General features: G+C 52.7%; 43 protein-coding genes and 1 pseudogene (1 of these 44 running past the window's edge). 24 read left to right on the forward strand and 20 right to left on the reverse strand.

What is annotated here, in order from left to right; translation table 11 throughout:
* The 3 genes from GS398_RS21440 to GS398_RS21450 all read left to right on the forward strand — a co-directional run.
* A partial coding sequence (locus GS398_RS21440) for a T9SS type B sorting domain-containing protein (RefSeq protein ID WP_160908894.1) occupies positions 1-946 on the forward strand: 946 nt, incomplete at its 5' end.
* Between the two features lie 28 nt (positions 947-974).
* Positions 975-1,961, forward strand: a complete 987-nt coding sequence (locus tag GS398_RS21445) for a PorP/SprF family type IX secretion system membrane protein (protein WP_160908895.1) — start codon at positions 975-977, stop codon at positions 1,959-1,961.
* An 11-nt stretch (positions 1,962-1,972) separates the two neighbouring features.
* Positions 1,973-4,021, forward strand: coding sequence for an OmpA family protein (locus GS398_RS21450; RefSeq protein WP_202406176.1), 2,049 nt, complete (start codon positions 1,973-1,975; stop codon positions 4,019-4,021).
* Between the two features lie 53 nt (positions 4,022-4,074).
* Here GS398_RS21450 and GS398_RS21455 read toward each other — a convergent pair whose 3' ends face one another.
* From GS398_RS21455 to rhaT, 9 genes are all read right to left on the reverse strand, one after another.
* On the reverse strand, positions 4,075-5,109 hold the full coding sequence (locus tag GS398_RS21455) for an Ig-like domain-containing domain (RefSeq protein WP_160908896.1): 1,035 nt from the start codon (positions 5,107-5,109) through the stop codon (positions 4,075-4,077).
* A gap of 61 nt (positions 5,110-5,170) precedes the next feature.
* Positions 5,171-6,274, reverse strand: a complete 1,104-nt coding sequence (locus GS398_RS21460) for a hypothetical protein (RefSeq protein ID WP_160908897.1) — start codon at positions 6,272-6,274, stop codon at positions 5,171-5,173.
* A gap of 146 nt (positions 6,275-6,420) precedes the next feature.
* Complete coding sequence (locus tag GS398_RS21465; RefSeq protein WP_160908898.1) at positions 6,421-7,005, reverse strand: LutC/YkgG family protein; 585 nt, start codon at positions 7,003-7,005, stop codon at positions 6,421-6,423.
* Between the two features lie 5 nt (positions 7,006-7,010).
* Positions 7,011-8,384 (reverse strand): lactate utilization protein B, encoded by a 1,374-nt coding sequence (locus tag GS398_RS21470; protein WP_160909004.1) that lies wholly within the window; start codon positions 8,382-8,384, stop codon positions 7,011-7,013.
* Complete coding sequence (locus GS398_RS21475) at positions 8,384-9,118, reverse strand: (Fe-S)-binding protein (protein ID WP_160909005.1); 735 nt, start codon at positions 9,116-9,118, stop codon at positions 8,384-8,386. Before GS398_RS21475 ends, GS398_RS21470 begins: the two co-directional genes overlap by 1 nt.
* A gap of 83 nt (positions 9,119-9,201) precedes the next feature.
* Positions 9,202-10,605, reverse strand: a complete 1,404-nt coding sequence (locus tag GS398_RS21480) for an FGGY-family carbohydrate kinase (protein ID WP_160908899.1) — start codon at positions 10,603-10,605, stop codon at positions 9,202-9,204.
* Positions 10,606-10,704: 99 nt separating this feature from the next.
* Entirely contained in the window at positions 10,705-11,979 is a 1,275-nt protein-coding gene (locus tag GS398_RS21485; RefSeq protein WP_160908900.1) for a sugar isomerase, read from the reverse strand.
* Positions 11,980-12,058: 79 nt separating this feature from the next.
* Positions 12,059-14,179, reverse strand: coding sequence for a bifunctional aldolase/short-chain dehydrogenase (locus GS398_RS21490; protein WP_160908901.1), 2,121 nt, complete (start codon positions 14,177-14,179; stop codon positions 12,059-12,061).
* Positions 14,180-14,211: 32 nt separating this feature from the next.
* Complete coding sequence (rhaT, locus tag GS398_RS21495; protein ID WP_160908902.1) at positions 14,212-15,303, reverse strand: L-rhamnose/proton symporter RhaT; 1,092 nt, start codon at positions 15,301-15,303, stop codon at positions 14,212-14,214.
* 204 nt (positions 15,304-15,507) lie between these two features.
* On the opposite strand from rhaT, the gene GS398_RS22765 reads away from it, so the two are divergent.
* Complete coding sequence (locus GS398_RS22765) at positions 15,508-19,110, forward strand: gliding motility-associated C-terminal domain-containing protein (protein ID WP_160908903.1); 3,603 nt, start codon at positions 15,508-15,510, stop codon at positions 19,108-19,110.
* Positions 19,111-19,123: 13 nt separating this feature from the next.
* On the opposite strand, the gene GS398_RS21505 is transcribed toward GS398_RS22765, so the two are convergent.
* From GS398_RS21505 to pdxA, 3 genes are all read right to left on the reverse strand, one after another.
* The gene (locus GS398_RS21505; RefSeq protein WP_160908904.1) at positions 19,124-19,912 is read right to left on the reverse strand and encodes a mechanosensitive ion channel family protein; all 789 of its coding nucleotides are present in this window, start codon (positions 19,910-19,912) and stop codon (positions 19,124-19,126) included.
* Positions 19,913-20,129: 217 nt separating this feature from the next.
* Entirely contained in the window at positions 20,130-22,577 is a 2,448-nt protein-coding gene (locus GS398_RS21510) for an alpha/beta hydrolase family protein (protein ID WP_160908905.1), read from the reverse strand.
* A gap of 78 nt (positions 22,578-22,655) precedes the next feature.
* Positions 22,656-23,711 (reverse strand): 4-hydroxythreonine-4-phosphate dehydrogenase PdxA, encoded by a 1,056-nt coding sequence (pdxA, locus tag GS398_RS21515; RefSeq protein ID WP_160908906.1) that lies wholly within the window; start codon positions 23,709-23,711, stop codon positions 22,656-22,658.
* Positions 23,712-23,915: 204 nt separating this feature from the next.
* Here pdxA and rsmA point away from each other — a divergent pair, with 204 nt between their 5' ends.
* The 4 genes from rsmA (at position 23,916) to GS398_RS21535 (ending at position 26,885) form a co-directional block, all read left to right on the forward strand.
* Entirely contained in the window at positions 23,916-24,722 is an 807-nt protein-coding gene (gene rsmA, locus GS398_RS21520; protein ID WP_160908907.1) for a 16S rRNA (adenine(1518)-N(6)/adenine(1519)-N(6))-dimethyltransferase RsmA, read from the forward strand.
* 114 nt (positions 24,723-24,836) lie between these two features.
* Entirely contained in the window at positions 24,837-25,769 is a 933-nt protein-coding gene (locus GS398_RS21525; RefSeq protein ID WP_160908908.1) for an NAD(P)-dependent oxidoreductase, read from the forward strand.
* Positions 25,770-25,966: 197 nt separating this feature from the next.
* On the forward strand, positions 25,967-26,440 hold the full coding sequence (greA, locus tag GS398_RS21530) for a transcription elongation factor GreA (RefSeq protein ID WP_160908909.1): 474 nt from the start codon (positions 25,967-25,969) through the stop codon (positions 26,438-26,440).
* Positions 26,441-26,492: 52 nt separating this feature from the next.
* Positions 26,493-26,885, forward strand: a complete 393-nt coding sequence (locus GS398_RS21535) for an HIT family protein (protein WP_160908910.1) — start codon at positions 26,493-26,495, stop codon at positions 26,883-26,885.
* A 7-nt stretch (positions 26,886-26,892) separates the two neighbouring features.
* On the opposite strand, the gene ruvC is transcribed toward GS398_RS21535, so the two are convergent.
* Positions 26,893-27,465 (reverse strand): crossover junction endodeoxyribonuclease RuvC, encoded by a 573-nt coding sequence (gene ruvC, locus GS398_RS21540; protein ID WP_160908911.1) that lies wholly within the window; start codon positions 27,463-27,465, stop codon positions 26,893-26,895.
* A 166-nt stretch (positions 27,466-27,631) separates the two neighbouring features.
* On the opposite strand from ruvC, the gene GS398_RS21545 reads away from it, so the two are divergent.
* The 8 genes from GS398_RS21545 to GS398_RS21580 all read left to right on the forward strand — a co-directional run bounded on the left by GS398_RS21545 (position 27,632) and on the right by GS398_RS21580 (position 36,570).
* Positions 27,632-28,594, forward strand: a complete 963-nt coding sequence (locus tag GS398_RS21545) for a lysylphosphatidylglycerol synthase domain-containing protein (protein WP_160908912.1) — start codon at positions 27,632-27,634, stop codon at positions 28,592-28,594.
* Positions 28,594-29,739, forward strand: coding sequence for a glycosyltransferase family 2 protein (locus GS398_RS21550; protein ID WP_237488277.1), 1,146 nt, complete (start codon positions 28,594-28,596; stop codon positions 29,737-29,739). Before GS398_RS21545 ends, GS398_RS21550 begins: the two co-directional genes overlap by 1 nt.
* Positions 29,740-29,769: 30 nt before the next feature.
* On the forward strand, positions 29,770-30,924 hold the full coding sequence (locus GS398_RS21555; protein WP_160908913.1) for an ABC transporter permease: 1,155 nt from the start codon (positions 29,770-29,772) through the stop codon (positions 30,922-30,924).
* A 135-nt stretch (positions 30,925-31,059) separates the two neighbouring features.
* Positions 31,060-32,307 carry a PP2C family protein-serine/threonine phosphatase gene (locus tag GS398_RS21560; RefSeq protein ID WP_160908914.1) on the forward strand — a complete coding sequence of 416 codons (1,248 nt, stop codon included), beginning with the start codon at positions 31,060-31,062 and terminating at the stop codon, positions 32,305-32,307.
* 167 nt (positions 32,308-32,474) lie between these two features.
* Positions 32,475-33,098: a ribonuclease HII gene (gene rnhB, locus GS398_RS21565; protein ID WP_160908915.1), complete on the forward strand. Its 624-nt coding sequence runs from the start codon at positions 32,475-32,477 to the stop codon at positions 33,096-33,098.
* A 212-nt stretch (positions 33,099-33,310) separates the two neighbouring features.
* The gene (locus GS398_RS21570) at positions 33,311-34,522 is read left to right on the forward strand and encodes a glycosyltransferase family 4 protein (protein ID WP_160908916.1); all 1,212 of its coding nucleotides are present in this window, start codon (positions 33,311-33,313) and stop codon (positions 34,520-34,522) included.
* A gap of 125 nt (positions 34,523-34,647) precedes the next feature.
* Positions 34,648-35,721: a glycine cleavage system aminomethyltransferase GcvT gene (gene gcvT / locus GS398_RS21575; RefSeq protein ID WP_160908917.1), complete on the forward strand. Its 1,074-nt coding sequence runs from the start codon at positions 34,648-34,650 to the stop codon at positions 35,719-35,721.
* Between the two features lie 123 nt (positions 35,722-35,844).
* Positions 35,845-36,570, forward strand: a complete 726-nt coding sequence (locus tag GS398_RS21580) for a 2-phosphosulfolactate phosphatase (RefSeq protein ID WP_160908918.1) — start codon at positions 35,845-35,847, stop codon at positions 36,568-36,570.
* Here GS398_RS21580 and GS398_RS21590 read toward each other — a convergent pair.
* From GS398_RS21590 to GS398_RS21600, 3 genes and pseudogenes are all read right to left on the reverse strand, one after another.
* Positions 36,551-37,473 (reverse strand): annotated as a pseudogene (locus tag GS398_RS21590) (DUF4349 domain-containing protein). The gene GS398_RS21580 and the pseudogene GS398_RS21590 sit on opposite strands and share 20 nt — an antisense overlap.
* Positions 37,474-37,503: 30 nt before the next feature.
* Positions 37,504-37,830: a nucleotide pyrophosphohydrolase gene (locus tag GS398_RS21595; RefSeq protein ID WP_160908920.1), complete on the reverse strand. Its 327-nt coding sequence runs from the start codon at positions 37,828-37,830 to the stop codon at positions 37,504-37,506.
* Positions 37,831-37,913: 83 nt separating this feature from the next.
* On the reverse strand, positions 37,914-38,333 hold the full coding sequence (locus tag GS398_RS21600; RefSeq protein WP_160908921.1) for a nucleoside-diphosphate kinase: 420 nt from the start codon (positions 38,331-38,333) through the stop codon (positions 37,914-37,916).
* Positions 38,334-38,497: 164 nt separating this feature from the next.
* On the opposite strand from GS398_RS21600, the gene GS398_RS21605 reads away from it, so the two are divergent.
* From GS398_RS21605 to GS398_RS21615, 3 genes are all read left to right on the forward strand, one after another.
* Complete coding sequence (locus GS398_RS21605) at positions 38,498-39,508, forward strand: DHH family phosphoesterase (RefSeq protein WP_160908922.1); 1,011 nt, start codon at positions 38,498-38,500, stop codon at positions 39,506-39,508.
* Between the two features lie 19 nt (positions 39,509-39,527).
* Positions 39,528-40,484, forward strand: a complete 957-nt coding sequence (locus GS398_RS21610; RefSeq protein WP_160908923.1) for an FKBP-type peptidyl-prolyl cis-trans isomerase — start codon at positions 39,528-39,530, stop codon at positions 40,482-40,484.
* Positions 40,485-40,596: 112 nt separating this feature from the next.
* Entirely contained in the window at positions 40,597-41,613 is a 1,017-nt protein-coding gene (locus GS398_RS21615) for an FKBP-type peptidyl-prolyl cis-trans isomerase (protein WP_160908924.1), read from the forward strand.
* A gap of 80 nt (positions 41,614-41,693) precedes the next feature.
* Here the strand turns inward: GS398_RS21615 and GS398_RS21620 are convergent, their stop codons facing one another.
* Entirely contained in the window at positions 41,694-42,167 is a 474-nt protein-coding gene (locus tag GS398_RS21620; RefSeq protein WP_237488278.1) for a hypothetical protein, read from the reverse strand.
* Between the two features lie 219 nt (positions 42,168-42,386).
* Between GS398_RS21620 and GS398_RS21625 the strand changes: the two genes are divergently transcribed.
* Positions 42,387-44,153, forward strand: coding sequence for an AMP-dependent synthetase/ligase (locus GS398_RS21625; protein ID WP_160908925.1), 1,767 nt, complete (start codon positions 42,387-42,389; stop codon positions 44,151-44,153).
* A 124-nt stretch (positions 44,154-44,277) separates the two neighbouring features.
* Positions 44,278-45,981 (forward strand): gamma-glutamyltransferase, encoded by a 1,704-nt coding sequence (gene ggt / locus GS398_RS21630; protein ID WP_237488279.1) that lies wholly within the window; start codon positions 44,278-44,280, stop codon positions 45,979-45,981.
* A 26-nt stretch (positions 45,982-46,007) separates the two neighbouring features.
* Here ggt and sov read toward each other — a convergent pair whose 3' ends face one another.
* The 3 genes from sov to GS398_RS21645 all read right to left on the reverse strand — a co-directional run bounded on the left by sov (position 46,008) and on the right by GS398_RS21645 (position 55,994).
* Complete coding sequence (sov, locus tag GS398_RS21635; protein ID WP_202406179.1) at positions 46,008-53,009, reverse strand: T9SS outer membrane translocon Sov/SprA; 7,002 nt, start codon at positions 53,007-53,009, stop codon at positions 46,008-46,010.
* 73 nt (positions 53,010-53,082) lie between these two features.
* Positions 53,083-53,667: a Holliday junction branch migration protein RuvA gene (gene ruvA, locus GS398_RS21640; RefSeq protein ID WP_160908926.1), complete on the reverse strand. Its 585-nt coding sequence runs from the start codon at positions 53,665-53,667 to the stop codon at positions 53,083-53,085.
* 2 nt (positions 53,668-53,669) lie between these two features.
* Complete coding sequence (locus GS398_RS21645) at positions 53,670-55,994, reverse strand: NADP-dependent malic enzyme (protein WP_160908927.1); 2,325 nt, start codon at positions 55,992-55,994, stop codon at positions 53,670-53,672.
* Between the two features lie 122 nt (positions 55,995-56,116).
* Here GS398_RS21645 and GS398_RS21650 point away from each other — a divergent pair, with 122 nt between their 5' ends.
* The 3 genes from GS398_RS21650 to GS398_RS21660 all read left to right on the forward strand — a co-directional run.
* Positions 56,117-56,872 carry an alpha/beta hydrolase gene (locus GS398_RS21650; RefSeq protein WP_160908928.1) on the forward strand — a complete coding sequence of 252 codons (756 nt, stop codon included), beginning with the start codon at positions 56,117-56,119 and terminating at the stop codon, positions 56,870-56,872.
* Between the two features lie 29 nt (positions 56,873-56,901).
* A complete protein-coding gene (locus GS398_RS21655; RefSeq protein ID WP_160908929.1) occupies positions 56,902-57,180 on the forward strand; it encodes an Rdx family protein in 279 nt (92 codons plus the stop codon).
* 208 nt (positions 57,181-57,388) lie between these two features.
* Positions 57,389-57,671 carry the 5' portion of a LamG domain-containing protein gene (locus GS398_RS21660; protein WP_160908930.1) on the forward strand. Its footprint extends 1,184 nt past the window's final position, so 283 of the gene's 1,467 nt are visible here — the first part of the coding sequence; its start codon is at positions 57,389-57,391; the stop codon falls past the right edge of the window.

The raw sequence follows: 57,671 nt of genomic DNA on the forward strand, positions 1-57,671 counted from the left end.
TACCAATACCACCATAACCGACCCAGTTCCCGCAAATACCACTTACGTAGCCGGAAGCGGAGGTACCCTGAGCGGAAGCAACGTGCAGTTCACCATTCCCTCAACCGCGGTCGGGGCCGTGTCTGCCGTTACCTTCCAGGTGAAGGTGAACAACAACCTCACCGGTGTGACAAGTATCTCTAACCAGGCCAGCGTAGTGAACGGAACCACCACCACCCAGACAGGTCCCGAGGACCCGCAGAACCCGGTAACGCCCGGCAGCCCGCAGAACCCGAACAACCCGACGCCAATACCGGTATCGATCGATGTTGCATTTACCGCAACCCTGTCTGTAGTTACCAGCAACCCAGACGGCAAGGCACATCCCGGCGACGAACTGAGCTTCACTATTAAGGTTACCAATACCGGTAGCGGTCCCATTACTAATCTTCTTGCTACCAACATAATTCCCCAATTCACGGATTACGTAACCAATAGCGGCGGATCTTCTAATGGCGATATGCTCTCCTTCAGCATCCCCGCATTGGCCGTGGGCGCATCCATGGACCTTACCTACAAGGTGAAAGTTGAAGCAGCCCTTGGCGGTGTGAAGGAGATCTCCAGCGTGGCTAACGTAAGCGCAGGCGCTGCTTCTGTGCAAACCAATACAGTTAAAGTGGATGTGGCAGGAGGCAACGATCTCTTCATCCCTAACACCTTTACTCCCAACAGCGATGGCAAGAACGACATTCTCTATGTATACGGAAGCAGTATCAGCAGCATGAAGTTCAGGATTTACAACCAGTGGGGTCAATTGATATTCCAAACCACCTCGCAGCCACAAGGATGGGACGGTACCCATAAAGGAGAACTGCAGCCTTCCGGGGTATACGTTTACTATGCCGACATCTCTTTCAGTACCGGTAAAACGATTACCCAAAAAGGTACTATCAGTTTATTACGCTAACAGTTTGAACCCGTTAAACATACCTGCTATGAAAACATTTAAAATTATCACCCTGGTTCTTTCGCTGTGCTGTTTCAGCGCTACAGCACAAATAGATCCGCACTTTTCGCAATACTATTCCTTCCCTATGTGGTTAAACCCTGCGCTTACCGGCGTAATCGACGGGGACTACCGCGCCTCCCTGAACGCCAAAAGCCAGTGGAACTCCATCGCGAACCCCTATTCTACGTTCGGGGCATCATTTGACAAAGCGCCCGCCAAAAATCTCGCCTTTGGCGCTACAGTGATCAACCAGGCCTCCGGCGATATCAGCTTCAACCACCTGAATGCCCTGGTATCTGCTTCGTACCGCCTTCGCTTTGGGCAGTTAGGCTACAATATGCTCAACTTCGGTTTACAGGCCGGTGTAGTAAACAGGAGTTTTAATCCTAACGGGATCACCGTAGGCAGCCAGAACATTCCGGGAACCGGTTATGACGGCAGCGTCGCCCCCGACGAAACATTCTCGAATTCCTCATCGCTTATGCCCGATGTAAATGCCGGTCTCTTCTATTTCGACGGCAACCCGGATATGAACATCAACCCGTTTGCAGGGATCAGTGCTTCGCACCTTACCCGGCCGGTTGACAAATTCCTGTCGAGCAATGAGCGCATCCCCATCCGGTACACCGCACATGGCGGCGTACGCATAAAAGTGAACGAGACGCTCGATCTTACCCCGAACGGCCTGTACATGCGCCAGGGATCCGCCCGCGAATCTATGGTAGGCGTTTACGGACGCGTGATGCTCCAGAATGACTCGGACCTGCTGCTCGGCTCCTCGTTCAGGTTTAACGATTCGGCCATCGGCTTTGCCGGCTTCCACATCAAGAACTTCATTTTTGGGGTAAGTTATGATTTTAATACCTCGACCCTGCAACGCGCGTCGGATGGCCGCGGCGGGTTGGAGTTTTCGTTGTCCTTTACACGTCGCGGCAGCATTGTCGGGCCTAACTTTTTTTGTCCACGGTTATAAATCTCACAGCCATGAAAATCGCTATCCCTATCCTGTCTCTCCTGGTCCTGCTTGTGGTAAACCCGGCGAGATCTCAGTACGTGGTTGATTATCAGCGGGTAGCTGATACCTATTTCCAGCACAAGGAGTACTATGCGGCGGCGCAGTACTACCAGAAGGCCCTCGACCTGATCCCTTCGCCTACCACCGAAACGGCTGTCCCGTTTGGAAAAGCTCCTTCGGGTAAGATGCAGCGGAAACGATCGGACTATGAGAAGATCATCTTTCGCCTTGCAGAATCACTCCGCTTATACAAGGACTACCTGAATGCCGAAAAATGGTACGCCATTGCGAAAGGATTTTCAGACAAGCAATACCAGTCTGCAGCATTCTGGCACCCCGTATGCTTGCGGGCGAACCAAAAGTTTCGTGAAGCGCTCTCGGGCTTCGGGCAATACCTGGCCAGCTCGCCCGCCGACGATAACCTTAAAAAACGGGCCAACCTGGAAATCGCCGATTGCCGGTTCGCCATCCGCGAGCTCGATTATCCGCGGCTCTACCGGCTCACCAAGCTTGCCGGCCGGCTCAACTCGGCCGGGTCGAACTACGCGCCTGTATGGATAAATAACCAGCTATATTTCACTTCTTCACGGCCTATTGACGTAGATGGCAAAAAAGAATACCTCAGCAGTGACGAAGACAGCAAGGTGAGGATCGCCAAAAAAGAAAGCCCCTACGTAAACGCCATCTACCAGCTTTCGGGCGAACCGTCACAGGCCACCAACGAGGTAAAAAAACTAACCCTGCTAAAAGACATGGAACAGGCTGCGCCGACTTTTAACCCGGCCGGGAACCGCATGTATTTTACTGCCTGGCAAAACAAAGGGGAAAAGGACAAACATGCCATCTACACCTCTCAACGCGACGATAAGGGCGAATGGAGCGCCCCGGTGATCGCAGGCGGCATGGTGAATGCGGCCGGATTTAACTCGATCCAGCCTTGCCTTACCAAAGATGGCCGGTACCTGGTATTCTCTTCCGACCGGCCCGGCGGGTTTGGAAAATACGACCTATGGTATGCCCCTGTAAACGGCGACGGCACCTTTGGGCACCCCCTTAACATGGGTGCCGCCGTAAATACTGCCGAAGACGAAGAAGCGGCCTCCTGGCTTTCCGCCGTGGGGAAACTGGTATTCAGCAGCAACGGCAGGACAGGCATGGGCGGATTCGACTTCTACGAAACCACCGGGTCTTTCGCAACCAACACCTGGAAAAGCCCGGTAAATAAGGGTAACCCGTTTAACTCTTCCAAAGACGACATGTACTTTACCGCGACCGACGATGCCGGCAATGCGGGCTTTATCAGTTCCGACCGCGAGTCGCTCTGCTGCCTGGAGCTGTTTAAGATCGAACAAACCAGCCTTGCCGTTAGCGGCCAGCTGACTGATTGCGTTACCGGTAAACCGCTGCAGGGCGTTACCGTCAGGCTAACCGACTCGTTGGATAAAACCGAGCTCGGCAAGATGGTAACCGCGCAAAACGGCACGTACCATTTTGCGCTTACCACGCGCAGGCCGCTGTTAATGGTGGCTTCAAAAACGAAATACTTCTCCAAATCGATCTTTATTGACCCGGTACATAACGCCACCGACACGCTCGTCAACCCATCCATTTGCCTGGATACGTACCAGGTGAACAAGCCTGTCATCGTGAAAGACGTATACTATGAGTTCGATAAGAGCGAGCTCACCGCATCTTCGAAAACGGTGCTCGACAAGCTGGTGAAAACCATGGCAGACAATCCCAATATACGCGTGGAGATAGGCGCCCATACCGATAATAAAGGCACCGAAGCCTACAACCTCGAACTTTCGCTGCGCAGGGCGGAATCTTGCGTACAATACCTGGTTTCTCAGGGAATAGATGCCGAAAGATTAACCAGCCGCGGCTACGGCGAAAGCATGCCGATCGCCCCGAACACCCTGGATAACGGGAAAGACAACCCCGACGGCCGGTCAAAAAACCGTAGAACTGAATTTAAGGTCACCAGGGACGATATCCTCTCCGCGAAAGGCGGATAGAACCAACCGGAAGCAGGGGCGGGACGATGGCGCGGCCGGCCCCTGCCGGAAGGTTAGCGGATAACAAACCTCTTTTCATAATATCTTTCATTGCGCTTGGCATCGCGGGTAACGTCACGATCAAAAAGCCGGTTCAGGTTATTGCCGGCAAGGTCCTCGAGCCGCGAATTTACATCCAGGCGGTACGTCCCTTTTTTCCACGGCTCGCGCGGGATAAAGGTAAGCGAATGATCGTTCTTGCCCACCTGCAGCTTCCCGGGCAGCAGCCTTCCCCCCGCAGTGATCAATACAACCGATTCCGGCAGGAGAAAGTGATCAAGCGGCTCGTCGGTAACTATTTCAAGCGGCGCAACGCTTCCCGCCGCAGGCAGGGTTAATTGCCAATGCGCCAGGTCGGGCGTTTTATCGTCTCTTGCTCCCGCGATAAATTTCTTGTAAAATGACTTTTCCAGGGATTTTCCATGGCGGTCCTTCCAGTCGCCGGAAACCTGCAGCGTATACTTCCGCGAGCGGACCAGCGGATTTCCCATCTCCTGGTTAGGCGCCAGCTCCCGCTTTATCCTGCCGGGATCGAGCCATACGGTAAGCACGGTGCCGGAAGGATCCCACAGTTCTGTTTGCAGGTGAAGGAACACATCGGGCAACACCTCATTTTTATCGTTCAGCAGCGCAATATGGTCGAGCGCTTCGCCTTCCCTCATGGGGGCCGAAAACTCGAAATAGAACTTCAACAGGTTCTCCGGGAGGGTATCGAGGGAGGGGTATACCGCCGTTACCATCGGCCTGGAGACCACCGTTTCGCCGGGAACGGTTAAAATACCGATGGATCTCTCCTTGTAAAAAACTTCGTACGAAGCGCCGCGGGAGAAAGGAACAAGGGGCTGAAAGGTTATATTTCCCCCGCCGGCATTGATAACGGTGCCAAGCATCGGCTCAACAGGGCTTCCCGTTACCAGTTTAACGCGTAATACTGTATCAGCGTCAGGGTAACCGGTAACAAGGTGCGCAGGAATAATAATCGCAACCGCCTTTCCGTTCTGCCAGCGAAAGCCCAACCCGCCTTGCTTTGTACACGAGCAAAAGTGCATGAATAACAAAAATGCCAGGCTATACGGTATCGCATGCCTGGCATTTTTTATGACCGGGAGCCTATAAGTTCTGCCCATTCGATGTCCAGAGGTCCAGTTCGCCGGTTGCTCTTTTCTGTAAAACGATGGCGCGGGAATCATCCAGCTTATCCAGCTGAACAACTTTCTCGAGCGGCAACACCGCGAAGGTCACCCCGGCAGTACCGGCAACACGCTCGGTAAGCGTTCCTTCAAACTGCTCGATATTCTTGTAATTTACCTTTGCCACCGGGCGGCGGTCGTTGGCCAGCACCAGGAATGAATTGCCGCCCCCGCTTAGCCTCACCATATCCACGGGCGTATTGCCATTCCCCATTTCGGCAACCGTACGGCCTTTGATGTGCGCGCCTGCGGTAAGCTCGTCCAGCGGGAAAACTACCAGCGGCGTACAGGTATAGCTGGCAATCAGGTACTTTTTGCCGTTTAGCTCACCGGTGGTAAAGGTGCGGATAGGCGAAGTAGTTTCGAACCGGCCGTGCGAAGCATGATACATTTCCAGCGATGCGTCATCCTGTTTCCCGGTAAAAGGGAACGGAATGCTCCGGAAAGAAGAGCTGAATTCTTTATTTGACAGGCCGCTCACCAGCAGCTTGCCGTCGGCATAGCCGATATCTGAAATGGTCGACACACGTAGTGAACGCCCGCGGGCATCTTTTGCGTCCTCCGCCGCTACGTTGTTAAGGGCGACGGACGAAAACCGGACATCGTTCATTGGTACCGCCTGCAATTTATCTCCTTCGAGCTTCAGCAGCGCGGGCGAGCCATCGGCAGTTTGTACCGCGAAATAGATCTTTTTAGAGATCGGGTTCACCACCATGTCAAGGATGGTCACGTTTTCTTTAGTGGTACCCAATGCATCGGCCAATTTCTGGTCAAATGCCCTGATATCTGTCGGTTGCGGTTTATCCGTACGTTTCGTATCTTTCGTATCGATGGCGAATACGGCGGCGCTCTTAGAATCGCCGACAAACAAAATTCCGTCCGGACCAAACGTTAACGCACTTACCGACCTGATCTCCGGTGTACCGGTTACGAAACCGTTCGGGGAAACTTCCGTGCGGTTGATCCCTGCAAACAGGAAAACTCCCGCGAGGCCGGCAGCGGCAAAAAGAAGTGATTTCTTCATCATCATTGAGTTTTAGGTGATTAAATAGCCCGGGCGCTTCTTCCCGGGCCCGGTGAATACGGAAAACGAGGTAAAATAGTTGGCTAACAATCGTTTAAACTCAAAAATACGATTATGTGCACACAATGGGTAATGTCGCAGATTCTTTACAATCCCACCAGGAAGATGGTCATACTGCGCGGGCCGTGGGCACCAAGCACCAGCGACTGCTCGATATCCGCCGTTTTGGAAGGGCCAGCAATAAAGGCGGCAAAACCATAAGCGCCTTCGGCGATCCGGTCATAAGCCTGGTGCATAGTAGGAACGATCTGTTCTGCCGTTACCACCATCGCCAGGTGCTGGGTGATAAAAGGCAATACGCGATGCCCCATCAGGTCTTCGGTGATCCAGCAGGCGCCGTTTTCCGCTACCGCGAAGTGCGGCTGCAGGATGGTCACGTCTACGTTCTCCAACGTATGCGGATCTGTAGCCGGGGAAATATCGTTTTCGGCGATCTCCGCCAATTCCGGGATAAATGAAACGATCCGCCCGCCCTGGAACAGTTCGGCGATCCTTGCCGGGATCTCCGCTACCGAGCCGATCCCGACTACACGCGCACCGATAGCCGTAACCACGGCGGCAAACTTCTCCACCAGGTCACCTGCCGGGAAATTCATCCCAGGATCGGGAGGTAAAGGTTGGCTGGCGGGTTGATTGGCGGCCACGGCGGCCAGGATTTTTTCACGCGACATAGGGCTCAGTTCCTGTTCTTTTTATACCATTCCCCAAATGATTCGGCCGGCGGCTCCGGCATCTCCCGCTGTTTATACCAGGGGTTCATTTGGTTACTTACCGCAAACGGCGCATATTTCAGGAATAAGCGGCCAGATTTGCCCGCAAAACGATACAATGCCGGCGACGATAAGGTGAAAGCCATCGCTTTCATGCTTACGCTTTTAACGGTAGCCGCATAGCCTTCCTGTACAATCACCTGCCGCCACTTATAGAGCTGGTCGTGGATATCGATCTTCACCGGGCAAACGTTAGAACAGGACCCGCAAAGCGTAGAAGCAAACGGGAGATCGGCATACTCCTTCATATCCAGGTTAGGGGCAAGGATGGCGCCGATCGGTCCGGCGATTGCGTTGTGGTAACTATGCCCCCCGCTCCTGCGATACACCGGGCAGGTGTTCATACACGCGCCGCAGCGGATACATTTTAAAGAATTGCGGAACTCTTTCCTGCCAAGCTGCGCGCTGCGCCCGTTATCTACCAGGATAATGTGCATCTCCTGTCCTTTGCGCGGCGTTTTAAAATGGCTTGAGTAGGTTGTAACCGGCTGCCCCGTTGCGCTTCGCGTAAGCAACCGCAGGAAAACGCCCAGGTGTTTCCGTTTCGGGATGAGCTTCTCGATTCCCATGCTGGCAATGTGCACATCCGAAAGATGCGCCCCCATATCGGCATTGCCTTCATTGGTGCATACCACAAATTCGCCGGTTTCGGCTATGGCGAAGTTAACCCCGGTGAGGGCGATCCTGCGGGTAAGAAACGTTTCGCGCAAATGCTGGCGCGCAGTTTCGGTTAATACCTGGGGGTCCGACATTCCTTTTTCCGTACCCAGGTGCCGGTGGAAGATCTCGCCGATCTCTTCTTTCTTTTTGTGGATACAGGGAAGCACGATATGGCTCGGCGGCTCTTTCGCCAGCTGAACGATCAGCTCGCCCAGGTCGGAATCGACCACGCTGATGCCCTGCCCGCCCAGGTACTCGTTGAGGTGACACTCTTCGGTGAGCATGGATTTGCTCTTCACAATGCGCTTTACATCGTGCTTTTCCAGGATCGAATGCACAATCCGGTTATGCTCGGCCGCATTGGCCGCCCAATGCACAATGATGCCGTTGGCCAGTGCGTTGGCTTCGAACTGTACCAGGTAATCCGAAAGGTTCGAAAGCACATTATTTTTGATCTGCGAGGCGGTTTCCCGCAGCAGCTCGAACTCGGGGATCCCGTGGGCAGCCCGGTCGCGCTTTTGCCGAACCCACCAAAGCGTTTCGTCGTGCCAGTTTACACGGGGCTCATCTTCGTTAAAAACGTCAGAGAGTTGTGCGTGGTCTTTATGAGTTCTTTCCATCATCCGGCGTTTAATATCTCCGCAATATGCATCACTTTTACCCCGCTCTTCTTTCTCCTGAGAATTCCTTCCATATGCATCAGGCATGACATATCTGCCGCGGTAATAAACTCGGCGCCATGTTTCAGGTGATCTTCCACCCGGTCTTTCCCCATTTTAACGGAAACCGCCTCTTCGGCCACGCAAAACGTGCCGCCAAAACCGCAGCATTCGTCCATACGGTCGAGCGGAACAAGTTCCAGGTCTTTCACCATATTCAGCAGGTAGCCCGGTTTTGAAAACCCCGGCGCCACCAGTTCCGTCATTTGCGATAGTTTGAGCCCGCGCTGCCCGTGACAGCTTTGGTGCAAGCCCACCTTATGCGGGAACCTGGCTTCCAGGTTTTCGACTTTCAGCACATCTGTTAAAAACTCGATCAGCTCGTAGATCTTTCCGCGAACGGATAAGGCCTTATCCTCTTCCTGCCCAGAATGGAGGTGGTCTTTTACATGGAGTACGCAGCTTCCCGAAGGGGCCACGATATAGTCGTATCCCGAAAAATTCTTGATAAACAGGTCGTTACACCCATGCGTGAGGTGCTCAAAGCCAGAATTGGCCATGGGCTGCCCGCAGCAGGTCTGACCTGCCGGGTAGTGCACATCAACGCCCAGCTTTTCCAGCAGCTGCAAGGTGGCAATGCCGGCGTTGGGATAAAACTGGTCGACGTAACAAGGAATGAATAAGCCTACGGTCATCTTTTTACTGTCGCCCAAGTTCACATTTTTAGCCTGATTATCCATCGTTCGCCGCTCATTATTCATTAACACCAATTCACCATTCATTCATCACTCTTAGCCAAAGCCTGGGTTACGGAATAATATTTAAGTTCGATAATGTCACCTGGCAGCGTCCGCGTATTCCAGTGTTTGTGGATCGCTACGGCAGTACCGATGGCCGTGGCCTGCGCCATAGATGCGGCATAAACTTCCCTCCCGGGAAATACCGAGGCCAGGAGGTTCATGTAAATGGCGTTCTTGCTGAAGCCACCATCCACGAAAATGCGCTTCACATTCGAGTTTTTAAGCACCAGTTGGGTCGAGCGGTATTGCTGCCCGATAATGTCGGAGATCAGCTGGTGATAGGCTTCCACATCATCCGCAAAAGCAGCCAGGTCGCGCTGTCCGAACAGCGATGCCGTAAGCGGCGCCTCTGTTTCGCGCGGCGTTTCGTTCCGTCCGCGTAGCTTTAACCGGTCTATCACCCCGGGGTCGTAATCCATGTTGCGATAAACGGCGGCCGAGGTATTAAAATGCTCGGTGATCCGTTTCACCTGCTGCTCGTGTTCAAACCCGGCGAACAGGCGCGAAGCCTTTACCGGCGTACCTTTATAGCCCATATAGCAAAGGCAATCGAGTTCCAGCTCTTCCCTGGTGAGCGGGTTGTTATTAAAGGGATTAAGCGATATGCACCAGGTACCTGTAGAAATGAGCACGAAAGGCTCGGTGAAATTCACCAGGTAGGGGATCAGCGCAGCCGAACTATCGTGAAGCCCTACGCCCACCGAATAGTTATTTCCCGGGAACGCTGCCGGTACCACGCTGTCTGAAGCGATGATGGGCGCCATCTTTTCAAGGATGCCTTCATTGCCAAGCCAGCGGTGATAGGTATTCCGGTTAAAGTTCCACAGGTTGGTGTGGCAGCCGATGCTGGTAATATCCGAACAGGGAATGCCGGAGATCAGGTAGCTCAGGTACTGCGGCAGGTGCAGCGCATATTTTATTTTCGCGAACATTTCCGGTTTCTCATGCCTGATGCGGTACAGCTGCATGCCCGAGTTCAGGCTGCCCAGCACCGGGGAGGCGGTGGCTACAGAAAAATCCGCCTCGCCGCCATACTGGTCGTAAAATTGCTTTTTCAGCGCCTCCGGGTATTCTTTAAGATAATTGTAAAGCGGGGCGACCGGCTCGCCGTTCTCGTCGATATAAACAAAACTGGCGCCGTAGGCCGAAAAATTGATGGCTTTGATCTCGAATTCCTTTTTCTTAAACACTTCGCGCAGCGAATCGAAAACAGACAACCTCAGGCTTTCGAGATTTTCGCAGGGGTCGCCATCTTCGTCCACCGTTTCGATAAACCGGGCCGAGCGCTCGTGCACCATGTTGTAATGCTCATCGAAAAGAAACAGCTTCTTGTTGGTTTTTCCAACGTCGAAAATGGCGATTACGGGGGTTGTAGAACTCATGTATAATCTATCTTGTTGGTTTTCAGCGATCAGTTGTCAGCGATCAGTTTCGCACGGCGCCGTATATAAACTGATCGCTGACAACTGACAACCTGCAACTCAAAGCCCTGTTGCTACGGTCTTCAATCCTCTACCCGAAATAAGTTTCTCTCTTACTTTCAGGTCGCGGTATAACTTAATGGGGTTTGCGGCGCCGCCGGCACGAAGCCGGGCTTCGGCCACAATGGCGCGCAGATCGGTACGGAAGGTGCCCTGCAGGATCTCCTGGCAACGCACCACATCGCTCTCTGCCTGTGCTTCCGCCAGCGCCTTACGGTCGACCAGCAGGGCCTGTGCGTAGGCCAGCATAATGGCTTCAACAGATTGCAGCAGGTCTTCGAGCGGGTCCTTTACGTTGTGTGAAGCGTCGATCATCCAGCCCAGCCCGGTGGCGTGGTCCATACCGCGGGCATCCATTCCTTCCACCAGTTCGTTAAAGATGAGGAACAGCTGGTACGGTTTAATGCTTCCGGTGGTCAGGTCATCGTCGCCGTATTTAGAATCATTGAAGTGGAAACCGCCCAGCTTGCCTTCCATCAGCAACAAGGCAACGATCTGCTCGATGTTGGCATTTGGCAGGTGGTGGCCCAGGTCGACAAGCGTATATGCCTTCGGCCCGAGCTTGTTGGCGAATAACAGCGACTGCCCCCAGTCTCCCACGGTAGTGGAATAGAAGTTTGGCTCATAGGCTTTGTACTCCACGAACACTTTCCAATGGTCAGGCAGCGCCTCGTAGATCTCCTGCAGGCTTTCGAGGGTATTCTGGAATGCTTTGCGCATGTTCAGCTGGCCCGGGAAAGTCGATCCGTCGGCGAGCCACACGGTTAACGCGTCCGAACCGAGATCGATGCCGTGCTTAATTACCTCGATATTGTGCTCGATGGCCTGTTTCCTGATCGCCTTGTCTACATTCTGCAGGGAACCGAACTTATAGCTGTGGGCCTGGTTCGGCTGGTCCTGGAAGGTATTCGAGTTTACGGCGTCGAATTTCAGTTCGTATTGGGCCGCCAATGCCTTGATCGAAGCGATGTTCCCGGGAATATCCCAGGGAATGTGCAGCGAAATGGCGCCGCTGGAACGGTTCAGTTTATGCAGCAGCCCGATATCCTCCATTTTTTCCTCCAGGTTACGCGGCTCGCCACCACCCGAAAAACGTCCAAAACGTGTACCCCCGGTCCCCAGCGCCCAGCTTGGGATAGCTACCTGGAACTTTACCAGTTTCTCTATAATTTGTTCAGCACCGGGAACCTCCGAAGCGGCAAAATCAAATCTTCGCCGATGATCAGCCTGTAGCTGGCTGTTATGCTCTTCTATTTGATAGTTTTCTATTTGCATGATTGTTCTTATTTTGCCGTCAGCGTCAGCGCCCCGCACGGGCTGCGATGACTGAACAGCTGACCGCTGACTACTGAAGTTATCTATAAAATCCCATCGCCACTCCCCCGTCCACGTTCAGGGCGTTGCCGGTCGACTTATTCAGCAGGCCACCCACGAACGCGTAGCAGGCATTCGCAATGTCGTCTGGTAGGATCACTTCGTTAAGCAAGGTACGTTTCGCGTAGTAAGCGGGCAATTCCGCCACGGTAATGCCGTATGCTTTTGCACGGCCTTCCGCCCAGCCGCCCGCCCAGATGTTGCTGTCGGCGATCACGGCATCCGGGTTAACGGTGTTTACGCGGATCTTATCAGCGCCCAGCTCTGCCGCCATTAAGCGGGTAAGGTGTGCCTGTGCGGCTTTTGCAGAACCGTAACCGGGGTTATTCGGACCGGCAACTACGGCGTTCTTCGATACGATGTTCACGATATCGCCGCCGATGGCTTGTTTACGCATCATCTCTACACCAGCCTGCGACACCAGGAACTGGCCTTTCACCAGGATATCGTACAGTTTATCCCACTCTTCGATCGAATGATCGGCAATGGACTTCGAAATGCTGATGCCCGCGTTGTTCACTACGATGTCTACACCGCCAAAAGCGAGCGCCGCATCGGCGAAGGCATCGGCAATAGAAGCTGCGTTAGTAACATCAAGGATGGTAGTTGACGACGAATCCTTACCATAAGCTTTCTGGAACTCGGCTTTCGCACCGTCCAAACGTTCCTGGTTAATGTCGTTGAGGATGACGCATGCGCCTTCTTCGGCGAATTTCTTCGCGATCGCTTTGCCGATACCGCCCGCACTGCCGGTAACCAGCGCAATGCGTCCCGACAGCGCCTTTGGCTTTGGCATCCGCTGCAGCTTGGCTTCTTCGAGCAACCAGTATTCGATATTAAAAGCTTCCTGCCGGGGAAGCGAAGTATATTCCGAAATCGCTTCGGCACCTTTCATCACGTTGATGGCGTTGATGTAGAACTCGGCGGCAACACGCGCCGTTTGTTTATCTTTCGAGAAAGAGAACATGCCCACGCCGGGGTAAAGGATCACTACCGGGTTGCTGTCGCGGATAGCCGGGCTGTTAGGATGCTTGCAGGTCTCATAATACTCCTGGTACATTTTACGGTACGCTTCGAATGCCGGGGCAAGTTTTTCCTTAAGGGCTTTAACGTCCGAAAGGTCTTCTGCAGGCTCGAGGTCAAGCACCAGCGGGCTGATCTTGGTACGCAGGAAGTGGTCGGGACAACTGGTACCCAGGGGTGCCAGCCGGCCGAGATCGTTCGAGTTGATAAATTCCAGGATGCGCGGATCGTCGGTAAAGTGGCCGATCATTTTGCGCTCGCTGGAACAGAACCCGCGGAGTACCGGCGCCAGGGAAGCGGCCTGTTTGCGGCGATCGTCGGCAGCGGGGCTCTGGATCTTCGGACCGCCGAAGGCAGCTCCTTTTTTCGCATAGCTTTGCTCAAGATAGTCAGCGCAAGCTTCAATCACCTCAAGGGTGTTGATATAGCTTTCGTAAGCCGTATCACCCCAGGTGAATAAACCGTGCGACCCCAGCATAATACCGCGGATGCCAGGGTTCTCGTCGAGGCATTGCTTCAGCATCAGGCCCAGCTCAAAGCCTGGTTTCTGCCATTTTACCCAGCCGATCTTTCCGCCGAACAATTCCTTGGTGATCTTTTCGCCGTCTTTCGCTGCCGCAATGGCGATGGCGGCATCAGGGTGCAGGTGATCGATGTGCCTGAACGGCAGGAATCCATGCAGCGGCGTATCAATGGAAGGGGCCTTAGAATCGAGGTCGTAAATGCAATGGTTGAACAACTCTACCATCTCGTCCTCGTGCTCGATACCGCGATAAATATTTTTCAGGCTGCGCAACCGGTCTACGTACAGCGCGGCTAACCCGCTCTTTTTCAAAGTGCCCAGGTCGCCACCGGAACCTTTTACCCACATTACTTCTGTTTCCTGGCCCGTTAACGGGTCTTTCGCCATGGCCTTGCAGGAGGTGTTCCCCCCGCCGTAATTGGTGAGCCGCAGATCGGCCCCGAGTAAATTTGACCTGTAAATGAGCAGAGCCACTTCGTCACCGGCCAATTTTGCCGCTTCAGCTTCGTCCCACAAATAACTTACATGCTTAAAACGCGTTGTTTCGACTGACATTTCTATTCTGAATTTTTAATTTTTACTTTCTACTATTTGATGGAATTCCCGTATCCAACAATAAACACCGACAGGATAATGGTAATGATACCCACGATCACCGTTGAAAATGTTTTCTTTGACACCCCTTTCCACTCTTTTAACACGATCCCCCAGGTATTGGCGATCAGGATTATAAAGGCCATGTGAAGGATCCATGAACTGGCGCCGTTGCCCATCTTGCTTTCGCCCATACCGTAGAAAAAGAACTGAAGGAACCAGGTCGTGCCGGCAATAGCCGAAAAGAGGTAGTTCTTAAGCAGCGGTGTTTTGGCGTTGCCATAGTCGCTGAAGGTTTTATTACGCGCGTTCAGGATCATACACCAGATAAAATTGGTGAGCAGGCCTCCCCAAAGCACCACCACGTAGGTAACGTTGTTCTGGTACAGGAAATTGGTGGTTTCGGCAGGGTTGGCGGCTTTCCATAAGGCATTCGCGGTATCGGCCATGGGCTTGCCCGCCTCTATGCCGAAGCTGAAACACGCGCTTAATACGCCGGAAACGATCCCCACAAAAAGCCCGAGGCCGAATTTGTATTCTGTTTTCACTTCCACGCCATGCGGATCGGCAGACGATGACCGGAGCTCTTTTTCTTTCATCATACCCGCTTTTCCGCAAATGATAATACCGATCACGCACACCGCCAGGCCTGCCATCACGGTAAGCCCCCAGGGCGTGCTGGTAAACATCGAGAAGGTATCTTTCCCCGCTGCAGGGTTAAAGTCATAATAAATAGACGGCAGGATAGAGCCGAACACCATACACAAACCGAGGATGATGCTGCTTCCAAGCGAAACCCCCAGGTAACGCACACCCAGGCCGTAGGTGAGGCCCCCGATACCCCATAACACCCCGAACAGGAAGGTCAGGCCAAGCACGGTACCCGGCTGCTCAGCAATGATGCCGCCAAATCCCGGGATAGTTAAATACGCCGCGACAGGCGGTACGATGAGCCAGGAAAAGATCCCGCCCACGATCCAGTAGCTTTCCCAGGCCCACCCTTTCACTTTTTTGTAGGGAATGTAGAAGCTACCGGAAGCGAATCCCCCGATGAAGTGGAAAATGACACCAAAAATTGCTTGCATTGATGATTAAGGTTTACGATTGGTAAATAACGCCCTAAATTATAGAACAGTTAAACAGCACCTGTCATGTACTGTCATGAAACCGGCCAAAAAATTACGTAAAGAAATTACCGAATCGCCCCGGTAATTTTTTGCTTGCAGTTCGATATTTGATTCATACTTTTAACTTTAACCAATTTTTAAACGCTCACGGTACAAAGGATCATGGAGAAGAAGTTAGTTGTGTGGATGGGGATCATCCTTGCGTGCCTGGCTATAGGTCCTGTTTTTGGACAAGGTACCTCCAACAAGGGAACTGACTTTTGGGTCGCCTATACCGGCCACGTCGACGGAACCCGGTCCAGGCTCACGCTCTTCCTCACTTCACAAAAAGAGGCCGTGGTAAATATCAATGCCGGCGGCACCGACCTCGCCCCCGTTACCGTACCCGCCAACCAGGCTGTGCCGGTAGTGATCGATCCCAATGTGTACGGGAACGTATACATCGGTGGATCGGACCAGGTCGTTCCGCATAGCGGGATCCATGTAACCTCCGATGTGCCGATCGTGGTGTACTCGCACATCGCCATTTCGGCCAGGTCGGCGGCCACGCTGATCTTTCCTACAAAATCGCTCGGAAAGGAGTATTATACCATCGCATTTAACCAGTCGCTGAGTACGGCTACCGAAACGAAGCTCTCGGAATTTACCATCGTGGGCGTGGAAGACGCCACGGAGGTGAAGATCACGCCATCCCAGGCAAGTATAAATGCTACCCACGCCAAAGACGTTCCTTTTACCATTACTTTAAATAAGGGGGATATTTATCAATACCAGTCCGTTATCGACATCACCGGCAGCAGAATAGAAACCGTGGGTTCCTGCAAACCGCTGGCGGTATTCTCGGGAAGTACCAAAAACGGCTTCTGCGAGAGCGGAAACCCGGCAACCTCCGGCGAAGACAACCTGTACCAGCAGCTATTGCCCTTAACTGCATGGGGGAAGAACTTTGTAACCGCACCCTTTTACAATACAGTACACGGTGCTACCGATATCTTCCGGATCATCGTGGGCGCCGATAACACCACCATTAAGGTGAATGGGTCGGTCGTCAACGCCAACGCCACCCGGTTAAATAACCCGTACGCCAAGGGAAGTGTGATCACCTTTACCAGCCAAACCGCTAATACGGTAGAAGCCGACCACCCCATCAGCCTCACGCAGTTTCAAACTACGCAGTCATGCAACCCCAATAATACGGCAGGCAGGTCAGGCCCCTACGTAGGCGACCCGGAGATGACCGTTCTGAACCCCATCGAGCAAACGCTGAGCGATGTGACCGTGTACTCGGCGGTATCGAGGACCGACGCCCCGACCGCCATCGAATCCCATTACATCAATATCATCCTGCTCACGTCAGACATCCCGAACCTTAACATCGATGGGCAAGCCATACCCGCAAACCAGTTCGTGGCAATCAACAACCAATATAGCTACCTCATTTACGACGTGACCGGTTCCTCGAAAATAAACCCCTCCCACCGCATCACTTCCAAGCAAGGTTTCGTAGCAATCGCCTATGGCTATGGGCAGTACGAATCATATGGATACCTGGCCGGCTCCGACCTCAAAAACCTGAATGCCTTTATCGAGCCGAAGCTGTTGGCGAATAACACCACCGTCATCAATTCAGGATGTACCAAACAATCGTATTCGTTCTCCCTGCGTCTTCCGTATATTACCACTAATATCAAGTGGGACCTGGGCAACGGTACTTTTTATGAAGACACCAACCCCGCTTACATCACCGAAACGGGGTCTTCTGTAACTACGTATAAATATGCTTATACCGGGCCTGTGCCCGCCAGGTATACAGAGGCGAAAACATATACGGTAAAAGCAGATGTGCTTAACCCTTCGCCCAGCGGATGTGATCCGCACGAAGAGATCACGTTCGGTTTCGATATCTTCGATCCGCCGATTGCCTCCTTTACCGCCCCGGCAGAAGCCTGCGCCAAAGTAAATGTCGAATTCAAGGATACCAGCCGGGAAGGCGGCAAAAAAAACACTTCATGGCTCTGGGATTTCGGCGACAACACTAAATCCACCGACCAAAACCCCGTTCATGCCTATGCCGCCGGCAACAAGACATACACGGTAACGCTCATTACCACGGGCGAAAGCGGCTGCGAATCGCTCTCAGCCACTAAAACCATCAGGGTAAACAGCTTGCCGGTGCCGAAGTTCGAGTACACAAAACCTGCCTGCGAGACCAAACCTATGATATTTACCGACGCCTCTGCAACGGTCAACGGCACGATCACCGCCTGGACCTGGAACTTTGGCGACGGCTCCCCGGAGGAAACGTTTGCCGGCAACGCACCGGTGTCGCATACATACGCCAGCGCCGGGACCTACCAGGTAACGCTGAAGCTGACTACCAGTCTTGGGTGTACCGACATTTCGGTGGCCATACCCGTAAAAGTGGAGCCGCTGCCAAAGGTTGATTTCCAGCTTCCCGATTATTGCCTGGACGACCAAAATGCCGTTTTCACCAATAAAACGACCATTGCCGACAATTCCGCGCTCACTTACGAATGGGATTTCGGCGACCGGAATGCCAATTCCCTGCGCCCCAATCTCGCCGCAAACCGCAACGCCAGTCACCAATACACCGAAACAGGATATTACACCGTCAGGCTGAAAGTTATCTCGGCCGCAGGCTGCGAAGTTACCCTGGCCAAAGAGTTCCGGGTGAACGGAAGTGTACCGGTACCTGCTTTCAGTGTGATTAATGCCGCTACATTATGCAGCACAGAGCCTGTGAGCTTTAAGGACGAATCGTCGGTAAAGATCTTCGGCGAGCTCACCCGGATAGAATGGTATTATGATGCAGACGGCCATCCCCTCGATATGGAGGCGGATGAAGATCCCGGCCTTCGTTCGGCGCCCAAAACCTACACCCACCGGTATCCCGCCTTCCACACCGAAACAGTGGTAAGGGTAAAAGTAAAAATGAAGGTTTTTTCAGGCGGATCGTGCTTTAACGAGGTCGATAAGGTGATTGAACTGAAAGGGGTGCCCGAGGTGGTGTTTGGCCCCATCCCTTCTATCTGCCAGGAAAAAACCCCGGTAATGCTTAACCAGGCGCACGAGAAAACAGGCTTATTTAGCGGCCATGGTGAATACTCCGGGCGGGGCGTTTCAAAGTCGGGCCTGTTTAACCCGGCCGTAGCCGGACCAGGAACGCACACCATTACCTATACCTGGTTTGGCGGTAACGGATGCATAGGTCAGCAAACGGCTACCGTAGAAGTGTACCCGTCACCTACGGCCGCTGTTGCCGAAGAAAGCTTCCGCCTGCTGGAGGGAAACAGCAAAATGCTTATTGCCTCGTCGGCCGTGCCGGGTGTAACGTATAAATGGACGCCGTCTGCCGGTCTCGATCACGATGATATTCCGAACCCGGTGGCCTCTCCGACCGACGACGTTATTTACACGGTGACCGTCTCTTCCCCCAACCAGTGCACCGCTTCGGCCACCGTGAACGTTAAAGTACTAAAGCTCCCGCTGGTCCCTAATGCATTTACCCCTAACGGCGATGGCATTAATGACACCTGGAACATCAAATACCTGGCTGACTATCCCGGAGCCACGGTTGAAGTGTTTAACCGGTACGGCGAAAAGGTATTCTCCCAGAAAGGTTATGCCGCCGGTTGGGACGGAAAAACCAACGGTTACTTTCCTGTAAACGGCACTTATTACTACATCATCGATCCCAAAAACGGCAGGAAACCGATTTATGGATCGGTAGCCATTATCAGGTAGCAGGTCCTTACCGTTATTTTAACAGTTCTTCCTGTTTAAGCACGCGCATGATCGCCTCCTGCACCACCAGCTTCGAGTCCTGGAAACCGTGAGAGTTCAGCCAGATATTCACCATCAGCACATATTCCTCCTTGCTGATGGTAACGATGCCGATTCGGCGTTCGGGCGACTTAAGCACATCTGCCGACTCGTCGATCACCCGGTTAATGATCCCCTTCACCTGGTCGAGGTCGGCATCATATTTAAACTTTAGCTCGATATCCAGGCGCCGGCTTCCCTCCTGGCTGATGTTAATGATCACTTCGTTGGATAATTTGCTGTTGGGTATCACCACGGTGCGGTTGTCGAACGTGGTTACGATCGTGTAAAAGATCTCGATGGAAGTAACCGTTCCCTCCTGTCCCTGGGCGACGATGTTATCGCCTACGCGGAAAGGCTTGAGCAGCAGGATGAGCACGCCGCTGGCAAAATTCTGCAGGGTGCCCGATAGCGCCAGGCCGGCAGCCACGCCGAAGGCACCGATCACGGCGGCAAAGATGGTCATCTGGATGCCCACGATCTGCATCACGCCCAGTACCAGCAGCACACGCATGGCCGTTACCGCCAGGCTGAGCAAAAACGGCTTAAGGGAAGCGTCCACATCCTTTTTGTTCATGTGGTTATGCAGCCACCCGGAGATGAGCCGGATCACCCACAGCCCTATAAAAAAGACCGCGATGCCCAGCAGGATCCCGGGGCCATGGGTCAGGATCCAGTCGTACGCTTTATCGTAAAATTTATCGGCTTTCGCTTCGGTTGCCACAGTATTTTTTACACCGGGAACAACCGAACGTAGTATTTTGTTAGGTGCTTTATCAAAAGTCGAATTGCCAAAGAGTTGCCATAGGCTATTTCGCAGTTGTTCGTCGTTGCGCAACAATCCGTGGCCCAGCCAATAAGACGTTCCTGTTCCTGGTTGATTACCAGTTGCCTAAAAAACCCTTTAAAGGTTGGCCCTATGGACCAACCTCGCTTTACCTTCAGTTCGTTCCCGACGGGGCTTTTGCCGGCGCCGCGTTCTTTACATATTTTTCCAGCCACTGGTTTTGCTCCCAGAGCATGTGCAGCAGGTTTTCTTTACCGCGATAGCTGTGTGCCTCGTAAGGCAGGAACACAAAACGTACGGTACCGCCAAAACCTTTAATGGCACTGAACAACCGTTCGCTGTTAATGGGGTAAGTGCCGGTATTATCGTCAGAGTCGCCGTGGATAAGCAGGATCGGCGTTTTGATCTTGTCGGCATAGCTGAAAGGGCTCATTTCATAATATAGTTTTGGTTCCTGCCAATAGGTACGGTCTTCGTTCTGGAAGCCGAAAGGTGTTAAGGTACGGTTATAGGCGCCGCTCCTGGCAATACCCGCTTTAAACAGGTTGGTATGGGCCAGCAGGTTAGCGGTCATAAAAGCGCCGTAGCTGTGTCCGCCTACGGCTACACGGTTACGGTCGCCTACGCCCAGGTCCACCAGCTTGTTAATGGCCGCTTCGGCATTCAGCTGCAGTTGCTCCACGAAGGTATCATTCGGTTTCTTGCCTTCTTTGGCAACGATAGGCATTTCCGCATTGTCGAGAATGGCATATCCCTGGGTCACCCAAAAGATCGGCGACGACCATGCGATGGTGGTAAAGCGGTCCTGCGAGCCACGGATCTGGGCGGCGTCGGCGGCAGAGTTAAACTCGCGCGGGTAGGCCCAGATCACCACGGGCAGTCTTCCGTCGCGGTCTTTGTTGTAACCTTTGGGCAGGTAGAGGTCGCCGGTAAGGTCCACCCCATCTGCACGTTTGTAGGAAATTTTCTGTTTTGTAATGCCTTCCAGCTGCGGATAGGGGTTCTTAAAGTCGGTAATCGCTTTCTCTGATACCGGGGCCGATAGCTCGCGAATAAAATAGTTCGGCACCATGGTCTGCGATTCTTTGCGCGTAAGCACCGTGAGCTTCACCGGGTCTATCACATCGGTAATACTTTCAAAGGTACCAGCCGCACTGCGCCAGATGATGTCGTTCTTCCCGGTTTTCAGGTCATATTTCGCCAGGAAAGGCAGGTCGCCGTTTGGAGAAGAGCCCACCGGGTTGTTCATCAGCAGCTTGGTACCCCCATCGAGCGTGAGGATCACATTGCGGCCGTACTTGTTCTTCGTGGTAACCGGGGCGCCCGGGTTGCTGTACGCATCGGTTTGGCTGCGGTCGAACAGTTTTTCCAGCTTCCCGGTGCTTGGGTTGTACACGTCGGTGCGGTTGATCTGCGCAGAGCGAAGTCCTTCGGTAACCAATGCAAAGGTGGCGTCTCCCCAGCTGATCCCGCGGAAGCGGTATTGCGTACGGAACAACTCCTTTTGTACACCGGTAAAGGGAGCGCTCAGTGCGTATACCACATCATGGTAGGTCATTTTGTTTTTGATCAGGCCGCTGTCCAGCGGGAATGCCCAGGTAACGGTGGCCGGTTCGTCATCGCGCCAGTCGAAACCACGTGCAATGTTCTGGGTATTGTCGTTCCCGGAGGGGGTGCCTTCTGCCGATGGGAGCTCCGCCAGCGTCTTTACTACTTTACCGGTAAGATCCGTAATGGTAACCGTAGACGGGAAACCGGAAGAAGTAACGAGGTAAGAAAACGGCCTGCGGAGCGTGCGCACCATCATATACTTTTTATCCGGAGAAAGCGACACCGTACTGTAGATGGCCGGTTTGCCTATAGGTGTTTCGATACCGCCTTTGTTTTGCACCAGCTGCGAAGTGGCATAAAAGCCGAAGAGCTGCTCATCATACGGTGATTTGATCAGGTCCTGGTAAGTTACGCTCGGCGCGGCTTTGCCCAGGTTCTGCTGTATGGTAGGGCCTTTGGGCGAAAGCGGGCGTGCCGGCGCCATGGCCGCAGAAGCCGTAGTGACGCGGTAGATCACGGTATTATTGTCGAGCCAGGTAACGCCGCCGCCGCCGAAACCACCGCCCAGTACCACATTAAGCGGTTTTTTATTGTACTTAACGGCTTTATGCGTAGCTACGTCGATCATGTAGAGGTCCACGCTCTTCTGGGTGGTTTGCGTAAACATAATCTTCGACTCGTCGGGGCTCCAGCTTACGCCTCCCGCGAGGAGCGGGACCGGCAGGCCCGTTACCGGGAAGCTTTTGCCGGTACGGATATTCCGCAACGTAAAGTTATTGATGAATGACTGCCTGCTGGGGGCGAAGTTATTGGGGTTGATGCGCAGCCCCGCCACCCGGAGTTCCGGCATCGCCAGCTCTTCTACCGAAGGATAAGAGTTGCGCTCCATGAGCAGCATCCATTCAGCTTTGCTGTCGATATTTACGCCGGGCGTAGGTTTAGCCAACAAAAGGTCGGCAATTTCTTTGGGAGGAGTTTGGTAGCTTACCGCATCTTGTGCATTTGCACCTGCCGCGGCAAGCAGCAGCAAACCAAGTAGAGCTTTTTTCATGTGAACTGGATTTTGTTAAACGTAAATATACCGGCTTTCGCCGGAAGATACATGCATCCAGTATAACTAAACCGTTACTTAGTCGCGGTCTTTTGACAATTTAGCGATCCGTAGCGGGTTGGAGGTCAGGTCGGCGGTTTCGCGTCTCCGTTGAACCACTTTTACGGCGAGGAACATGGCTTCCCTGAAAGAGGTTTCAGACGCCAGGTTCTTACCGGCGATGTCGTACCCGGTACCATGGTCGGGCGATGTACGCACCACCGAAAGACCGGCGGTAAAGTTCACCCCGTTATGAAAGGCGATGTGTTTAAAGGGGATCAGTCCCTGATCGTGGTACATGGCCAGCACCGCGTCAAATTTCTTGTAGGTATGATTCGCGAAAAAACCGTCGGCCGGGTAAGGTCCGAACGCGAAGATCCCGGCATCTTTGGCCGCCTGGATAGCGGGGTTGATAATTTCCAGCTCTTCTTTCCCGATCACGCCGTTATCGCCCGCATGCGGGTTTAACCCAAGCACGGCGATCCGCGGCTTCTGGATCCAAAAGTCTGTTTTCAGGCTCTGCTGCATCAGCGCAAGCTTGGAGAGGATGCTTTCCTTGGTGATCCCGGAGGCCACTTCGCTTACGGGTACATGACCGGTAACCACCCCTACCCGGAGGTCTTCGCCTACCATGAACATCAGCGAGTCGGAGGCATTTACCCGCGACTGGATATATTCAGTATGCCCGGGAAACCTGAACTCTTCGTTCTGGATGGTGTGCTTATCGATCGGGGCGGTCACCAGCGCGTCGATCTTTCCCGACAGGAGATCGTCCATGGCGCGCTGCAGCGACTGGAACGCGAACTTGCCGCCTGTTTCGCCGGCCTGCCCCGGCTCGATCTTCACATCTTCCTCCCAGCAATTGATCATGTTCGCCCGTTTATGGTGTGCCTGGCTGGCATCGGCAATCACGTTAAAATTAAACTCCTGGATGCCCAGCGTCTTCCGGTAAAAAGACGTGATCTTGGTATGCCCGTAAACTATCGGGGTAAAAAAATCCAGGATGCGGTTCTCTGCAAGGGTCTTTATGATAATTTCGGGCCCGATCCCGTTCACATCACCGATGGAGATCCCGATTTTAATTTTGTCGCTCATACTTTTATAGGTGTACGTAACACGTTATGGGGTGCAAAATAAGGACTTTTTTTGCAACATGGTGGTAAGGCCGGACGTTTGACGTCGTACGATGTACGTTTCCTCTCCCTCTTTTAAAGAGCGCAGCTAAGCGCCCGGGCGCCGGACGTTAAACGGCGAACGTTCAACCCGCCGAATATTATTAGTTTTGTACCAAACAACACGATGTCTGTCAAAGCCAAAAAACACCTAGGTCAGCACTTTCTTACCGACAAGAACATTGCCGAAAAGATCGTAAAGAGCCTTCACCATACCGGCCAGTACAACACCGTGCTCGAGGTTGGCCCGGGCATGGGTATCCTGTCTGATTTCCTGCTGAAGGAAACGGCGTACGAAACCTACCTGGTGGATGTGGATACCGAATCATACCTTTTTCTAAAAAACAAATACCCGCACCTGGAAGACCGGCTGATCAACGGAGATTTCCTGGCCCTAAATTTCGAAAAGCTATTTCCCGGGAAACTGGCCGTGATCGGTAACTTTCCCTACAATATTTCCTCGCAGATCCTGTTTAAGATCCTCGGCCACCGCGACCAGGTAGCGGAAGTGGTGGGTATGTTCCAGAAAGAAGTGGCCGAGCGATGCGCCGAGAAACCGGGCAGCAAAGAATACGGCATCCTGAGCGTTTTCCTCCAGGCCTATTACAAGGTCGAATACCTGTTCACCGTAAAAGCAGGCGTTTTTAACCCGCCCCCAAAGGTGCTCTCTGCGGTGATCCGGCTTACCCGAAACGAAACGAACATGCTGGACTGCGACGAAAAACTATTCTGGCAGGTGGTAAAAGCGGGGTTTAACCAGCGGAGAAAAACACTGCGAAACGCCTTGTCGGCTGTAATAAGCAAGGAACAAATGGGCGACGATCCCCTGTTAGACCTTCGCGCGGAGCGGTTGAGCGTGGAGGACTTTGTGAGATTGACGAATTTGGTGAAGAGGTACCAGTTATCAGTGACCAGTGACAGCAACCGGCCTTAAGATCATCACCCGATACGAAACCAACTAATCACTGATTACTGACAACTGATCACTGATTACTGACAACTGATTACTGACAACTGATCACTGACAACTGACAACCGACCACTTCCCATGAAAAAGATCCTCATCGCCGACCCCCTTCACCCCGCCTTTAAGCAGCGCGCAGAGGAGCTCGGTTTTATCGTAGACGATTTTCCCGCGTATACGCGCGAGCAAACGCTAGCGGTAATCCACCGGTACGAAGGACTTGTTATCCGCACCAAGTTTCTCATAGACCGCGAGATCATGGACGCAGGCGCCAGGCTGGAATTTATTGCACGGGCAGGCGCGGGTATGGACAATATCGATGTGACGTATGCCGAAGAAAAAGGCATCGCCTGTATCCATGCCTCCGAAGGGAACCGCGATGCCGTTGGCGAACATGCCATTTCGCTGCTGCTGGCGTTAATGAACAATTTACTGAAGGCCGATAAAGAGGTGCGCAGTCTCCGCTGGGACCGGGAAGGCAACCGCGGCCTGGAACTGGGCGGCAGGACCGTCGCCATTATCGGGTATGGCAATACCGGGCGAAGCTTTGCCGCAAAATTACGCGGGTTTGGCGTGCGTGTACTGGCTTACGATAAATATAAAACGGGTTTTGGCGATGAGCACGTAACAGAGGCCAGTATGGAGGAAGTGGTAAAACTTGCCGACGTGCTCAGCCTCCACCTCCCCCTTACCCCCGAAACGCGCCAACTCGTAAACGAAGAATACCTGTTCCATTTCCGGAAACCCTTCTTCCTCCTTAACACGTCCCGCGGGGAGATCGTTAACACAGCGGCCGTACTCAGGTACCTGCGCGAAGGAAAGATCCTGGGCGCGGGCCTCGATGTTCTCGAAACGGAAAAATTCCCGGAACTCGGCCAAACACCCTGGTTTAAAGAGCTGGCGGGAAGCGACAACGTGATCCTCACTCCGCACGTAGCGGGATGGACGGTGGAATCGTACAGGAAGATCAGCGAGGTGTTGGGGGAGAAGTTGTCAGGATTGGTCGGCGACCAGTAATCAGCTGTCAGTTAGCGTTTTATACGCAATGGCTAACCAGAGAGAAGACCTGATCACCGGTAACTGATCATTGATTACTTTTTAATTTTGAAATCTGAAACCTAAAATACTACCTTCGTGTTACACACAAACAAGACTATACTGCCCGGCTGGTATAGTCTTGTTTGTTTTATATAGTAAACCGAAATACGTGCGAAATGGCAGATGTAACCTACTACACCAAAGAAGGAATTGACAAATTAAAGGAAGAACTTCATCACCTGAAGACAGAAGGCAGGGCGAATATTGCCAAAGCGATAGCGGAAGCGAGAGATAAAGGCGACTTGTCTGAGAACGCAGAATATGATGCAGCTAAAGAAGCCCAGGGGCTCCACGAAACAAAAATCGCGAAACTCGAAGGTACGCTCGCAAGCGCCCGCCTGATCGACGAATCAAAGATGGATAATTCGAAGGTATTGGCCCTATCGAAAGTGATGATCAAAAATGTAAAGAACGGTGCCACCATGACGTACCAGTTGGTTTCGGAAACAGAAGCCGACCTGAAGTCGGGTAAGATCTCCGTGAAATCACCTATCGCTAAAGGACTGCTGGGCAAATCAGTGGGCGATAAGGCGCAGATCGAGGTCCCCGCCGGGAAAATGGAATTCGAAATACTGGAAATATCGAGGTAATTCCCGGTTAGACGTCCAAACTAAAATACTTTTAAGCTTAGTACTACCGAATATGTCCCTATTCTCCAAAATCGTTGACCGCGAGATCCCTGCACACATAGTTGCCGAGACGACAGAATTCCTGGCTTTCCTGGATATCCACCCGCTTACGAAAGGACACTTGCTGGTGATCCCGAAAAAGGAGGTAGACCAGCTGTTCGATCTTGACGATGAAACGTATGTGGGATTGATGATCTTCGCCCGCGTGGTAGCTGCCGGTCTTAGGGATGCGATTCCCTGCGAACGCATCGGCGTAACCGTGATCGGCCTGGAAGTGCCTCATGCGCACATTCATCTCATCCCGATCGATACGATGGACGACATGAATTTCAGCAGGCCGAAGCTTAAGGTAAGCGGCGAAGAGCTGGAGGCCATCGCCGAAAAGATCAGGTCGGCATTGAGTTAGCCGGCGTTTATACGATCCGCTTCGAGTTATCTTTTACGAACGATTCCCATCCCGAATAACTTTTTTTACTTGTGCCGGCCGCAATGTTTCGCTGGAAAGCATGGCAAACGGCCACCGCAAGTCCGTCTGTGGCGTCGAGGAACTCGTGCGTTTCGGTAAATTTAAGCAGGTTCTGAAGCATAACGGCCACCTGCTCCTTCCCGGAATTCCCGTTCCCGGTGATAGACTGTTTGATCTTTCGCGGTGAGTATTCAAAAAAGGGCATGCTCCGGGATAACGCCGCAGCAATGGCCACTCCCTGCGCCCGGCCCAGCTTTAACATGACCTGTATATTTTTGCCGTAGAAAGGCGCTTCGATGGCCAGGCAATCCGGGTGATATTGGTCTATGAGCGTAACGGTCCGTTCGAAGATGTGCTTCAGCTTAAGCCCGTGATCGTCAAGGTGATCAAGCTTTACCACCCCCATGCTAAGGAGGGAGAGCGATTGTTTTACTTCCTTTACCAGCCCGTATCCCATGATAGCCGTCCCGGGATCGATACCCAGGATGACACGTTCTTTGGACTTTTCCGTTACTAACATGTGCAAGTATAAGGAATAATGGAGATGCGCGACCAAACCGTACCGGCTAAATTCTGTTATGTGCACATAAGGCAATTACCTGTCAGATCTTCGGCATGATTATTCATTATCCAATATTCATTATTCATCCCGGTAATCCTTAACATTGCACAAAATCGCTTCCTGTTTGAAACAACGATACAAAAAAACCTTCAGCATAGTGGTTAAAGCGGCTGTAGTGATACTGGCGTTCGCCTTTATCGTACACAAGCTCCAAACGGACAAATACCTGGCAGACTTTAAGCGGATCATCGACAACCTGGCCGAATGGCACGTAAAAGCGACACTTGGCGCGGTAATATCGCTGATGCTGGTTAACTGGACGCTAGAATCATTTAAATGGAAGTTCCTGGTGAGCCGTATTGAAGCGATCAGTACCTGGAAAGCGATCGAGTCCGTATTCTGCGGCTTAACATGGGCCGTGTTTACCCCCAACAGGATCGGTGAATATGGTGGCCGGGTGTTCTTCCTTTCGCCGCGCAAACGGATCTTCGGGATCTTTGCCATGGGGGTGGGTTCGGCAGGCCAGATGGTGATCACCAACCTGCTGGGAGGCCTGGCATTGCTTTGGTTCATCACCCGTTTCGTAGAGCTGGACAACGTGCTGCTGCATTATGCCGTTGCATTCCTTACTTTCGTGTTCTGTGCGTTCTTCCTCCTTTTCTATTTCAACATCCGGCTGGTGGCGAGCCTGCTGAATGCCATCCGGTTCCTTAAGCCTTTCCGCAAGTTCTTCAAGGTGCTTGCCAGTTACCCCATGCACGAGCTGCTGAGGGTATTCCTGCTCAGTGCCGGCCGGTTTGCGGTGTTCACCTTCCAGTATTACCTGGTCATCCACCTGCTCATCCCGGCGCTGCCGGCATTTGAAATGGTAATGATGGTGTTCATCCTGTTTTTTGTGCAGTCGGCCCTGCCCTCGCTCGACCTGCTGGATGTAGGTGTACGCAGCCTCACCGCCACTTATTTTTTTAGCTATATTACCGACCAGCAGGTGGCCATTATGGCTGCGGCTTCTGCCATCTGGTTGGTAAACCTGATCATTCCCGCTATTTTAGGGACTATTTTCGTTCTTAAACTCCGATTTTTTTGATGGTTCCTGCGCTGATCCTTTATGTCGTTATTACTGCGCCCTATGCGCTGATCATGGTCTTCCTGATCAGGGGATGGCACCGGAACCCCAACTTCACGACCAACGGCGACCTGCAGCAAGCAAGCGCCGGGGCGCGGACGAAGGTGAGCATCCTGATCGCCGCGCGCAACGAAGAAGAAAATATCAGCAAAACCATCAACGACATCCTGGCGCAGGATTACCCCCGGGAACTGTATGAGCTGATCGTCGCCGACGACCATTCTACTGACCGGACTTCAGAGATCATCAGCTCTTATGCGGCCGAGGGCGTAAGGCTGCTGAGCCTGCGGGAAGATCGCGCACTAAACTCCTATAAGAAAAAGGCCATTGCGGATGCCATCGACCTTTCTACCGGCGACCTGATCGTCACCACCGATGCCGACTGCCGGATGTCGCCCGCATGGCTTAGCACCCTGGTCTCTTTTTACGAAAGAACCGATGTGTTACTGGTCTCCTCTCCCGTGGTTTATTTCCAGGAGCAGGACCATTTCGAGAAATTGCAAACGCTCGAATTTTCCTTCCTGATCGGACTCGGCGCAGCCATGATCGGCAACAACATCCCCTCCACCTGCAACGGCGCCAACCTGGCGTACCGCAAAAGCGTTTTCTACGAGCTGGAAGGATTTAAGGGTATCGACGACCTCGCCTCGGGCGATGATGAGCTCTTCCTGCACAAGGTGACCTCCCGTTATCCCGGCAGGGTAGGTTTCTGCAAGTCGGAACAGGCTATAGTATACACCCATGCCAAGCCTGATTTAACGGAATTTATCCGCCAGCGGAAACGATGGGCTTCTAAAACAGTAAAGTATAAGAACAAGAAGATAGTAACTCTTGGGATCTGTATCTGGGCATTCAACCTGGGGATATTGCTCGGCGCGCTTGCCGGCTTCTTTATTCCCGGTGGCTGGATTTTCATGGGGGCAATGCTCTGCGCCAAGTTTATACTGGAGCTCATCTTCCTGGTACCCGTTACGCGTTTTATCGGGCGTGCCTGGCTCATCCTGTACCTGCCCTTGCTAACGGTGCTTCACGTGCTGTACATGGTGCTCATCGGTCTGCTCGGGAACTCCGGAAAATATGTATGGAAAGGTAGGCTGGTAAGGTAAACCCGGGCAAATTTTATACATTTATCGCCGATGCACGATACCCCGTCCCGGCGCACCTGGAGAAAATTTAAACGCAACCCGCTTGCTGTTTCGGGGATGATATTTATTCTTTTTATGCTGCTCTGCGGCCTACTGGGGTACTTGGTCGTTCCGGATAAAACGCCGATGGCCAATGACATGCTGCTGCAGCTCAGCATAAAAAAGCCGGGCTCCGTGTACACCCTCCTCAAAGTACGGAAAAACGAACAGGTAGATACCGCAGGATTTTTCCGCCTGATGCTATACGGGCAGCCTACGTTTTTCAGGCGTATTCCCATCACCTCGTACCGCGTAACCGACGATTCGGTGATGGTGCGTGAATATATCGGCGACGAAGAGCAGGCCGAAGAATCCGGTTACGCCATCGCCGAAGTGGCCGGCATGAAGCAATACCCGGCCGTGAGCAAGCTCTCGGGCGGGGCGCTGAAAACCTATATCGAAAAAGAGCACCTCGAACAGCGCCGTTACCTGCTGGGTACCGACGTATACGGCCGCGACCTGCTCAGCCGGCTGGTGCTGGGCATCCGGGTTTCGCTGTCGGTAGGCATTATGGCCGTACTTATTTCCCTGGCGATCGGCATTTTCTTTGGCGCCCTCGCGGGCTATTACGGCGGCAAGACCGACACCCTGATAAGCTGGTTTATGAACGTGGTATGGTCACTGCCCGCCCTGCTGCTCGTGATCGCTATCTCTTTCGCCCTTGGTAAGGGGTTCTGGCAGATCTTTATCGCCGTTGGCCTTACCATGTGGGTGGATGTAGCGCGACTTGTGCGGGGCCAGGTGATGGTACTAAAAAACGCGGGTTACGTAGAAGCTGCCCGGGCCATGGGATTCAAGGATTCCCGCATCATCCTGAAACACATCCTGCCCAATACCTGGGGCAGCGTACTCGTGATCGCCTCTTCTAACTTTGCATCGGCCATCCTGCTCGAAGCCGGGCTCAGCTTTCTCGGCTACGGCGCCCAGCCCCCCATGCCAACCTGGGGCGCCATGATCAAAGAGCACTACGGCTACATCATTATGGATGGCGCTTATCTTGCCATCCTCCCGGGCCTCGCCATTATGCTGATGGTATACGCCTTCAACCTGGTAGCCATCGGGCTCAGGGATGCGTTTGATGTGAGGGAGACGGGGAGAAGTGTGTAGGGCAGCAGTTGCCCGGGACCTGTACTTATCCAGTGCCCGGCGCTTCGCGGAAACTGTCGACTGGCAACTGATCACGGACAACTGATAACTCCACGGATTTCACTAGCTTTACCTGTTCCATCATCCCAATCCGATTTGAATCTACCCGCAGCCACTTCCGGAGATGCCAATGAGAGCGAGCTGATCCAGCTGTTGTTAAAAAGACAAGCTGAGCTTAACTCGTTGCTCGAGATCACCCAGGCCATTAACAGGAATAACTCGAATACGGTACTTTTCGAGATGCTGGAAGTGATCCTGAAGGTGCACCTCCGGGTAGGTAAAATGAGGCTGCTGATCCGCGACTCTTCTCATTTTTACTGCGCTGCGCGGTACGGCGGCGAATATGAAACGGTAAAGGTGCTGCAGCAGGTGTGCCAGGCATTGCAGGAGCTGAAAAATATCGAGCATCTTGGCAGCCATCCCAGCCCGGATCTTTGCCAGTACGACTATTTCGTGCCCGTGCTGCATAAGAGCGACCTGAAGGCATTTGTGCTGATCGGCGACTTCGATACCAAGCCCGACCTGGTGAATAACGACCTCAACTTCATGCAAACGCTTATCAACGTGATCGTGGTTGCGCTGGACAATAAGAAGCTGTTCCGGGAACGTGTACAGCGGGAACGCATGCAGCGCGACATGGAACTGGCCAGCGAAGTACAAAGCATGCTGGTGCCGCTGAAGCTGCCCAAAGACCAACAGGTACAGGCGGCATCGCTTTACCTGCCGAACCAGAATATCGGCGGCGATTACTTTGATTTCATCCGCATCAACGGCGACGAATTCCTCTGGTGCATTGCGGATGTGACCGGCAAAGGGGTTTCGGCGGCCCTGCTGATGGCTAACCTGCAGGCGAGCCTGCGCGCATGGTCGTCTGTAGAGAGCGATCTTAAAAAGATCATCGAGAAACTAAACAGCATCGTGGTGGTGAACACCAATGGCGAACGTTTTATTACCCTCTTTCTTGGCAAATACAACCAGCAAACACGGGTAATGAACTATGTGAACGCCGGTCATAACCCGCCCGTGCTGATCATGGACGGCGCCGCAACCACCCTCAACCAGGGTACTACCATTATCGGGGCCTTCGATGAGCTGCCCTTTGTCAACTCGGGAACGATCACCTTAACGCCCGGCAGCCTGATCTTTAACTATACCGACGGTCTTATTGAAAGTGCCGACGAGAATATCTTCCTCTCTGACGTGCAGATCGCCGCGCTGGTGATGAAGTACCGCGACCTCCCGGTCGGCGACCTCAACCGCAGCATCCTGGCCGATATCCAGTCGACCTACAAAGCGAAAATGAACTCCGATGATATCACGGTGCTGACGATACGAATCTTATGAAGTTGAACGTTTTACGTTCGATTAAATAACTATGATGAATTGTATTAAAAATTTGAACTGGTACGGCGTCGCGCCTTAACTTTGTACTTATTATAAATCCGGTCATTACTACTATCAGCAACCTGTAAGACGTAAACTTGGAACGTTTAACGTCAAACTTATTTAAAATGCTTCTCCCCTACCACCAACTCGATTTTATTGAAGCCGGCTGTGACGAAGCTGGCCGCGGTTGCCTGGCCGGCCCAGTGGTAGCCGCTGCGGTGATCCTGCCAACGAATTTCGATCATGCGCTGCTGAACGATTCGAAACAAATGGACGAAGCAGACCGCTATGTGCTGCGCGACATAATCGAGGACCAGGCCATCGGCTTCGCGGTAGCCTTTGTAGACCACGAAGAGATCGACCGCATCAACATCCTAAACGCATCGTTCCTGGCCATGCACAAAGCGCTCGACCAGTTACAGGTACGTCCGGGGTTTATCCTTGTAGACGGCAATCGTTTTAAAAAATACCAGGAGGTTCCGCATGCCTGCATGATCAAGGGCGACGGCAGGTTCTTTTCGATCGCCGCGGCATCGGTACTGGCTAAAACCTACCGCGACGATTTTATGAGGGCGATAGCCCCCGAGCATCCTGAATACCACTGGCATACCAACAAAGGGTACCCCACCATCCATCACCGGGAAGCGGTGCTAAAACACGGCTTTACGCCTTATCATCGCCGCACTTTCCGCGTAACCGACCCGCAACTTGATATTATATTTGAGTCGGCAGTTTTCAGTGACCAGTAACCGGCTCCCATTCCACGCTGACTTTCGTCAGAACTGACCGCTGATCACTGATCATATAAACTCGTCGAGCTTCATATTATATTTGAAGAAACGGGTTGATAGGCGTATTTTTGGGTGATCGGCTTTCGGTGATCAGAAACCAGTTCCTATCCCATGCCCACTTTCGCCAAAACTGGCACTGACAGCTGATAACTGATAACTGACAACTAACCATGCGCGTCCTTTTTATCACGAACCGGGTTCCGTTCCCACCCAACAGCGGGTATCCCATCGTGGTGCACAATACCATCAGCGGCCTGGTGAGCGAAGGTGCGGAAGTAACCTTATTTAGCCTTAACCCGGCCGACAATTTCGTAGAAACGGGCTCGCTGGACGATCCGCTGCTTAAAAAGATCAGGTTTCAGACGGCGGCCATCATCAATACGCTCTCTACGTGGGAGCTGGTGCTGGGCCTGCTGGCGCGGCGGTCGTTCCATGTTTCGCGGTTCTATAAATCCGTGCCGGTTGCCAAGCTGAAGAACCTGCTGAAGCATGATACGTTCGACGTGATCCAGCTGGAAGGGCTTTTTGTAATGCCGTACCTTAATACGATCAGGCAGCACAGCAACGCAAAAATCGTGTACCGTGCTCATAATATCGAGTACCTGGTAAGCGGCACCAACGCCTCCTCGCAGCGGTCGCCTTTGCGCCGCATCTACTCGCGGATGGTAGCCCGTCGCCTCCTCCGGTTCGAGCTCGAAAATATCAACCGTACCGATGCCGTGCTTACCATCAACCGTTTCGACCAGGCGCACCTCGAGTCTATCGGCTGCCGCGTGAGCATGGAGAATTTCCCGGTGGCGATAGACACCTCGCAATACCAGCCCGATCAATCAAAAACGGAATACCGCAGCATCTTCCACATCGGCACCATGAATTCGTTCCCTGCCATGGAAGGTCTCGACTGGTTCATCCGCTCGGTGTGGAAGGACCTGGAAGCGCTAAACGCCGGCCTCAAGTTCCACATCGCGGGGCGCGACATTCCCGAAGACCTGTATTATTACGAAAACGATCATTTCGTTATCCACGACGACCTGGACGATGCCCGGGAGTTCATCAACTCCAAGCCGGTGATGATCGTTCCGCTGCGCACCGGGAGCGGCATGCGCGTAAAGATCATCGAAGGGATGGCCATGAAAAAATGTGTGATCTCCACTTCGCTTGGCGCGGAAGGGATCAACTACGAACATGGAAAGAACATCCTCATCGCCGATACGCCGGCCGAATTCTATAAGTACATCCTCCAATCCATTACCGACCGCCGGATCTGCGAAGAGATCGGCGAGAACGCCCGCAAGCTGGTAGAGAAAGAATACAACCTTAAAAGCAACAGCCAGCGCCTCCTCGCATTTTACGAAACGATTACCGCGCCGGCGGCGGTTTAACTTGCGGCTTTTTTCTTACTTTTGCCCTCGGCTGTAAGCCATCAGCTTCCGGCTTTTACTGTCAACAACCAGGTTTATATTTTTAACAAGCTAATAGCTGATAGCTGTCAGCTGATTACCGTTCCATGAAAACTACCGCTCTTACCGATCTTCACATCAGCCTTGGAGCCAAGATGGTCCCCTTTGCAGGCTATAACATGCCCGTACAATATGCCGGGGTAAACGCCGAGCACGATACCGTACGCAACGCCGTAGGTGTTTTCGACGTGAGCCACATGGGCGAGTTTATCCTGAAAGGCGAACACGCGCTCGACCTCATCCAGAAAGTGACCTCTAACGATGCATCGCGCCTGGTCGACGGAAAGATCCAATACTCCTGCCTCCCGAACGGGAAGAACGGCATCGTCGATGACCTGCTGGTATACCGCATCGATGAGAAGACGTATATGCTGGTGGTAAATGCCTCCAATATCCAAAAAGACTGGGACTGGATCGCGCAGTTTAACGAATGGGACGTGGAGATGAAGGATATTTCAGACCGTACATCGCTCCTGGCGGTACAAGGCCCTCACGCTGCAGCTGCGCTGCAGTCGCTTACCGACATCGACCTGAAATCGATGGAATACTATTCCTTTAAGAAAGGCACTTTCGCCGGTATCAACAACGTGGTGGTATCCGCCACCGGTTATACCGGGGCGGGCGGTTTCGAGATATACGCAGATAACGCACATGCCCGCGCGGTCTGGGACGCCGTTTTTGCCGCCGGCGAACCTTACGGCATCAAACCCATCGGCCTTGCCGCGCGCGACACGCTGCGGCTGGAAATGGGTTTCTGCCTGTACGGGAACGACATAGACGATACCACTTCGCCGCTGGAAGCCGGCCTGGGGTGGATCACCAAACTCACCAAGCAATTTATAGGCTCAGATCTCCTGCGGGAACAAAAACAACAGGGCGTCACCCGCAAGCTGGTCGGGTTCGAAATGCTCGAACGCGGTATTCCCCGACATGATTACCCGCTGGTAGATGAGCAAGGTACCGTGATCGGCAAAGTAACCTCGGGCACCCAATCGCCTTCACTCAAAAAAGCCATCGGCATGGGTTACGTATCCATCGCATATGCGAAAGAAGGATCGGAGATCTATGTACTGATCCGTGACCAGAAGGTGAGGGCGAGGGTAGTGAAAATGCCGTTCTGAGGTGTGCAGCTGTCAGCTGTCAGCCTCTCCCTCACGGCCTCATAAAAGAAGCTGACGGCTGATTGCTGACAGCTGATTGCTGACGGCTGATTCCTGACCGCTGATTACTACTAATCTCCATTTATGATCCCTGCCAAGAAAATAGAGGTCTGCCTCACCCCCGCCCTTCTCCCTCTTTTTGAGATCGAACATAGCATTGCCGTTATTATCGATATTTTCCGCGCCACCTCTTCCATTTGTTACGGGATTGAAAATGGCGCGGAGGCCATCATCCCGGTGGCGGAAGTAGAGGAATGCGCCGCATACCGCGAAAAAGGCGCCGGCTTTTTACTGGCCGCAGAGCGGAATGGCGAAGTAGTAAGCGGGTTCGATTTCGGGAATTCCCCGTTCTCGTACACGCCCGAAAAGATCGCCGGGAAAACGGTGGTATTAACTACTACCAACGGTACGCACGCACTTCAGTTGTCGCTTAAAGCGAAAAAGATCGTGATCGGTTCTTTTCTGAACCTCAGCTCGCTCTGCAGCTGGCTGGCGGAACGGCAGGAACATGTGCTGCTGGTTTGCGCCGGGTGGAAGAACAACTTCAACCTGGAAGACACGCTCTTCGCGGGAGCGGTTGCCCACCGGCTGGGAGACGCTTTCCTCCGCGATGACGGCGCTATCGCCGCCGCGGACCTGTTTCGCCTTGCACAAAACGACCTCGACGGGTACCTCAAAAAAACCTCACACAGCGAACGGCTCAAAGCATTAGGCATCGAAAAGGACATTGCCTTTTGCCTGCAAACGGACCTTACCACGGCGATCCCCATACTGGCGGACGGCAGGCTGGTTAAGATGCCGCCGGCTTAACCGGTTTCCGGCTGCGTCTCCATCGCCTCAAAAGGAAAAACCCGGCGAGTAAGGCTATGATCAATGGCCATATGGAAATTAATGCAAAAACAAGATCGAGCATAAAATCCCAACCCTGCCGCAGCGCCCCCATCACCTGGTACCCGAATCCTTTACCGGTTTCCACGGCAATAGACCTGGAGTAGAACGTGACCGATAACGTACTGTAGGCAACCTGCTTTTCATGTACAGCAGCTGACCCTCCACAGATTCGATCTCGCCCCTGATCTCCGAGAGCTTGTTTTCTATAGTGATCATGTCCGGGATCTTAGCCGCCTTATCCAGCAGCTCCAGGTAGCGCCGCTCCAGCTGTTTTTTATTCGCCAGGCGGGTACGGGTATCGATAAACTCGGCGGTAACATCGGTGATATGAATGTTCTTGCTGTCGATCTGCCGCGCGGCAGACGATATCGCTTCCAGCAAGGTCTCGAAGTCCCCGGCAGGCACCTTCAGGTTCATGGTGTAGTTTTTCCGGCCGTTTTCGTACCCCGACTCCGACTCTTCCGCCAGGTAGCCTTTCAGTTTTTTGGTGGTTTCTATCAGCCTGGCCCGCGTAGCCTTTACGTCCGCCGTTTCAAAACTGATTTCGCCGGTTTTTATGATCTTGCGGGCGGTATCGGCAACCAGCCCGGGCTGCCGGGTAGCCTCAACAGCGGCGAAGTCGCTGGCGATTTCCTCGTCGGGTGCCGGAACGGGCGGAGGCAAGCGCGTGGCATTCACCTGGTTATCAGGCGCTTTTGATAGCATGATCTCTGCCTTTGCTTCAGCACCGCTTTCAGAATTGCCCGCCTCCCGTTTACACGATGCGATAACACAACAACATACGAATAAGAGAATGGCTTTCATGATGTGTGGATTTATCATGAAGATGAGTCGCCCGGAATTATTCCATAACTAAAAAAGCTTCTGGTTATTTTTATGCCGGTCCTTGTCGCGGATATTCTTCTTTTCGAGATTTTTCTCCAGCGCGCCGGTGAGGTCGATGCCTGTTTGGTTGGCGAGACAGATCAGCACAAAAAGCACATCGGCCATCTCGTCGCCAAGGTCCACCTGTTTGTCTGACTCTTTAAAAGATTGTTCGCCGTACCGGCGCGACATGATCCGCGCCACTTCGCCAACCTCCTCCATGAGAATGGCGGTATTGGTAAGCTCGTTAAAATAACGGACGCCGGTGGTCTTGATCCAGGAGTCGACGAGTTCCTGGGCCTGTTGGATAGTCATGGTAGCCTTTTATGAGCGGTCAGCTCCCAGCTTTTTATACCGCCATACGGAGTATAAGCTGATAGCTGACCGCTGAAGGTTTGCTAAAATCGCTCGAACGCAGAAAAGTAGAAGTTGCCTTCAATTTCTGCATTCTCGTCTGAATCGGATCCGTGCACCGCGTTCGCTTCGATAGACTTAGCGTATTTGTTACGGATGGTACCCGCATCCGCTTTTGCAGGGTCGGTAGCACCGATCAGTTTCCGGAAATCCTCAACGGCGTTGTCTTTCTCCAGGATCGCGGCTACGATGGGCCCCGAAGACATGAATTTCACCAGGTCGCCGTAAAACGGACGGGACTTGTGTACCGCGTAAAATTCGCCGGCAGTTGCTGCGGTCAGCGCGATATATTTTAACGCCACGATCTTAAAGCCGCCTTTGATGATATCATCCAGGATCGCTCCCGTAAAGCCATTGCTTACCGCATCCGGCTTGATCATTGTAAAAGTTCTGTTTGTTGCCATAATGGCGGCAAAGGTAGGAAAAAACGTTATACGTTGTACGTTAACCTTCGGACGTTCCCATCCCGTTCAGACAACAGCCTGTAAACGACCGGATCAAAAACGTATAACCTCAAACATACAACGTCAAACGTTTTCACTACCTTTGCCTTCCTTTTTACCAACGAATGTTACCAATAGCGCTCCTGAAGGAGAAATTATATAAGCCTCATCACATTGTGATCACCACTCACCATAAACCGGATGGCGACGCAATGGGTTCTTCCCTGGGATTGTACAACTACCTGGTACAAAAGGGCCATTCGGTGAAGGTGATTGCGCCAACCGACTACCCGGTGTTCCTGCAGTGGCTTCCCAATAACCCGGAAGTGATCGTGTTCACCGAAAAACGGGAAGAATCCGCAAAACTGGTTGCAGAAGCTGACCTGGTCTTTTGCCTCGACTTTAACGCTTTATCGCGCATTAACGATCTTGGTGGCCTGGTAAGGGCTTCGGATGCGAAGAAGGTAATGATCGACCATCACCTGGAGCCCGAGAATTTTGATGATTACCGCCACTGGAACATCAATGCCTGCGCTACCGCCCAGTTGGTTTATGATTTCATCGTGAACACGATGGATGATAAAGCACTGATCAATAAAGACGTAGCCACTTGCCTTTACACGGGCATCATGACCGATTCCGGATCCTTCCGTTTCCCGACCACCACACCGGAAGTGCACCGCATCATTGCGGAGCTGATCTCCTGCGGCGCCGAAAACGCAAAGATCCACCAGTTGGTGTATGATAATTTCTCCGAAGACCGGCTTCGTTTTCTTGGGAATTGCCTGCTCAATAAGCTCGAAGTGTTGTATGAGTACAATACCTCGCTGATCAGCATCACCAAAGAAGAGCTCGAGCAATACCACATTACCACCGGCGACACTGAAGGCGTGGTGAATTACGCACTTACCATCAATGGCATCCGCCTGGCCGCGCTGATCATCGAGCGGCCCGACCGGGTGAAGCTCTCCCTCCGTTCTACGGGTGATTTTCCGGCTAACGAGATCTGCAAAAAATACTTCGAAGGCGGCGGCCACCGGAACGCGGCAGGCGGCAGTTCCGCTGATTCACTGGATGCTACAGTTTCAAAATTTAAATCTATATTACCGGAATACAAAAATCTCTTAATAGTCTAGTAAACGAACAATAAAAACAATGAAAACAAAACTAATTATTCTTGGAATTGCGGCATTAGGACTTGCCAGTTGTCAGCAATATAAGAAAGGTGAAGGCGGTCTTCTTTACAAGATCCACCGCGACAAAGATGGTGCGACCTTGAAAGAGGGCGATTTTATGGCCATCAAAGCCATCCAGAAAACTGAAGAAGATTCGATCATTTACAACTCATACGATTTTGATCAGCCTACTTTTATGCCGATGGGAAAACCATCTTTTAAAGGCGATATTTTCACCGCCCTTGAGCTGTTGAGCGAAGGGGATTCGGCGACGTTTAAAGTTCCGTTGGATTCGCTGGTAAAAAGAGGCATGCCGAAACCTTCGAACCCGAAAAACAAGTACATGATCTACACTTTCGTGGTAGAAAAGGTGATCCCTAAAGGCACCCTGAACGATTCGGTGTTTAACGCCAAGATACAGGACTATATCGGCAAGGAGAAAGAAAAAGCAAAATCAGGCGAAGACAAAAAGGTAGCGGCATATGTTGCCGACAAAGGCCTGAAACTGGAAACCAGCCCGTCAGGCCTCAAGTATGTAGTTACCCAAAAAGGCGCAGGTGCGCTGGCAGCCAAAGGCGATACGGTTACCGCTAACTACACCGGTTCATTCCTTAGCGGCAAAGTATTTGATACCAGCGTTGCCGATGTCGCCAAAAAACCAGAAAATAAATCTATTTACAATGCCATGCGCACTTACGAGCCGATCAAGGTTCCCGTAGGATTAGGCGGATCGATCGCCGGCTTTGAAGAGGCGCTCTCGTCGTTCCCTAAAGGCACTAAGGTAACGGTTCTTATGCCTTCTAAACTGGCTTATGGCGAAATGGGTAACCAGGGCATCCCGCCGTTCACTCCGCTGGTGTTCGATCTCGAGATCGTTAATATTACCAAGGGCTCTGGCATACCGGCACAGCTGCCGCCGCCGGTAGCGCCGAAATAAGCAGTGATCAGTTTTCCGTGACCAGTAATCAGTTTTTCTACCCCGTACCGTTTAATCATGGGATAAGAACTGATTACTGGTCACCGAAAACTGAAAACCCAAAGAAACTCAAATGAAAAAACAATTCTTATTGGTCCTCGTGTTCCTGTTTACCGCGGTAAGCGTAATGGCACAGGACGTTACACGCTCGCCGAGCGGCGCAAGGTTCAGGATCGCGAAAGCAGGTACCGGTCCAAAGATTAAGATAGACGACATCGTTACGTTCAACTTCGTACAGAAAAACGGGAAAGACTCCGTGCTGATGAGCAGCTACCAGGCCGGCAGGCCGGTAAAGATCAAGATCCAGGCTTCAAAAAACATCGGCGACCTGATGGACGTGTTCACCATGCTGTCGCTTAAAGACAGCGCGATCGTATATATTCCCACGGATTCGATCTTCCAGGGACACGACGACCAGCGCCCTCCCTTCCTGACTAAAGGCAGCGACCTGGTGTTTAATATAAAGATCGAACGGATCCAGACACTGGATGAGGCGATAGCCGAAAATAACCGCGCGATCGATTCGCTGAAGAGCCAGGAAAAAGTTGACCTCAACACATACCTGGCCAACAAGCGCTTCGCTAATTTAAAGACTACGCCTTCCGGGTTGATGTACGGCATCACCACACCGTCGTTAAAACCGAAACCGGTAGCGGGCGACACCGTATATGTTAATTACGTTGGCCGTACCCTGGCGGGGAAAGTATTTGATACCAGTATAGAAGCGGAAGCAAAGAAAGCCGGTTTGATCCAGCCGGGCCGTCCGTATGAACCGATTAGTTTTCCGCTGGGAAGCCAGGCCGTCATCCCCGGTTGGGAAGAAGGACTGATGCTGATGAATTCGGGATCCAAAGGATACTTCATCATTCCCTCTAACCTCGCCTACGGCGAACAGGGCAGCGGTGAAGATATCAAACCCTATAGCACGCTCTTCTTTGAGATTGAACTTGTAAAAGTTGCACGTCCGGTAAGGGCTGCGGCGGCGAAGCCTGCGGTAAAGAAGCCGGCGACTACACCGGCAAAGAAACCGGTAACCACTCCTAAAAAGCCCGCAGCGCCGGTGAAAAAACCGGTGACAAAGAAAAGCTGAAGATGATTTGAGGTTGGAAGTTAGAGGTTTAAGGTCGGGCATTAATAGGCTCACGACCTTAAACCTCTAACTTTTAACTTTTAAAACGTAAACCGGACCGCAAGCCCTACGTCTCCGGCCGTAACGTCCGTGTCTGGCGTAATCACCAATTGTGGCCTCCAGTCGAGCCCCAGGTTGATCGGTGCGCCGGTAAACGTGTAATCAAGACCGAGGGTACCCACCGCGCTGAGGAACAGCTGCCCATCATCATTTACATACCTGCGGGAGCCGATGCTGCCACCACCGCCATAAAACCACTTAAGCCCGGGCGCATTTTGTACGGGATTGTGGAACTCATATAGTACCGTGAAACGAACATCCTTACGCGCACTGGTGTTTCTGAAGCTCAGGTTCAGATCGAATGCATTATCCTTCGACACGAACGTTTTAAAGTTTACGCCGTTATAAGATCCCAGTCTTACCCCCAGCGCGTTTTTGTATTCCTGCGCCTTTGTTTCCATTTGAACGAACAACAACCCGAATGCGGCAATGCCTGCTAAAAATAATTTCTTCATACTTGATAAAGGTTAAAGTGGAGTGAACTGTTTTGTATACAATTCATGGTTTGAGCGTTTAACGCTCGGAGAGAGGGAATTGTTGTTAAGGGTGTGCATTTTGGGTAGTTAGCGGCACAAAGCATTACCGGATCTTCGCGTTATTTGCGCAAATCTTTGCGCAAATAGCGTCCCTTCTCCCCCAAAATTCGTAATTTGTACTTGCTAACCCTACCCCGTATGACCACCATTTCCCGCATATTTGACCTTACCGACCAATTGCCTGTAAAGTTTCCCGGGCAAACCATCGTTTCCGGAAAGGCGAACGGCAGCTGGTATTCTTATACGTCGGAACAGTTTGTGGAAATTACGGAGCTCTTCAGCCGCGGGCTCATCGCTTCCGGTATCGCGCATGGCGATAAAGTGGCCATCCTATCGCAAAACCGGCCGGAATGGAACATCTGCGACTTTGGGGTAATGCAGACCGGTGCGGCCCTGGTACCGATGTACCCTACACTGGCCGATCACGACATCCGGTTCATCCTCAAAGATGCGGAAGTAAAAATGATCTTTATCTCCGGAACGGACCTTCTCCGGAAGATCATTGCGCTGAACGATAATGAACGGTTAAAGATATATTCGCTCGATAAGCTGGAAGGGGTCGCCCATTGGCAGGAGTTGGTCGGGCTGGGGCGGGAACACCCGGAAATCGACCTGCAAAAGATCAAAGACGGGACCACGCCCGACGACCTGCTTACACTCATCTACACCTCGGGCACTACCGGAACGCCTAAGGGCGTGATGCTTACGCATAAGAACTTGCTCAGCAACGTACTCTCCTCGTGTGTACTGTACCCTTCCGGTTATGCAAAGGCGCTAAGCTTCCTGCCGCTTTGCCATATTTTTGAACGGATGGTGGTGTACATGTACTTCAACCTCGGCATTTCCATCTTTTATGCGGAAAGTATGGATACCATCGTTGCCGACCTGAACGACGTAAAACCTGACGGATTTACCACCGTACCGCGCCTGCTGGAGAAAGTATATGACCGCATTGCGGCAAAAGGCGCGGCGCTCACCGGCATTAAAAAGAAATTGTTCTATTGGGCGCTCGACCTGGGCCTACGGTACGAGCTCGACGGCAAAAACGGCTGGTGGTACGAGCTGCAGCTGGCTATTGCCAACAAACTGGTGTTCAGCAAGTGGCGCGAAGCGTTGGGCGGAAAGATACAGGCTATTATCTCCGGTGGGGCCGCGCTGCAGCCCCGGTTAGCAAGGGTCTTCTGGGCAGCGGGGATTCCTGTGCTCGAAGGGTACGGGCTTACGGAAACCTCCCCGGTGATCGCAGTAAACGGTCTTGAAAAAGGAAAACGTGCCTTTAATACGGTGGGAAAACCCATTTCGAACGTGATAGTAAAGATTGGCGACGATGGCGAAGTGCTCTGCAAAGCTCCCAGCGTGATGAAGGGTTATTACAAACGCCCCGACCTTACTGCGGAAGTGATCGATGCCGACGGCTTTTTCCATACCGGCGATATAGGCCAACTAAATGGTGAAGGATTCCTCTCTATTACCGACCGTAAAAAAGAGATGTTCAAAACAGCGGGCGGAAAATACGTGGCCCCGCAGATCATCGAGAATAAGTTCAAAGAATCGCCGCTCATTGAACAGGTAATGGTGATAGGCGAGAACCGGAAGTTCCCGGCCGCCCTCATTGTTCCTGCATTCGACGCATTAAAGGACTGGTGTTCCAAGAAAAACATCCCCTGGTCCACCCGCGCCGAAGTGATCTGTAACCCACTGGTTACAGATAAATACAAACGTGAGCTCGATCGCTATAACGAAGAATTCGGTCATTGGGAGCAAGTGAAAAAATTCGCCCTGCTGCCCCAGGAATGGACCATCGAACAGGGCGAAATGACACCAAAGCTGAGCCTCAAAAGGAAAGTAGTAACTGAGAAGCACCGGGACATAATAGAGGAGCTGTACCGGGACGTTACACGTTAGGCGTTGTACGTTCGGAACAACTTAATTATTAAGCATTTCGTAGAGACAGACACGTACAACGTAATATGTCCCGTTGCATTCCTCACATATATTAAAGATATTGCCCTGGTTAAACCCCGATCTTATGGCTTTTCCTCGTCATGCCCGTTTTCTTTGTGTTATGGTAGTTACCGCGTTGTTGGCGGGTTGCGCCGGCGGGCAGATCGGCAGGAACAATAGCGGCGAATACCGCAACGGCATGGTCGTTTCCGCACACCCGGAGGCTTCAAAAGCGGGGATCGAAATCCTGAAGAAAGGAGGCAACGCGGTGGATGCGGCCGTGGCCGTGCAGTTCGCACTCGCGGTGGTCTATCCCAACGCGGGAAATATTGGAGGAGGCGGATTTATGGTCTACCGGTCGGCCAAAGGCCAAACCGATGCGTTGGACTTTAGGGAGAAAGCGCCTGGATCCGCATCCAGGGACATGTACCTGGATGTTGCCGGCAATCCCATCACCGATATGAGTTTGTACGGACAACCGGCCTCGGGCGTTCCCGGATCGGTTGACGGCATGGCCGAAGCACACCGCAAATACGGGAAGCTGAGCTGGACCGCCGTGCTATCACCCGCCATTGCGCTCGCGGAAAACGGGTTCGCCTTAACGGAGCGGCAGGTAGGGGAGCTCAACAGCCACAGCGGAACGTTCCGCAAATATAACCCTTCGGGGATGTCGCTGGTTAAAGCAGGCAAGTGGGCGGTTGGCGATCGCCTCGTGCAGCCGGATCTTGCGCATACGCTGATGCTGATCCGCGACAAGGGACGTGCAGGCTTTTATGAAGGTGAAACGGCCGGGAAGATAGTGGCCGAGATGCAGCGCGGCGGCGGGTTAATCTCCCCCGGGGACCTGAAAAACTACCACGCCGCCTGGCGAACACCCGTTTCCGGTAAATATAAAGATTATAAGATCATCACCATGCCGCCGCCCTCCAGCGGGGGAATTGCATTGGTGCAGCTGCTGCACTCGGTAGAGCGGTACCCGCTGCAGCGATGGGGAATGAATTCGGATTCGGCCGTACAGGTGATGGTGGAGGCCGAGCGCCGTGTGTATGCCGACCGTGCCACACACCTCGGTGATCCTGATTTTTACCAGGTGCCGCAGAAGGAATTGACCCGATCAACCTATTCTATTGCCCGCATGAGCGATTTCCACTGGGACCAGGCAACGCCCAGCGCACAGGTAAGCGCTGGTAAAGTGGCCCCGAAAGAGCACGAAGAAACTACCCACTTTTCCATTGTCGACCGCGAGGGAAATGCAGTTTCTATTACCACCACCCTCAACGGGTCGTACGGCTCGCTGGTAATGGTACAGGGCGCTGGTTTCCTCCTAAACAATGAGATGGACGATTTCTCGGTAAAACCCGGCTCTCCTAACATGTATGGACTGGTGGGCGGCGAAGCAAATGCCATTGCGCCCGGCAAACGAATGCTGAGCTCGATGACGCCCACCATCGTAGAAAAAGACGGCAAACTATTTATGGTAGTAGGCACGCCGGGCGGATCAACCATTATCACTTCGGTGTTCCAAACGATCCTGAACGTGGTCGAATACAACAAAAGCATGAGCGCTGCTGTAGCCGCCAAACGCTTTCACCACCAATGGCTGCCGGATGAAGTGGCTGCAGAAAAAGGAGCTCTCGACAGCCTCACCAAAGAAAAGCTCAAAGCGAAGGGATACCTGCTTACCGATCGTGGCGCCATCGGCCGCGTAGATGCCATCCTGAAGACCAAATGGGGATACCTGGAGGGCGGAGCCGACCCGAGAGGAGATGATACGGCGCTTGGTTGGTAATAGGATCTTTGGGTTTAACGCCCCGCCTACTGTATCGTGAACCTCATATTCACCCCGAAATTACTGAACGCCGTATTAAACGTTTGCGAAGTGTAAGGCCTGGTGATCGTGCCGTCGTAGAACAGACGGATGTTGAATCGCTGGTTAAGCACATAATCGATGGAAGGACGGATCGCAATGTTTTTCGCTCCTGACGACACCTCGGCATCTGCCACATCTGCGCGGTAAATAAGCGTTTTGCGGTCGTTAACGGCAAAGTCGAACTTGAAGTTCATATCGTTGTTCATCTTTACGTTGCTGAACAGGCCGAACGGAAAACGGAAATTATTGGTGCGGTAACCGAGGCCAAAAACCAACGCTTTATCGTTCTGCTGGGCAAGCTGGCTGTTCTGAAGGCTAAGGCTCAGCGCGCGCGTTTTGCGGTACTCGAAGTTCAGGCTCATCCTGTTCTTCATGGCCATATCCATGCCCACAAGCGGCTCGAACCGCTCGAAAAGCGTTACCTGCGAATACTGGTAAAAGGGCAGGAAGTTTCCATTGACATCTTTTACGTTGACACCACCGTTCGTCTCCTGGTAGCGGATCAGCGAGTTAAAGCTATTCACGCTATAGATCGAGTTGTAGCGATGGTTGAGGGTAAAGGAATCAAAGAACTCGTTAAAGAACTTGTATTTGGTGAGACCGGTATAACGGACCGTCCACGTCGGGAAAGGGATCCTCGGGAACTTCCGCAGCTTCACGCTTTCTGCATCCTGCCCGGTATACGCCGCAATGAACGAAGAAACAATTACGTCCTGTGAGTTCTTTCCATAGCCATCGGCATAGCCACCGGCCACACCGGCCGAGTTCGGGTTTTGCTCGCCAAGCCTGCGCGAAATCACCTCCCGGTTCGACTCGAATTTACGGAACAGGGCCGATGTGCCGTTCTTGCTCTCCTTGCTGAAAGCCGTGCGAAGCGAGAAGAAAGAAATACTATAATCGCCGGTAGTCACCGGGCTCAGGTTCTGGAAGTCGTTGGAAGTTTGGTTGAACCGGAAATTGGTTGAGTAGTTGAGGCTGCGGCTGCGGGTCGCCGTAAGGTCAATGCTTAAATCACGGAGCGGCTCCACCCGTCCGCGGATATTCATGTCCTCCTTGTAGGTATTAATGTACAACTGGTTCTGCAGCGTATCGCGGGTGATCCAGCCATTGGCCAGCGCTCTTCCACGGATGTCGCTTTGGTTCCCGAAGAGGAAATCCCAGCCCGGTGCATGGGCGTCGAGGTCATACCCCAGGAGGTTGGTCTTGGGCAGGTATCCCGGTAATATCGTACCCTCCTTTTTCAGGTAGCTGGCGCTGACGGTTTTGAGACTCGTTAACGCACGGAGCACGCCATTTGCGAATCCCTTGCTTTGGGGATCTGTGGCCCGCCTGATAAAACCTGCTTTGCCGTAAAGCGTTACGAAATTCAATGTCGGGTTCACCTGGATCTCCCGCGAATTCAGGATGGAGTTCCCAAAATCGATATTGGGGTCTCTTAACGTAAGCAGCGGCTCAGTTTGCCAGAAGAAAGTGGTGCCGTACCGCAGGGTCAGCTTCGTCCAGCCGAACCCTGGTATCTTATCGATCGGCGCCAGGTAATTTAGGTTCAGTACGTGGTTATAATCGGTGGTGCGGCCCAGGCGTTTCAGGTTCTGCCAGATAGTATCGCGCACCAGGCCATTGATGCGGCCGTCGGGCTCATCGATCACGGAAAGATTTGTGGCGTTGAAGTCCATCTGGAGGCTTCTCGTAAGGTTCCAGCCGATGCCGTATACCCGGTTCACCAGGAAGTTCTTGTTAAACGTGCTGTTAATGGGGATGGCATTATTGGGATCGTTGTTACGCAGCGTATTCTCCGAGTACAAACGGTCGAGGCTGATGCGAAAGTTCAGCGAGGAAGGCATCGGGCTGAAGTTGATGTCGCGCAGCAGCGCCAGCTTATTGGATTTTATGACCCTTGCAAATGGCGTATATTCTTTCGGTGTAGTACTAAAATTATAATCCAGCGCCGCCCGGTAGGTTTTCTGCAGGGTAAGCTCATTGATAAAATCGTGGTGGTAAAACTCGTTGTAAGAGTAGGTGGCACTCAGGTTTTCGACGTCCCACAGGTGGTTCTTCGCCTCCGGATCAGTTTTCAGCTTACGCACATTGGTAAGGTTAAAGCTTCGGCGCGACGTATAATCCATCGCATTAAAACGGATAGAATCCGCTATCGCCTTTGGCACAGACTTCAATGCGTTTTTCAGCTCGATATCCGGCGTGCGCGGGTCGTACTGCGGCAAGCTCATTTGCGACGAAAAATTGATGTACATCGGGATCTTGATGCCGGTACGGTCCGGGAAAAACTTGCCAAGCTCCATACTCGACGACACGTCAAAGAAACGGTCGTCGTTGCGGTTACGCTCGCTTACCCGTTTATCAATAGAGCCGAAGCCCACGGTACTTTTGCTGCCCGAGACAGTCACATCTGCAAAATCGGCCAGCTTTGCGTTCACGCGCGCGGTAGCCGCCCAGCCGCCACGCTCGTCGAAATCGGTAAGCCGCAGCTCGTTAAACCATACCTGCCCGGTTTTTTCGAGACCGTCATCGCCGCCAGGGTTCGCAGGCGCCCGCAACGGGTTGCGGATACCCACCATATAGATGCGCACCTTACTCAGGTCCGGCTGCCCCATCACGGTGATGGTGTTGTTACCGTCTGCGTACTTAAACGGCACATTTACGGGCCAGGGTGCGCCATTCAGCAATGCGATGTTCCTGGCTGTTTTTGCGGCCTGGAACAGGGCCAGTTCCACATCTATCTTGTTGGCATCGGGCCAAATAGAAGAAGCGTCGCGGGAGCCGGGCGCCGTGATCTTCATCGGCACCTGGTACTCGTAATAATTGTCCTGGTTGTCGGTCCCTACCCGGATAAACGCCGTAACATCATTGTCTTTTAGCTGGTTCCCCTCGGCATGCACGAACATCTCCAGGCGTTTATACGACCTGAAGTCGTTATACGTGGTACGAAAAGCGGCCCTGGCATAACCATCGCGGAGGTTTTGCACATTTACCAGCAGCGATTGCTCGTTCTGGCGGGTATCTCCGCGGAAGTTGCTGAAATCACGCTCCCGCTCAATGCCCGGCGGCACCACGTACGGGATCGGGTTTCGGGTCCCGTTTTCTTCGATGTTAATGGTGCCTACATCCAGCGTCGAGTTATCCAGCCCTGGGTTGATACCCAGCGCCGGGTCCGCCAGCACCTTGGTGGCGTTGTTTTCGGCATTGTAACGCCTCCACTCGCCGCGAAGCAGCTGCAGCCGGGCGAGACGCATGATGATGGTATCCGCGAAATTGGTCATAAACATCCGCGCAAAGCGGATAGATTTGAAATCCTGGATATTACCCACCTTCTGCTGGTACTGGGAGATCGGGATCCTGAACTGGTACCAGGAAACCGCCTGTGTAGAGCCATTGGGCAGTTTGATGGTCGACGTTACCTTATCGGTGATAAAGTTCTGCCCTACTACCATATCCTGCGGGCGCACAGACACCCGGTACTGGAAATATTCGTCGGCAAGCGACGAGTTATTATCGCGGTTAATGTCTTCTCCGTCGGGCAGCGAGGTCGACGCCGAGTTCTCGATACCGGTTTCCGCTTTTGACTGTTCGGTAGTTTTAGAGTTCCCTTCGGTGCCGTTATATTTCTCATAGCGTTTCAGGATGCCGGCATTGGCCGCATCGAGGTTGTCGCCGCGGTAGTACTGAAAGTTGTCTGATGACGGGTCGGCATCGAGTGCCGCAGCAGCCGTAGCGCTTAACTGGGCACGCACCTGGGTAAGGAAATTAGCGAAGATCACCTTTTCGTCGGTGTCGCCAATCCCGTCGATCCCCACGTCCTGGAACTTGCGCGCCTCCGGGTTATTGTCAAACGCCTGGATAACGGGCTGCAATTTGGGCACGCGGCCCCATACGGTTACATCGGTGCCATTGGAGGTACCACCCGGGTCGAGCCCGTTTTCGAGAGATTTGCGGCCGTCTTTCAGGATGTCTTCCGACACGCTTCCCAGGTTAAAATACAGGTCGCCGCCCTGGGAACTGGTTTTGGTGATGAACGGGTCGAGCATCCACATCTCGATATACTCGATGTTAAGTTCCTCGAAATTAGTGGTTTCCAGCTTACGAAAGATCCCGCCCCAGCGGCTCCTCGGGTTAATAAGTGTACCGTTATTATTAAGCCCGGTAGTGGCGTAGTTGTACGGCCCGCGCACGTTGGGGTAAAAAGCCAAGTCGAACGTAGGCAGGGTAATGGGCTGCCCGGTGGTCGATTGCTTGTAGGGGAACACTTCCTGCTCGATCACCTCGCGGGTGTATGGGTTGGAAAGCTCGTTCCGGTTGCTCTTGATGTTATCGGGTGTGAGCGAGCTGCTGCGGAAAAAGATGGGATCGATAGTGTAGAACGAAAGCCTTGCCCGGTTGTAGCCATAGGCGAGGTCGTTGCTCAGCTGCGATTCGGCGAACATTTGCGGGGTACCTGAAAGCTGCCAGCTCACCGGGCTCTTCATATCGAAAATAGAGCGGCTGCCTTCGAAATCGTCGAGGTAGCTGGCACCGTTGTTGCTTCCCGCGAAATTAAGTGCCCGTGGATGGCCCGGCACCATGTTGGCGTACTCGCCGGTAAAGGTGATGCTCGACGCCTCTTTGGTATTAATGAAAGGGATCTTATCTACCATCCTCGTCAGCCACCGCGAGGGCGAGCTGTAATTCGCATCCAGCCCCCATATCGTGTTGGAGATCGCCTCTTCACTGATGTTCACTTTCGCGGTAAGCGGTTTCTCTGTGAGGTTCATGATGGTACCGCCCAGGTTCAGCTTGTTATTTACCCGGTAGTCGAAACGGTTACCGAACAATGATCGCTGCTGCAATCCGAACAGTTCGCTGTTTTCCAGTTTGATGCGGATCTGCTGGCCGGAGCTTAGCAAGGCGGTGTTCAGGATCTTCACGCGGCCGATGTTGTAATCGACCGTAAAGTCGGCGCCTTCTACCAGCGGCAGCGTACCCGCAAAAACCTGTACCGAACCATCGGGTACGTTAATGGAGTTGAGCATGAATTCGCTGCTCACTTCAGATTGGTAAGTACCGCGGATGACGTACCGGTTAAGCTTCGGGAACAGTTGCTGCGCGATCACACGGGTAGAGTCGTACAGCGGCTGGTATACATATTTATCGATCAGCGCCTGCTCGGCAACCGGCACGAACTGCCTGGCAAGGTCGCTTCCGAAAGGCTCGATGGAGGGGAACGTGATCCTGCCGTTCGTAGCGTCGATGGTTACGCCCTCCAGGAAATCGAAATAACCATCGGGTTTGCGGTCGTTCTGCTGGTTCAGGTTATCTACGCCGGTCAGGCGAAGCCAAAGCTTGCCTTCGGTATTCTGCCCTTCGGTGATGGCGGGACGCTCGACGCCCGAGTTATCGTCGAGCCGGTAAATATTCATATTGAAACCACTGCGGCTCACCTGGTAAGCACCCAGGGAATAGATGTTCTTCATCATCAGGTCCCAGGTTGGCAGGTTGGTTTTTAATGTCTCATTTTTTAGCAGCTTGACATAGAGTACCTGCGGATTGGCGGGGTCTACATTGATGTCGGTAGACAGCTCCCCTACCTGGTATTCCACGCCGTTCACGGTATACCGGAAAGCGACCGCCAACACCTCATCTGCGTTCAATGCACTGTTTAAAGAAATATAGCCAAGCCTGGGATTCAGCGTAAACTCGCGCTCGGTAAGCTTGCGGGCATAGGTCAATTTCACATAGTTATCAGTGGCGCCGTTTCCCTGGAAATAGGTATTGATATCGTTTGAATTCGTGAGCCTTGTCCCGGGAGGGAGGTTCTGGAGCAGGTTGTTCGACTGTTGCGCGAATCCCGGCCCGGAAAATCCTGCGGGCAGCACGGAGAACCCCGCACCGCCCTGCACCCGCACGGTGTTATAAGGCCGGTTTTCACCCAGGTCCAGCAGCGCCAGTACGTCGCGCGAGTCGACCGTGCTGTTCGTGCGGTTGGTTACCCATACATCGATCTTGGTAATGGTTATGTTCGACGCGATGATGGGCATATTGGCGAATGCCCTGTTGTAGTTGTCCCTGAAATATTTCGCCAGGAAAAAATGCTTGTTCGTTTCGTAGCTATCTGCCGAGATCCTGAATTCGTTCTGCTGGGAACCGTTGGTGACCGTGATCTCTTTCGACTGCGATTTTTGCTGTGAAAAGATCGTGGTTACCCCCAGCTTCCCGAACTGCAGTTTTGTTTTCAGGCCGAATAAGGCCTGGCTCCCGGTAATGAGGGTGGTGCTCAGCGGGAGGCTTACGTTACCAGCCTCAATTTTCTGGATGATCTCGTCGGGTTTGCCCGTATAATCCAGCTTCATCTGGTTCTGGAAATCGAACTGTGCTTCGGTATTGTAGTTGATACCGATCTTCAGTTTCTCACCGATCTGCCCGATCACGTTCATCTGGATGCGCTGGTCGAAGTCGAAGTTCGCCTGGCTGCGCTGCCGCTCGTTAAACAGCGGGTTTTCATTTTTATTAATGCGGCCGGAAAGCGTGAGGTCAGCCGACCCCTGCGGGCGGATATCGATGGTCGAGCCGCCGAAGATTCGCTCGAAAGCCTTATTATTCACCACGATAGAGGGAATGAACCCGGGGGTACGTGCGTTGGCGAGCGACGAGTCGGACATGCTTCGCCAGTACGCGCGTTTGGCGAGCTCTTCTTCGTATTGCCGGTACTGTTCGATACTGAGATACTGTGCAGGCCGGAAATCGGTTAATCCAACTTTTTCCCGGATCACGTATTGCCGCCGCACCGGGTCGAATTCTACCGAGCGCACGATATTGGACGGATTTTGGAGATAAAATCCAGGCTTCCGGTTTAGTTCAAGTAAGGGTGAATCCTTAAAAGGGTACCGGAGTTTAACGCTGTCATCTTTAGTGGCCGTTTTAGTCTGCGCAACGGCGCCGGAACCCGCACAAAACAAAAGGAAACAGCATACTTTTAGAATATAAAAAGTAGATTTTTTTCCCAAACTCCTCTAACTAATTGTACCGTAATTATAAGCTTTTAAGCGCAGTTTTTATCAATTGCTCAATCGATAAATTGTCATTTCCACCTTTCACTGCCTGGTCGAGCGCTTTCTCTGCCACGTTACGCGCAAAGCCAAGCATGATCAATGCTGATAACGCTTCATCCTTCGCCGTATTATGCCGCGGCAAAGAAATTAACGAGTCAGGTCCTTCTTTTTTCAACTTATCCTGCAGTTCGAGGATCAGGCGTTGTGCCGACTTTGGTCCAATGCCTTTTATCCGCTGGATAAGCGGCACGTCGCCCTTGATGATCGCCGCCTGGATCTCTTGCGGAGTGATAGAAGAAAGGATCATTCTCCCGGTGTTCGGTCCAATGCCGGGAACCGACACGAGGTGGAGGAATAACCGTCTTTCGCCCTCATCGGCGAAGCCATATAAGGTATGTGCGTCTTCCTTTACGTGCAGCCAGGTGAACAGTTTACACTGCTCCTTCCCGGCAATGCCGGAATAGGTATGCAGCGAGATATGTATGTGATACCCCACACCGCCCGTATCTATCACTACGTAGGTGGGACATTTAAAGGCCAGTTTCCCGTTAATATAGTCGTACATCTTTATTCAGATTTCGCTTTGCGACCGAATAACCCTTTTCGTTTAGAAGCTTCTTCGGCGGCTGCCATCTTGGCCTGCACATCCACTACGGCGATGGTCACCATATCCACGATCTCGCGCACCGAGCTGCCCAGCTGCAGCACATGGACCGGCTTATTCAGCCCGAGGAGGATCGGCCCGACAGCCTCGGCGCCGCCCAGCTCCTGCAGCAGCTTATAGGCGATATTACCCGATTCGAGGTTCGGGAACACCAGCGTATTGGCCGGGGCGCCGTTCAGCCCGCTAAAAGGGAAATTATCTTTCAGCAGGCTCTCGTTAATGGCGAAGTTAGCCTGCATCTCCCCGTCTACAATGATCTCCGGGTACCGTTCGTGCAGGATCTTGGTAGCCATGCGCATTTTTTCGGGCACATCACCTTCGGTAGATCCAAAATTTGAATAAGAGAGCATCGCAATGCGCGGAACGATATTGAATTTCTTTACCGCCTCATGGATCAGCACGGTAATATCCACCAGTTCCGCCAGTGTAGGGTTTTTATTTATGGTGGTATCGCCAAAGAACACCGGCCCTTTTTTGGTGAGCATCAGGTACATTCCCGCTACGCGGTTCACTCCGGCGTCCGTGCCGATGATCTGCAGGGCGGGGCGAACGGTGGCCGCATAGTCCTTGGTGAGGCCCGAGATCAGCGCATCCGCTTCTCCGAACTGCACCATCGAGGCGCCGAAATAGTTGCGGTCGAGCATCAGCTTTTTCGCCTGGAAGAGGTTTACCCCGCGGCGCTGCCGTTTTTCGTATAAAAACTCGGCATACCTGTTCACCATGGCAGTCTCTTCGGTGGGGTCGATGATCTGTACACCTTCCAGCTCGAGTGCGCTTTCTTCTATGATGCGGTTGATGAGCCCTCGTTTCCCTAACAGGATTGGAATGGCGATGCCTTCTTCCTTTACGATCTGTGCGGCTTTCAGGATCTTATAGTTGTCGGCCTCGGCAAATACCACGCGCCGCGGATCAGATTTGGCTTTGTTGCTCACTACGCGCATAATACGGTCGTCCATGCCCAGCCGGCGGCGCAGCTCCTCGGAATATGCATCCCAGTCGGTGATCGCTTTTCCGGCTACGCCCGATTCTATGGCAGCCCGGGCCACTGCGGGCGAAACTGCCGTAATGAGGCGCGGATCGTTCGGCTTTGGAATGATGTAATCCTTACCAAATTTCAGGTTCTTGGTATTATAGGCCATGTTTACGGCTTCGGGAACCGGCTTTTTCGCCAGCTCAGCGATGGCGATCACCGCCGCGCGCTTCATTTCTTCGTTGATGGCGGTCGCTCTTACGTCGAGCGCGCCACGGAATATATAAGGAAACCCGAGTACGTTGTTCACCTGGTTGGGGTAGTCTGAACGGCCGGTAGCCATGATCACGTCCTTGCGTGTTTTGGTGGCCAGCTCATAGCTGATCTCCGGATCGGGATTCGCCATGGCAAAAACGATCGGGTTTTTGGCCATGGTGTCGAGCGCCTCGGCACTCAGTGTATTGGCTGATGAGAGGCCGATAAACACGTCCGCATCCTTCATGGCCTCTTCCAGCGTGTGGAGGTTACGCGTGGTAGCGAACTCAGATTTAAGCCTGTCGAGATTCAGGCGATCGGCGCGGATCACCCCCGAGCGGTCGAGCATCACGATATTTTCTTTCCTGGCGCCCAGGCTTTCGTATAACCTCGAGCAGGAGATCGCCGCAGCGCCGGCGCCATTTACCACGATCTTAACTTTGTCGAGCTTCTTTTTCTGCAGCTCGCAGGCATTGATCAGGGCGGCTGCCGAAATGATGGCAGTACCGTGCTGATCGTCGTGCATCACGGGGATGTTCATCTCCTCCTTAAGACGCCGCTCGATCTCGAAGCACTCCGGGGCCTTAATATCTTCGAGGTTCACGCCCCCGAAAGTCGGCTGGAGCGCTTTCACGATCGCCACAAACTCGTCTACATTCTTGGTGTCGAGCTCAAGGTCGAATACATCGATATCCGCGAAGATCTTGAAGAGCAGTCCTTTCCCTTCCATTACTGGCTTACCGGCCTCGGGGCCGATATCGCCCAGTCCAAGCACCGCAGTACCGTTGCTGATCACAGCCACCAGGTTCCCCTTGGCGGTATATTTGTAAACGTCTTCCTTCCTTTCCGCAATGCGGAGACAGGGCTCGGCCACACCGGGCGAATAAGCTAGGGATAAGTCGCGTTGGGTATTGGTTGGCTTTGTAGGAAGTACCTGGATCTTTCCGGGACGGCCATTGGAATGGTAGTCTAATGCGTCCTGCTTTTTGTTCGTTTTACTCATTGAGTACTTTGTTGGTGAGCGGGGACGAAATTAAGGATTCTTTTCGCGGATATCACATTTATTACAAATGGTTGTGGGAATGGTTCTCAAAACCACCGAACTTGTGAATCAAACTTACGGTTATGAAAAACCTGCTTTTTGCACTGCTATTAATAGGGACCGTTCAGCCCGTGCCGGCACAAACCCGCACGGCAAAGCCGGTATATGTGATCGTACACGGAGCGTGGGGCGGAAGCTGGGCGTTCAGGGAGGTAGATTCGATATTAACGGCGAGGGGTTGTAACGTGTACCGTCCGTCGCTAACGGGCCAGGGAGAGCGTGTGCACCTGGCTTCGCCGGAAGTTGGACTTGGCACACATATTAAGGATGTAGTGAACGAGATCCTGTTCGAGAACCTGCATAACGTGGTCCTGGTGGGACACAGCTACGGCGGAATGGTGATCACTGGGGTGGCAGACAGCATCCCCGAACGGGTCAAACAACTGATCTACGTAGATGCGTTACTGCCGCGTGATGGCGAGAGCCTTAAGACCGCGCTGGGGCGAACCGCGGAACAACTTGCAAAAAATGCGAAGGACGGGTTCATCATCCCGGCGTGGGTAAAGCCGGGGCAGCCGCTCCCGAAAGACGTGCCGCAATCGCTAAAGACGTTCACGGAGCCTGTTCACTTGAAAAATAAGGCGGCAGACAAAATTCCGGCAACCTACATCCTCACGGTAGCTAAAGGAACTGACCCGGCGGCAGACGATTTTGCTTCGCAGGCAGAACGTGCCAGGCAGCGAAAATGGCCGGTGCTGCAGCTTGAGGCAGATCATAACCCGCAATGGTCGGCCGTAAACGCATTTTCGGAAATGCTGTTTAAGATCGGAAATCCTTAAACTTGCGGAAATCTCCGGTAATGCTGCCAATGAAGCCAACCATCACCATCGAATATTGCCCGAAATGCCGCTGGATGCTGCGTGCCGCCTACATGGCCCAGGAACTGCTGACCACCTTCGGGGAAGACCTGGAAGGTGTTTTATTAAAGCCGTCTGCGATCAGCGGCCGGTACTCCGTCAGCATCGGCGGGCAAATGATCTTCGACCGTAAACAGCACGGCCGGTTCCCCGAAGTGAAGGAATTGAAACAATTGGTAAGAGATGTGGTGAGCCCAGGGAAACACCTTGGACATTCAGAAGGTCAATAATAAAACAAATCAGTCAAATTTTACTCCAAAACGAAACTAAAGGAATTTCATTGACGTAGAAAAGGTACCAACCTAAACCTATGAAATTCCTATCTCCTCTCCTGTATGCACAGGATCGCGCGCCGCCATCGCATTCTTCATTGATTTATTTGGATTACGGCTCCCTAACGCTCGAGTGTGCTCTTTTTCACCTCATTAACCAAGAATCATGAAAACATACTTCAAACTTAAAAGAACAACGGCAATTCTATTCGCAGCTTCACTTTATATCCTATTTTCAACTTCCTGCCGGAAGGAAGTGATCTCGCCGGAAAACACCAATTCAAACGCCAGCTTCAAATCAAACAAAACAAAGAGCGTCCCTTCTTATACGCTCAACAATGGATTGATCGCTTACTGGCCGTTTGACAATAGCGGCACCGACGCATCGGGCAACGGCCATACCGCAAGCCTGAACAACATGACGGCCACATACGACCGGTTTGGTAACC

The sequence above is a fragment of the Hufsiella ginkgonis genome, from assembly GCF_009834915.1.
In the GTDB taxonomy this organism is placed as follows: domain Bacteria; phylum Bacteroidota; class Bacteroidia; order Sphingobacteriales; family Sphingobacteriaceae; genus Hufsiella; species Hufsiella ginkgonis.

Bases quoted from the DNA above. Each gene is read 5' to 3' on its own strand.
- GS398_RS21445 (WP_160908895.1), top strand. From the start codon at position 975: ATGAAAACATTTAAAATTATCACCCTGGTTCTTTCGCTGTGCTGTTTC.
- GS398_RS21450 (WP_202406176.1), top strand. From the start codon at position 1,973: ATGAAAATCGCTATCCCTATCCTGTCTCTCCTGGTCCTGCTTGTGGTA.
- GS398_RS21455 (WP_160908896.1), bottom strand. From the start codon at position 5,109: ATGCACTTTTGCTCGTGTACAAAGCAAGGCGGGTTGGGCTTTCGCTGG.
- GS398_RS21460 (WP_160908897.1), bottom strand. From the start codon at position 6,274: ATGAAGAAATCACTTCTTTTTGCCGCTGCCGGCCTCGCGGGAGTTTTC.
- GS398_RS21465 (WP_160908898.1), bottom strand. From the start codon at position 7,005: ATGTCGCGTGAAAAAATCCTGGCCGCCGTGGCCGCCAATCAACCCGCC.
- GS398_RS21470 (WP_160909004.1), bottom strand. From the start codon at position 8,384: ATGGAAAGAACTCATAAAGACCACGCACAACTCTCTGACGTTTTTAAC.
- GS398_RS21475 (WP_160909005.1), bottom strand. From the start codon at position 9,118: ATGACCGTAGGCTTATTCATTCCTTGTTACGTCGACCAGTTTTATCCC.
- GS398_RS21480 (WP_160908899.1), bottom strand. From the start codon at position 10,605: ATGAGTTCTACAACCCCCGTAATCGCCATTTTCGACGTTGGAAAAACC.
- GS398_RS21485 (WP_160908900.1), bottom strand. From the start codon at position 11,979: ATGCAAATAGAAAACTATCAAATAGAAGAGCATAACAGCCAGCTACAG.
- GS398_RS21490 (WP_160908901.1), bottom strand. From the start codon at position 14,179: ATGTCAGTCGAAACAACGCGTTTTAAGCATGTAAGTTATTTGTGGGAC.
- rhaT (WP_160908902.1), bottom strand. From the start codon at position 15,303: ATGCAAGCAATTTTTGGTGTCATTTTCCACTTCATCGGGGGATTCGCT.
- GS398_RS22765 (WP_160908903.1), top strand. From the start codon at position 15,508: ATGGAGAAGAAGTTAGTTGTGTGGATGGGGATCATCCTTGCGTGCCTG.
- GS398_RS21510 (WP_160908905.1), bottom strand. From the start codon at position 22,577: ATGAAAAAAGCTCTACTTGGTTTGCTGCTGCTTGCCGCGGCAGGTGCA.
- pdxA (WP_160908906.1), bottom strand. From the start codon at position 23,711: ATGAGCGACAAAATTAAAATCGGGATCTCCATCGGTGATGTGAACGGG.
- rsmA (WP_160908907.1), top strand. From the start codon at position 23,916: ATGTCTGTCAAAGCCAAAAAACACCTAGGTCAGCACTTTCTTACCGAC.
- GS398_RS21525 (WP_160908908.1), top strand. From the start codon at position 24,837: ATGAAAAAGATCCTCATCGCCGACCCCCTTCACCCCGCCTTTAAGCAG.
- greA (WP_160908909.1), top strand. From the start codon at position 25,967: ATGGCAGATGTAACCTACTACACCAAAGAAGGAATTGACAAATTAAAG.
- GS398_RS21535 (WP_160908910.1), top strand. From the start codon at position 26,493: ATGTCCCTATTCTCCAAAATCGTTGACCGCGAGATCCCTGCACACATA.
- ruvC (WP_160908911.1), bottom strand. From the start codon at position 27,465: ATGTTAGTAACGGAAAAGTCCAAAGAACGTGTCATCCTGGGTATCGAT.
- GS398_RS21550 (WP_237488277.1), top strand. From the start codon at position 28,594: ATGGTTCCTGCGCTGATCCTTTATGTCGTTATTACTGCGCCCTATGCG.
- GS398_RS21555 (WP_160908913.1), top strand. From the start codon at position 29,770: ATGCACGATACCCCGTCCCGGCGCACCTGGAGAAAATTTAAACGCAAC.
- rnhB (WP_160908915.1), top strand. From the start codon at position 32,475: ATGCTTCTCCCCTACCACCAACTCGATTTTATTGAAGCCGGCTGTGAC.
- GS398_RS21570 (WP_160908916.1), top strand. From the start codon at position 33,311: ATGCGCGTCCTTTTTATCACGAACCGGGTTCCGTTCCCACCCAACAGC.
- gcvT (WP_160908917.1), top strand. From the start codon at position 34,648: ATGAAAACTACCGCTCTTACCGATCTTCACATCAGCCTTGGAGCCAAG.
- GS398_RS21580 (WP_160908918.1), top strand. From the start codon at position 35,845: ATGATCCCTGCCAAGAAAATAGAGGTCTGCCTCACCCCCGCCCTTCTC.
- GS398_RS21595 (WP_160908920.1), bottom strand. From the start codon at position 37,830: ATGACTATCCAACAGGCCCAGGAACTCGTCGACTCCTGGATCAAGACC.
- GS398_RS21600 (WP_160908921.1), bottom strand. From the start codon at position 38,333: ATGGCAACAAACAGAACTTTTACAATGATCAAGCCGGATGCGGTAAGC.
- GS398_RS21605 (WP_160908922.1), top strand. From the start codon at position 38,498: ATGTTACCAATAGCGCTCCTGAAGGAGAAATTATATAAGCCTCATCAC.
- GS398_RS21610 (WP_160908923.1), top strand. From the start codon at position 39,528: ATGAAAACAAAACTAATTATTCTTGGAATTGCGGCATTAGGACTTGCC.
- GS398_RS21615 (WP_160908924.1), top strand. From the start codon at position 40,597: ATGAAAAAACAATTCTTATTGGTCCTCGTGTTCCTGTTTACCGCGGTA.
- GS398_RS21620 (WP_237488278.1), bottom strand. From the start codon at position 42,167: ATGAAGAAATTATTTTTAGCAGGCATTGCCGCATTCGGGTTGTTGTTC.
- GS398_RS21625 (WP_160908925.1), top strand. From the start codon at position 42,387: ATGACCACCATTTCCCGCATATTTGACCTTACCGACCAATTGCCTGTA.
- ggt (WP_237488279.1), top strand. From the start codon at position 44,278: ATGGCTTTTCCTCGTCATGCCCGTTTTCTTTGTGTTATGGTAGTTACC.
- ruvA (WP_160908926.1), bottom strand. From the start codon at position 53,667: ATGTACGACTATATTAACGGGAAACTGGCCTTTAAATGTCCCACCTAC.
- GS398_RS21645 (WP_160908927.1), bottom strand. From the start codon at position 55,994: ATGAGTAAAACGAACAAAAAGCAGGACGCATTAGACTACCATTCCAAT.
- GS398_RS21650 (WP_160908928.1), top strand. From the start codon at position 56,117: ATGAAAAACCTGCTTTTTGCACTGCTATTAATAGGGACCGTTCAGCCC.
- GS398_RS21655 (WP_160908929.1), top strand. From the start codon at position 56,902: ATGAAGCCAACCATCACCATCGAATATTGCCCGAAATGCCGCTGGATG.